The organism is Streptosporangium sp. NPDC000563, from assembly GCF_040299985.1.
GTDB lineage: Bacteria > Actinomycetota > Actinomycetes > Streptosporangiales > Streptosporangiaceae > Streptosporangium.
In genome coordinates this window covers 1-55,999 of sequence record NZ_JBEPDA010000031.1, presented here as the reverse complement: position 1 = coordinate 55,999, position 55,999 = coordinate 1, and the positions used below count along the sequence as shown (strand labels likewise).

Genomic DNA, 55,999 nt, shown 5'->3' with positions numbered 1-55,999 from the left:
TATGTCGCCGGGGCGCCCGCACTACAGTGGGCGGGAAGTCTGATCTGGGGGTGTCATGCGTTCGCTGACCCGTAAGGGGGCCGCGACGCGGCAGCGCATTCTCGAGGGCGCGGCCGCCTGCATTCGTGAGTACGGCGTGGTGGGTACCACCCTTGACGACATCCTGGCCAGGACGGCGACGAGCAAAAGCCAGCTGTTTCACTACTTTCCGGGCGGGCGGGAGGAGTTGCTGCTGGCCGTGGCCCGTTTCGAGGCCGATCGCGTGCTGGAGGACCAGCGGCCCCAGCTCGGTGACCTCACCTCTTGGCCGGCCTGGGGGCGCTGGCGTGACACGGTCGTCGCCCGCTATCGCAGGCAGGGACGCCTGTGCCCGCTCAACTCCGTCGTGTCGCAGCTGGGCGGGAGTACCCCCGGCGCCCAGGCCGTGGTCGGGGAGTTGATGAGCCGCTGGCAGGCCGAGATCGCCACCGGTGTGCGGTACATGCAGGGTGCCGGTGAGATCGATCCGGGCCTGGATCCCGACCGGGCGGCGGCCGCCCTGCTCGCCGGCATCCAGGGCGGGGTGGTGATCCAGATGTCCACCGGTCGGACCACGCATCTGGAGGCGGCCCTGGACATGGGGATCGCCTATCTTCGGGCCGGCGCGATCCCGCCGGTGTAGAGGGTTCGCGGCCCGGCGCCGCCGGGGGTGGCAACCGGTTCCGCGCTCCGGCGGATCCGTCTTTCGTCGCGCGGCGGCGATCCGGGTGGCCGCCCGGCTGTGGCGTCGGGGTCGGGCGGGGTGTGCGTGCCCCCGTTTTTTGGACTTGGAAGTCCATTTTTTTGCGTGCATGCTGAGCGGGCCGCGCGGTTCGGAACACGTGTGGCCTGTCGTCCCCGCCGGGCAGGCGGGTGGGCCCCTGCCGCTTTGAGGAGCCGTCAAGGGCCGGCTCTGCCCGGATTCTCTTTCGAACGGAGTGTCGTCCTGATGTCGCTGGATCACTACTATCTGCTCGGGCGCTCGGGGTTGCGCGTCAGCCGGCTGGCTCTGGGCACGATGAACTTCGGCACCGGCGGTTTCCACGCCGCGTACGGCAAGAGCGAGGATGAGGCCCGTCTCATCTTCCGCCGCTACCTTGAGGCGGGCGGCAACTTCGTCGACACCGCGGACTTCTACACCGCCGGGGAGAGCGAGGCCATCCTCGGCGCTCTCGTCGCCGAGGCCAAGGTGCGCGACAAGATGGTGCTCACCACCAAGTTCACCAACAGTGTCGATCCTGGGGACCCGAACGCGGGGGGCAACGGCCGCAAGCACATGATCAGGGCGGTCGAGGCGTCGCTGCGCCGCCTGCGCACCGACTACATCGATCTGTTCATGCTGCACACCTGGGATCGGATCACTCCCGTCGAGGAGGTCATGCGGACCTTCGACGACCTCACCAGGGCCGGGAAGATCCGCTACGCGGGTCTGTCCGATGTGCCGAGCTGGTACGCGGCGCGGGCCCAGACCTACGCCGAGGCCCACTCCCTGGTGCCGGTGGTGGGCCTGCAGCTGCCCTACTCCCTCCTGGACCGGGCGATCGAGACGGAGCACGTCCCGATGGGGGGTGCTCTGGGGCTCGGCATCACCGCGTGGAGCCCGCTCGGCGGGGGTTTCCTGACCGGCAAGTACCGCCACGGCGACCGGGGGCTGAGCGGGCGGGGGCGGTTGGGTGGCGCGGGCTCGCAGGGCCGCTCGTGGACGGAGCGGGATTGGCGGCTTGTGGCGGTGCTGGAGGAGGTCGCCGCCACGCTCGGGGTGACGATGGCGCAGGTCGCGGTCAACTGGGTCGCCACCCAGCCCGGGGTCGCCTCGGCGATCGTCGGGGCGAGCGGCGCCGACCAGCTCGACGCCACCATGACCGCTCTGGATTTCGAGCTGCCGGCCGAACTGCGGGCCCGGCTGGAGGAGGCGAGTGCCGTGCCGCCCTCGTCGGTCTACCAGATGTTCACGCCCGGTTACCAGGGCTGGCTGGTCAGTCCCGGTGTCAAGGTCGGCGACAAGCCGGCCGGGTACGTCCGGGCCGTACGGAACTGGGTGGCCGAAAGCGTCGGGTGACGGTCCTCGCGGGGCGCGCCGCCGGCACTGGTGGGCCGGTTCCTGTGCCTGGCGGGTGGTGGGGGTCAGGGCGGGGGTGCGGGTTTGAGTCTCCTGACGAAGCGGGCGGCGGTGCGGTGGCTCATGCCGGTTTCGCCGCGTACCAGGAAGACGGCCTGGTCGAACTGGCCGGCCGCCTTGAGTTCCAGGAGCCGTTCGATGAGCTCGGGGCCTACTCCCCCGCCGACCAGGGCGTTTCTGGGGCGCTGTGCGGCTCGTACCGCGAAGACGATCAGGGCGATGAGCGCCGCCACGATGACCGCCGTCAGGAGGAGGATGACGATCAGGTTCGACATGGGGTGAGCGTACCGCCGCGAGGTCCGCGTGTGTGGGGTGAGATCACCGGATTTGACGGTGATGGCGGCCTTGAGGGCGCCGAAGGTGCGGGAGTGCCCTGTCAGGTGCCCTGTCAGGTGTCGGGTCAGGTCTGTCGGGCCAGGCCGCGCAGCAGGAGCATGGCGTAGGCGGCGATCGAGTTGCTGTCGGTGATGGCGCCGTTCACGATCATCTGTTCCAGTTCGGTGCGGGGAACCCAGGTCTGGCGCATGTCCTGTTCGGTGTGCTCGCGCTCGTGGGCGCCGGCGGTCAGGCCCGTGGCGAGGAAGATGTCGTAGTTTTGGCCTGAGGTGCCGTGGGCGTTGTCCAGGCGTCCCAGATGGGTCATCGAGGTGGCTCGCAGGCCGGTTTCCTGGGTGAGTTCGGTGTGGGCGGTGACCAGGGGCGAGGGGCTGTCCTTGACTCCGCCCTGGGGGAAGTTCCAGGTGCGTCGTCTGACCGGGTAGCGGTATTCCTCCACGAGGTGGAAGCCGTCGTTCTCCATGGGGACGATGAGGGCGAAGTCGGGGATGTCCACGACGCCGTAGATGCCGTGGGAGCCGTCGGGGCGTTCGATACGGTCCTCGCGCACGCTGATCCACGGGTTGGTGTAGACGACCATGGAGTCGAGGGTGCGGATCGTCGGTCCGGATACGTCGGTCATGCAGGGACCCTACTGGCCGGGGCCGGGGCCGGGCGGGGTGTAGGGCAGGACGGAGGTCACCGCGCTGAGCGGGAGGGGGCCGTAGATGTGCGGGAAGGCCTCGGGGGTGTCGTCGGGGACCTCCATGCGGACGTCGAGTCCGGTGGGGTCGACGCTGAGCAGCACGAGGGGGTCGGTGACGTCGCGGTAGAAGCGTTCCGCGACGCCGAGTAGCTGTTCGTGGCCGGCGCAGGCGTGGATGAAGCCGACGTCGTCGAGGGTGCGGCCGAGGGTGGAGACGCGGTACTCCCCCGCCTGGCGGGCGGCCTCCCAGTCGGAGGCCAGGGCGAGATGCAGGATGGTCACCGCAGACATGGTGCCGTGTGCGTCGCCGTCGTTCAACCGGTCGTTCAACCGGGGGCGGGCGGTGTCAGCGCTGGGGGTGCCACTCGCGGCGCAGGATGGCGTAGACGATCTCGCTGGTCCATTCGCCTTTGACGATCTCGTTGTCGAGGAAGTGGGCCTCGCGGCGCATGCCGAGTTTCTCCAGCACCCGGGCCGAGGCCTCGTTGCGGGCGTCGAGGCGTCCGACGATGCGGTGCAGGTTCAGGTGTTCGAAGCCGAGTTCGAGCATGACCCGGGCGGCCTCGGTGGCGTAGCCCTTGCCGTGGTGGTCGGGGTGCAGGACGTAGCCGATCTCGCCGGCGCGTTGTGAGTGGCTGTGCCAGATGAGCAGGGCGTCGCCGAGGAGTTCGCCGGTGGCGGTCAGTTCCACCGCCAGGGTGAGGGATTGTCCTTCTTCCAGCAGCGCCGTCTCGCTGATCTTCTTTTCCAGTGCCTGGCGGGTCTGGTCGCGGTCGCGTGGTTCCCAGTACAGGTAGCGGGTGACCTGCGGCAGGCGGTGGATGGCGTGCAGGGCGTCGAGGTCGGCGGGGGTGTAGGCGCGCAGGGTGAGGCGGTCGGTCCGGATGGGCAGGGCGGGCTTCAGCATCCGGTCAGGGTAGGACAGCCGCCGAGGCGGGGGCGAGTCAATATTCGCGGGGGGTGGGGGTGGTGCGCGGGGGTCAGTGGGGGCTTGCGGCCAGGTTGAGGACCACGACGCCGCCGATGATCAGGGCGATTCCGGCGACCTTGGCGAGGTTGATCGTCTCGCCGAGGAAGAGGACGCCGATGGCGGCGATGGCGGCGGTGCCGGCTCCGGCCCAGACGGCGTAGGCGGTGCCGACCTCCATCTGGAGCTTGAGCGCCTGGGCCAGCAGGAGGAAGGCGGCGGTGTAGCCGGCGACGACGAGGACCGACCAACCTTTGTGGGTGAATCCGTCGCTCAGTTTGAGGGCGGTGGTCGCCACGATCTCGGCGATGATCGCCCCGGCCAGGATTAGCTACGCCATTGTCACCACTCCCCCGTAAATCGGGCTAAACATACCATTTTTCGCTGATCGCAGAGGGTGCGCCCCCCGTGGGCAGGACCGTCCGGCGCCACGACCTGCCCGGCTTGCGAGCGGCGTCGAAAGCGTGTTCCACTGAGCCGTATGCGATGGGACGCGCCTCCCCTGCTCGCCGCGCCGCCCGACGCCAGGCCGCGGATCGAGCGTTCCGCGCTGACCAGGGTTCACGGGGCCCTGACCTGTTACGAGGTGCAGGCGCGCACCGCGCTGGACACCACGCCCGAGGGCTGGGCGGTCAGTCCGTATCGGGGGTGCGCGCAGGCGTGCCGTTACTGCTCGGCGCGCCGGGGGCACCGCTACCTGGGGCTGGACGCCGAAGGCGACTTCGACGCGCGGATCGTGGTGCGCACCAACATCGTGCGCCGGTTGCGTGCGGAGCTGAGGTCACGCTGGGACGGCGAGCACATCACCGTGGGGATGGCAGGCGACTGCTACCAGCAGGTGGAGGAGGTCTACCGGCTGATGCCGGGCCTGGTCACCGCGTTGCGTGAGGCCGGGGCGCCGTTCACCGTGCACACCAAGAGCCGGTTGATCCTGCGCGACGCCGACCTGCTGGCCGCCACACCGGGGGCCGGGGTGGTGGTCTCGATCGCGTTCGTCGACGACCGGATCCGCCGCACGGTGGAGCCCGGTGCCGTCGGCGCGCAAAAACGCCTGGAGTTGGTGGCGGAGCTGAACGAGCGCGGGGTGGCGTGCGGGGTGGCGATGGCGCCGATCCTGCCGCTGCTGACCGACTCCCCCGACCAGCTTTCGGCCACCGTGCGCCGTATCGCCGACGCCGGGGCCGTCAGCTGCGTCCCGCAGGTGCTGCGCCTGCCCCCCGGGGCGCGTGAGTGGTATCTGGCCTGGCTTCGAGAGCACCATCCTGCGCTTGAGCCCCGCTATGCCGAGCTGTACGGCCGCGGCGCCGACGCCGAACCCGGCTATGTGCGCCGCCTGACCGGCCAGATCCTGCAGCTGGCCGCCCGCTACGGGATGGGGCCGACCCGGCCTGAGCAGCCGCTGCCGCTGGCGTTGCCCCGGCAGGCCCAGCTCACCCTGCTGTAGGCCGGCCGGCCGACCGTCCCGGCAGGCCCCGGCGGGTCTCAGAAGTGCTCCAGCAGTTCGGAGAACCGCTCCAGCCGCAGCACCCGCTCGTCACCGGGGTCCAGCTCGTCGTGCTCCAGCGCCCAGGTGTGGTCGTTGGGGATGAAGACGGCGTTCAGGCCCGCCTGCCGGGCGGGAAGGATGTCCGACTTCGGGGAGTTGCCGATCATCCAGGTCGTCGCGGGCGCCAGGGCGTGCTCGCGGGCCAGCCACCGATAGACGGCGACGTCTTTTTCGGCCACGATGTGCACGTCGCGAAAGTGGTGGGCCAGCTGTGAGGCCTCCAGTTTGCGCCGCTGCTCCTCCAGGTCGCCCTTGGTGAGCAGGAGCAGCTCGTGGCGCTCGCCGAGCGCGGTGAGCGTCTCGGTGACGCCCGCGACCAGCTCCACCCGGCGCTGCAGGAGGGCCAGGGCCAGCTCGTCGATGTGGCGGCGCTCGGCCGCGGTCGCCGGGCGCTCGCGCAGCCGCTCGAAGCACTCGCCGAGACTGCGCAGGAACATCGTGCTGCCATAGCCGTGGGTGACGGCGTTGGCCGCCTGGATGTCGTCGAGGACGGCGCGGATCTGGGCGCGCTCCAGGGTCGGGTGCGCCAGCCAGTCGAGGAAGTCCTCCACGACGCGCTCGAACAGCACGTTGTTCTCCCACAGCGTGTCGTCGGCGTCGAAGATGAGCACCTGCCCCTGGAGTCTCACCCGGTCCTCCCCCGAGAACGTCGTCATCGGCGGTCCTGGCCGCCTTCGGTGTGTTCGCCACCGTGCCTGGACGGTGCCCGGCGCACACGCTACCGCGCCCGCCGGGCCCGGCGCGTCCTGTTTTCGGCCCGCGAGGAGCAGGTCCGCGAGATCCGGCGGTAAGGGCCCTCGTCGTGGGCTGTTCAGGCGGCATCGGCCAGGGGCTGCAGGGCTACGGCCGGTTCGGGTCGGCGTCGAGGGTGTGCCCGACCCGGACACCTCCCCTGGATCGGCCCCGGCCCATCCGGCCCGGCCGGCGGTGCGGTGTCAGCGGCTTCACCGATCAGAAATCCTCCGCCGCATCGTCAGTTCTGGTAATCCCTTGTCACCCGCGGAAGGATTGACGACCATGACCGACGCCAGGCTGCTGGGCGACGACGAGGCCACGTTCATCGCGGCCATCCGCGCGGAGGATACCGCGCGGTTCGCGCTCGTGACCGAGCGCCACCGGCGTGAGCTGCAGGTGCACTGCTACCGGATGCTCGCGAACTACGAGGATGCCCAGGACATGACGCAGGAGACGTTCCTGCGAGCGTGGAACAAGCGGGAGTCGTTCAGGGGCCACGCGGCCCTGCGGACCTGGCTGTACCGGATCGCGACGAACGCCTGCCTCGACTTCCTGGACAAGCGCAACGACCGCACACCCGTGCCGTCCGAGCTGCCGGACCCCGGCTCCGAGGTGCGCTACCTGCAGCCGTACCCCGATCGGATGCTCCCCGAGGACCCGCAGGAGTCGGTGGTGGCCCGGGAGACGATCGAGCTGGCGTTCATCGTCGCCGTCCAGCACCTGCCGCCGCGGCAGCGGGCGGTGTTCATTCTGCGCGACGTCCTCGGCTGGCCGGCGTCGAAGGCCGCCGACGCCCTCGAGTTGACCGTCGCATCGGTGACCAGCGCACTGCAGCGGGCCCGTGTGACGATGCGCGAGCAGCTGCCCGGCCGCCGCCTCGACTGGCGGAGCCCCGCCACCCACGAGTTGTCGGATGACGAGCGCGGCGTGGTGAAGTCGTACATCGACGCCCATGAGCGCAACGACCTCGACGGGCTGGTGTCCCTGCTGCGTGAGGACCTGCGCTTCGCGATGCTGCCCGAGCCGGTCACCTTGATCATGACGGCCGAGGACGCGGTGGACGGCTGGGTCTCCAATGGGCTCTTCCAGCGCGGCTACGACGACTGGCGCGGTATCACCACGACGGTCAACCGCATGCCTGCCGCCGCGCTGTACCTGCGCGCCCCCGGCGACCCGGGGTACCGGCCATTTGCCATCGCGGCCCTGCGCATCGTCGACGGGAAGATCGCCGAGCTCACCGGATTCGACGCCGCCGACAAGCCATGGCTGGGCCTGCCCCCGGCACTGTGACCAGAGGAGTCCCCATCGTCGACGAGTCCGGCGCACGGGCCGCCGTCACCGAAGTCACCGCGAAATGAGTGCCCCGGCCGGCTGGACACCAACGCGAGCACCACCGCCCCGCCGGCGTTGCCGGCGGGGCGTCTTCATGCCCGAAGATCATCGTCACGATCGAGGAGAACACCACCTTCGGCATGTCCCGCCGGCGGCGGGCGTACTCGATCTGCGCCGGTGTGGCGCCGGGCTGCCGGCCGGCGGTCGGCCAGCGGGAGCTCATCGTCTCCCACGGTCTGCGCCCGTACAGCGCCAGGCCGGTCGCCCCCACCCGGTCGGACCACCACTGGAACGGCTCGTCGCCCGGTACGCTCCAGCCGAGGTCGTCGCCGGGCGCGGCGATGTAGCCGTCCAGGCTCGGGTTCATGCCGAAGATCGGTTTCCGCATCGTGCAGCCTCCCGTGAGTCGATCTCACACCTACAGACGGGCGCGGGGCGGAAACCTAATCGGTGCGCGATGTGCGCCCGCGGGTGGTCCTCGCGTTCCGGACTCGGCCGGGCTCGGGCGCCACCGGCCGGATCCGTGGCGAACGCCTGGTCACCCGGGCACCTTCACCGCCGAACGCGCCGGGCAGCCGGTGAACTCATGCCCTCCTCAGCCCTCCCGAGCCCTTCAGGGCTCGGGAGGGCTGAGGAGGGCTGATGAGGGCTCAGGAGGGCTTCGAAGAGTGGGGGCTCTAGGCCAGGGCGCTGCCGCTGCGCCATTCCTTGAACGACAGCTGCCAAAAGCCCCAGCCGTTGTTCCACTCCATCTCGCGGTTGGTGCCCTTGATGGTGATCACGTCGCCGCGCTGGACCTGGTCGTAGAACCACTTGGCCTGGTCGGGGCGGGCGTTGATGCATCCGTGGCTGACGTTCTGGCGCCCCTGGGCCCAGACGTTGTTCAGCGCGTGCACGTACTCGCCGCTGTTGGAGAACCGCACCGCGTGGTTGATCATCAGGTCGTAGTAGCCGGGGTCGCCCTTCTTGCGGCCCGGGGAGATCATGCGTTCGGGGTTGGCCTTGCCCATCGTCAGGTGGACGCCGCTGGTGGTGGTGTACTCGCGGGTGCTGGCGTTGCCGGCGCTGATCAGCATGGTCTGCACGACCTTGCCGTCGCGTTTGACGATCATCTTGTGCTTGCGGGTGTCGATGGTGGAGATCTGGGCGGCGCCGATCTGGATGACCTTGGTCATGTCCTTGACGCCGTACATGTCCTTGCCGCCCTGTACGCCTTTGAGGCGGGCGGTGAAGGTCACCTTCTGGTGGGGTTGCCAGAACTTCGCGGTCCGGTAGATCACGGTGGTGTCGTTGATCCACCGCCATGCGCCCTGGGCCGGTTTTTGTGAGGTGACCTTCAGGGCTTTTTCCACCCCGGCCTTGTTGGCGATCTGCTGGTTGAAGGTGACGATGATCGGCGCCCCCACGCCGACCTTCTCCCCCTTGATCGCCGGGGTCACGTCCGCCACCTCGAGCTCATGCTTGGGCTTGAGCGTTCTGAAGGAGCCGGTGGCGGTGGTGCCGTCGACCGCCCGCGCCGACACGGTGTAGTCGCTGGCCGGTTCCATGGGCGTGGTGGAGACCCATCTGGTGCGTTCGGCGTTGAAGTCGCCTTGCAGCACCCGGTCGCCGCTTTGCACGGTGACCTCCTCCAGCGCGCCGCTGGAGGCGGCGACGACGACCTTCTTGTCGGGGCGTACGGTCTTGCTGCCCTGGGCGGGGCTGATCTTTATCTCGGTCGCGGCCGGAGCGGTGGCGGCCACGGCGCCCGATCCGGCGCCGGGACCGGCGGGATCCTTCGGGCCCGTCCCCGTGGAACAGGCGGTGACCAGCACCGTCGTGGTCGCCAGGGCCGCGGCGGCCAGTGGCGTCCTGAGGCGTCGGTGTTGCATGGTCAGCACAATGTCTCTCCCCCACTACAGCAAACTGCTCTTAAAACACTAATAGGAGATGCATGGTGACTCGGCATGGTTGCGGTGGGTTTGGTAACGTTTCGGACTCTTCGTAAAGTCGGAAAAATACCAACCGAGAGTCAGGGGACGGCGAAGTGCCCACGTCACCGGCCCCGACGTGAAAGCCCTGCTCCGGCGGGGTGGGCGGCCGCAGGCGCGGTTTCCCGCCGTAAACCGTCGCGCGCCGGCCGCATCAACGGCCCTGTGAGGGGCATGGGCAGCAAAGGACCCTCCGGCCTCACGCGCCGGTTCCCCGCCCCGTCCCGACGGCGCGGCGGGAAGATAGTCTGACCGATCCCTCTCAACACGGAAGCCCAGGGTGATGACAGGACCTCCCCCGCTGCGCGACCCCGGCCACGCGCTCACCGCCGCGGCCGGCCTCGACCGCGACACCGGCACCGGTGAGCGCGATCTTTCGCGTCCACCGGGTGAAGAGGTGCTGCGCGCCATCGTGGAGGCCAGCGGCGAGGGGGTCGTGTTGTGCGGCACCGACGGTGTCGTGGTGATGCTGAACGCCGCCGCGGCCGAGATGGCGCCGGAGATCGTCGTGGGCCGCCCGCTGTGCCAGGGGCCGGCCGCGTCCCTGTTCGAAGGTGAGCACCCCGACGGCGAGAGCCGCGAGAGCGATCACGGGCGGCGCCGGATCCGGGTACGTCGCGAGGTCTTCGGCCTCAGCCACCGGGCCTGGTACCTGCGTGACGTCACCACCGATGCCGCCAGGACCGACGCGTTGCTGGCCGAGCGCCGGCGCGCCGACTTCCTCATCGAGGCGGGCCGCAGGCTGTCGGCCTCGCTCAACATGCGCCGCTGCGCCCGCACCACGATCGAGCTGGCCACCCCGTTCCTGGCCGATGCCGCCATGGTCGTGCTGCCGCCCTCGGGGCGCCGCCACGCCGGCTGGCTCCGCCTGACCAGCACCGACCGGTCCCTGCAGGAGGGCAACGTCGCCGTCGCCGACACCGCGCAGGTGCCCGGCCTGGCCGAGGCGCTGGCGGGTTTCCCGCCCGTGCCCAGCCGCTGGCTGGATCCTGGGCAGGTACCCGGCTGGCTGCTGCCCGACAGGTTCGGGGCGGCCGGGCATCTGCTGGTCACCCCGCTGCCCGGCAACGGGGTGCCCGCCGGAGCGCTCGTGCTCGCCCGTCACGAAGACGGGCCGCCCTTCGACGAGGACGCCGAGACCTTGGTGCGGATCTTCGCCGCCCGGGCCGGGGCCGCCATCTCCGCCGCCGCCCTCTACCAGGAGCAAAGCGCCACCAACGCGATCCTCAGCAGCGACCTGCTGCCCCCGCCGCTGCCGGCGCTGGCCGGGGCGGAGCTGGCCGGATCGCTGCGCGCCGCCCGCCAGGCCGGGCTCATCGGCGGCGATTTCTACGACGTCTACCTGCCCGAGCCCGGCGAGTCCGGCGATCCGCTGGTGGTGCTGGGCGACGTCTGCGGCAAGGGCGCCCGCGCCGCCGTCCTGGCCGGGCACATCCGCCACTGCCTGCGCGCCCTGCTGCTGCTGGAAGAGCGCCCCGAGCATCTGGTCGCCCTGCTCAACCGCTCCCTGCGGGGCTCGCCCATCCCCAACTCCTACGCCACCCTCGTGCTCGGCGCGCTCAGCGCCGCCCCGGGCGGGCACGTCCAGGTGAACCTGGCGGTCGCCGGACACCCGGCGCCGCTGATCCTGCGCCTGGACGGCACCGTGCAGGAGTGCACGGCCCACGGACCCATGCTCGGCGCGTTCGCCGGGGCCGACCTGGCCCCGGCCGGGGTCGACCTGGCCCCCGGCGAGGTGTGCCTGTTCTACAGCGACGGCATCACCGAGGCCTTCGGCGGCCCCACCGGCAGGGAGATGTACGGCGCCCAGCGGCTGAAGGCCGCCCTGGCCGGTTGCGCGGGCATGCCGGTCGCGGCACTGGTCGAGCGGCTGGAGCAGATCAGCACCGACTGGCTGGGCGGCGACGTCCAAGACGACCGGGCACTGCTGGCGGTGCAGGCGAGGCCGTCCCGATGAGCACCCTGAGCACCACGGATACGCCGGGCGCGACCGCACCGCGCGGGGCGGGCCCGCACGAGGCCCTCGGCCGGTACCTGGAGCACATCGGGCGCGCCGACGAGTTCGCCGCCATCGACCTGGTGCTCGACCTGCTGGAGCAGGGGGCGGACGCCGAGCGGCTGCTGCTCGATCTCATCGCCCCCGCCCAGCGGCGCGTCGGCGAGCTGTGGGCGGCCAACGAGTGGTCCATCGCCCGCGAGCACGGCGCCACCGCCGTCAGCGAGCGCGCCGTGGCCGCGATCGCCGCCCGCGTCCGGCCCGAGCCCACCCGCGGGCGCCTCACCGTCGCCTGCGCCGACGGCGAGTACCACGCGCTGCCCACCCGCCTGCTGGCCGAGGTCTTGCGCCTGCGCGGCTGGCGGGTCGACTTCCTGGGCGCCAGCGTGCCGGGCCCGCACCTGATCACCCACCTGCACCAGAGCGGGCCCGACGTGGTCGCGCTGGGCTGCGCATTGGCCACCCGGCTGCCCCGGGCGCACGCCACGCTCACCGCCTGCCAGGCCGTCGGTGTGCCGGTCATGGCCGGCGGGGCCGGCTTCGGCGCCGACGGCCGCTACGCCCGCCTGCTGGGCGCCGACGCCTGGGCGCCCAGCGCCGACGCCGCGGCCGACCTGCTGGAGCGCGGCGACCTGACCGGCCCGCCCCGCCAGGCCGCCGCGCCGGCCCATCTGGCCGACGAGGAGTACACCCATCTGACGCGCCGGCGCGCCGAGCTGCTCACCTGCGCCTTGGCGGCCCTGGCCCGCGCCTACCCGCCGATGGCGGCCTACGACCCGCAGCAGGTCGACGCCACCGCCGCCGACCTGGGCCATCTGCTCGACTTTCTGGCCGCGTCCCTGTACGTCGACGACGCGCAGCTGTTCACCGGCTTCATCGGCTGGACCGGTTCCGTGCTCGCCGCACGCGGCGTCCCCGCCGAGGCCGTGACGGTGGGATTGCGCGTTTTCCACGACGAGCTGCGAGACTTCCCCCGTGCCCGTCACATGCTGGTCCAGGCAGCCGAGGCGGCACCTGTCCCCGGCCCCGATCAGGAGACCTGACGTTTGATGTTCGACAAGACCCCGTTGCGTACCGAGGTGCGCACCACCGCTGCGGACACCACCCTGCTCGTCCTCAGCGGTGACCTCGACTACGACACGGCCCCTGAGCTCTTCGGTTTCGCGCGAGAGCTGCTGTCGGGACAGATGCGCAACCTCGATCTGGACCTGTCGGGTCTGGAGTTCATCGACTCCTCGGGGGTGGCGGCGCTGATCAACGTCTACAACTCCGCGGGCGAGCACGACATCGCCATGCGCATCGTCGCCCTCACCCCCTACCTGCGCCATCTGCTGCGGGTCACCGCCTTGGACCGGGTCTTCCGGCTTCCCCAGGAGCAGGAGTGAGCGCCGGCGACCGCCACTAGAGCACCGAAGGCCACCGAAGGCCACCGAAGGCCACGGAGGGCCACGGAGAAGGCTTCTGCCGGCGCCGAAGCGGTGCCGGCCGATGATGGGGACATGACACCTGCCATGACGCCGGGCGGGCCGGTGCCGCTGGCCGCGCTGGCGGCCCTGCTCGCCGACGCCACCCGTGCCACGTTCTGCCTGGCCCTGCTGGACGGGCGCGCCTGGAGCGCCGGGGAGCTGGCCGCTCACGCCGGGGTCGCCGCCTCCACCGCCAGCGAGCACCTGTCGCGGCTCGTCGCCGGTGGGTTGCTGGCCGAACAGCGCCGGGGACGCCGGCGCTACGTGCGCCTGGCCGGGCCGCGGGTGGCCCAGCTCATCGAGGATCTGGCCTCCCACGCGGCCCACACCGGCCCCGGGGGCGGGCCCCGGCCCGCGACGCTGCGCGCTGTGAGCGCGGCCCGCGCGCTGGCTGAGGCCCGCACCTGTTATGACCACCTGGCCGGGCGGCTCGGCGTGACGATCACCGACGCGCTCACCGCGCGCGGCCTGCTGCGCCAGGACGCCGGGTTCGCGCTCAGCGACGAGGGATTGTCGTGGTTCGCCGTCGAGCTGGGGGCGCCGCTGCCCGGCGGCGGGCGCCGCCCCCAGGCCCGGCCCTGCCTGGACTGGACCGAACGCCGCCCCCATCTGGCCGGCAGCGCCGGGGCCGTGCTGTGCACGACCGTGCTGGAGCGTGGCTGGGTCGTCCGCATCGGCTCAGGGCGCGCCGTGGCCGTCACCGGCGCCGGGGGCGAGGCCCTGGAACGCCTGCTGGGCCTCACCGCCTGGGCGAGCGCCGCGGCGCCGCGGCCGCAGGAGGTGCTCAGCGCACGCGCAGGCGGTGGGTGAGGCTGGTGTGGCGGCGCCCGGCGCCCCGGGTGCGTACCGCCTGGGCGAGCGCGCGGCGCGAGCCGACGATGACGACGAGCCTCTTGGCCCGGGTGATCGCGGTGTAGAGGAGGTTGCGCTGCAGCATCATCCACGCGCTGGTCGACAACGGGATGACCACCGCCGGGTACTCGCTGCCCTGGGATCGGTGGATCGACACCGCGTAGGCGTGGGTCAGCTCGTCCAGCTCGTCGAAGGCGTACTCGACGTTCTCGTCCTCGTCGGTCAGCACGGTCAGCTTGTGCTCGTCGGGCCTGATGTCGACCACCGTGCCCACGGTGCCGTTGAACACCCCCGCCGCGCCTTTCTCGTAGTTGTTGCGCAGCTGGGTGACCTTGTCGCCGACCCGGAAGACCCGCCCACCGTAGCGGCGCTCGGGCATGCCCTCCCGGAAGGGGGTGAGCGCCTCCTGCAGCGCGTTGTTGAGGTTGCCGGCCCCGGCCGGGCCCCGGTGCATCGGGGAGAGGACCTGTACGTCGCGGCGCGGGTTGAGGCCGAACCGGCGCGGGATGCGGTTGGCGACCACGTCGACGGTCAGCGCCGCGATCTCCTCGGGCTCCTCGCAGGGAAACAGGAAGAAGTCGTTCATGCCCTCCAGCGCCGGGGGCAGGCCGGTGTTGATGCGGTGGGCGTTGACGACCACCCCCGACTCCTGGGCCTGGCGGAAGATGTGGGTCAGCCGCACCCGGGGGATCTCCTGCTCGGCGGCGAGCAGGTCGCGCAGCACCTCACCGGCGCCGACCGAGGGCAGCTGGTCGACGTCTCCGACGAAGAGCAGGTGTGTGCCCGGCGCCACGGCCTTGACCAGCTTGTTGGCCAGCAGCAGGTCCAGCATCGAGGCCTCGTCGACCACGACCAGGTCGGCGTCCAGGGGGTTGTCGCGGTCGAAGGTGGCCTCCCCGCCGGGACGCAGCTGCAGCAGCCGGTGCACGGTGGTGGCCTCGTGGCCGGTCAGCTCCGCCAGGCGCTTGGCCGCCCTGCCGGTGGGCGCGGCCAAGATGACCTTGGCCTTCTTGGCGCGGGCCAGGGTGACGATGGAGCGCACGGTGAAGCTCTTGCCGCAGCCGGGGCCGCCGGTCAGCACCGCGACCTTCTCGGTCAGCGCCAGCCGTACCGACTGGGCCTGCTCCTCGGCGAGGTCGGCGCCGGTCTTGGTCCGCAGCCACCTCAGCGCCGCGTCCCAGTCGACGCCGGCGAAGGCGCCCAGCCGATCGTGCTCGCAGGCCAGCAGGGAACGCAGCGCGCCGGCCAGGGACAGCTCGGCGCGGTGGAAGGGCACCAGGTAGACCGCGGGGACGCCGGTGTCGCCGACCGGGACCTCCTCGCGGACCACGCCCTCCTCGGCGATGAGCTCCTCCAGGCAGCGGGCGGTGAGCTCGGCGGGAACCTCCAAGATCTTCACCGCGTCGCCGACGAGGTTGGGTGCCGGCAGGTAGCAGTGGCCGTCGTCGGCGGCCTGCGACAGGGTGTAGCGCAGGCCCGCCTTGACGCGCTCGGGGCTGTCGTGCGGGATGCCCACGGCCTGGGCGATGGTGTCGGCGGTCTTGAAACCGATGCCCCACACGTCGTCGGCCAGCCGGTAGGGCTCGCTCTTGACGACGGTGATGGACTTGTCGCCGTACTGCTTGAAGATGCGGACCGCGATGGAGGTGGACACGCCGACCCCCTGCAGGAAGATCATCACCTCTTTGATGATCTTCTGTTCCTCCCAGGCGACGCCGATCATCTTGGTCCGCTTGGGGCCGAGCCCGGGAACCTCCACCAGCCGCTCGGGGGTGGTCTCGATGACCTCCAGGGTGTCGACGCCGAAGTGGTCGACGATCCGCTCGGCCATCTTCGGCCCGATGCCCTTGATCAGCCCGGAGCCCAGATAGCGGCGGATGCCCTGGATGGTGGCGGGCAGCACGGTGGCGTAGGACCACACCTCGAACTGCTTGCCGTACTTGGGGTGGGAGGCCCAGCGCCCGGTCAGCCGCAGCGACTCACCGGGCTGGGCACCCAGCAGCGGCCCGACCACGGTCAGCAGATCGGCGCCGGAGCGGTCGGTGGCCACCCGGGCGATGGTGTAGCCCGTCTCCTCGTTGGCGTAGGTGATGCGCTCGAGCACGGCCGAGATCGACACGCCCGCGACTGCCCGTTGCTCCGGCTGCACGCCACCTCCTTCGCGCTGGATCGGCTGGATCCGCTCGCGCAAGTGTAGGACAGCCTTCGCGGCCGGAAGACGCGTGTTTCCCCGTCCTGACCGCCCCCCGCGCCGGGCCCGCCGGGAGGAAGTGGTCAGTGGCCCGCCGGATCGATGGGAGAGGCCGGTGGGGCGCGGGGCGGGGTTTCGCGGGTTTCGGCAGGCTCCGTCCGGGGGTGGGCGAGGTGGCTTGACCGCCGATCCCCGACACGCCGGTGGCCGGCCGCGCCTTTCACGTGCGCGTCGTCGCGGTGTGTGATGAAGTCTTCGCGATCTGCGACGACCTGGTCGCCGAACAGGCCGGTGCTCCGGTAGCCGGTCGCGAAGGAGAGGCACATGCGAAGGACACTCCTGGCCGCCGTGGTGGCGCTGAGCACGATGGCGGGCCCTGCGACAGGAGCCGCGACAGGCCCTGTCGCAGGCCGGGCGGCAGACACTGCGGCAGACACCACGGCGGGCGCTGTGAGCGGCGGTGCGCCGGGGACGGCCAGGCGCGGCCTCGACGTCATCGGGCTGACCGCCGACCGGCGCCTGGTGGGGTTCGAGATCCGCTCCCCCGGCCGTACCCGCGACCTCGGCAGGGTCCGCGGGCTCGCCGGTGACACCACCCTGGTCGGCATCGACTACCGGGTGCGCGACGGCAGGCTGTACGGCGTCGGCGACCAGGGCGGCGTCTACACGCTCAGCGGGCGCTCCAGGGCGGTCAAGGTCTCGCAGCTGAGCGTGCCGCTGAGCGGCGCCGGCTTCGGTGTCGACTTCGACCCCGCCACCGGCCGGCTGCGGGTGATCAGTGACACCGGGCAGAATCTGCGCCACAACCTCGACGATCCGCGGGGCGCTCCGGCGGCGGGACAGAGCGTGGCCGACGATCCGCTGACCCGCCCGCGGCCCGGACCCGATACCGACGTGCTCACCGCTTCGCAGGCCGGCTCCCCCGGCGGCCCGTTCCTGCCGCCGGCCGTCGCCGCGGTGGCCGCGACCGGCGTCACGGGCGCCGGGTACACCAACAACGACCTCAGCCCGGCCACCGCCACGACGCTCTTCGTCGTGGACACCACGGCCGCCCGGGTTTTGCTGCAGTCCCCGGCCAACACGGGCGTGCTGGTGGCGATCGGCAACCTGCGGGTGGCCGCGACCGGCGCGGCGGGCCTGGACGTGCACAGCTCCCTGCGCAACGGCGTCACCGTCTCCAACAGCGCCTTCGCCGCGCTGAGGGTCGGCGGGCGCTACGGGTTCTACGGCATCAACCTGCTCACCGGCGCCGTCAACTACAACTACGGCCTCTTTCCCGCCGACCGGCAGGTGTTCGACATCGCCATCCGGCCCGACCGTGGCTGACCAGCGCGCGGGGAGGCGCTGAAAGGTGCTCGTCTGACGGCCCACCGCCCCGGCCGTCGGCGAGCGTCACGGTCCGGGCTGCGGGACGCGCCTGAGCACCCCGAACCGCAGGTCCGCGAACTCGTTCGCCGCGGTCAGGGCGCGCCGGGCGGGGAAGGGTTCGCCGCGGCGTCCGCGAAAGGCGAGCAGCCGGACGCGAAGACGGCGGTGACCGCGGCCGGCCCGGCCTCGGGGATGGCCGGCGCTTTGAGCGGGCAGTTCGATCACCGGAGCCGCCCGCACCGCTGTGACCAGTGGATATCTCCCTCGGCGACCCCTTCCGCCGTGTTCGATTGCCACCCGTTGTACGGTCATCTGTGACCTCATATCCCCTTTCCTCCCGTCGGCGAGGCTGATGCCCTCCCTCGACGTCGTCCAGTGGGTGGTCCTGCTGGCCGCCCTGTTCCTGGTGGGCTTCTCCAAGACCGGTGTCTCCGGTACCGGGATGGTGGCGATCGCCCTGTTCGCGCTCGTGCTGCCGACCAAGCAGTCGACGGGCACCCTGTTGCCGCTGCTGCTCGTCGGCGACCTGGTCGCCGTGGCCTCCTACCGGCGGCACGCCGACTGGCCGAGGCTGATCAGGTTGTTCCCATGGGTCGCCCTGGGCGTGGTCGCCGGGGCGGTGGTGGTGCGCTGGGTCGACGACACGCAGATGAGACGGCTCATCGGGGCGATCCTGGTGGTGATCATCGCGGTGCACCTGTGGAACCGGCGCCAGGCGCCGCAGGACTCACTCGCCCACCGTCCCCCGGTGGCCGCCCTGGCGGGCGTCTTCGCGGGTTTCGCCACCATGACGGCGAACGCGGCCGGCCCCATCATGGCCGTCTACCTTCTGGCGGCGGGCCTGCCGATGCTGGGCTTCTTGGGCACCAGCGCCTGGTTCTTCCTGACGATCAACGCCTTCAAGGTGCCCTTCAGCGTCGCGCTGGGCCTCATCACCCCCTCCGGCCTCGTCTTCGCCGCGCTGGGCACCCCGGCGGTCCTGGCCGGGGCCGCGGTCGGGCGCGCGGTCATCAGCCGCATCGACCGCACCCTGTTCGAGTGGCTCACGCTGGGGCTCACGCTGCTGGCCGCGGTACGCCTACTGCTGTGAGACCTGCTGTGAGACGGTGTCGGCTTCGAGCCGGGCGAGGAAGTGGCCGAAGCCGTCCGGCGCCCGCGGGTCGCGGCGTGCCGAGGTCACCACGCTCACCCCGGTGGTGCGCAGGACCCGCCGGCCGGCCGACTCCAGGGCACCGACCAGGGCCCGGTCCTCACCGGTCGCCACCGGGCCGAACCCGCCGACGGCCAGGTAGGCGGCGGCGGTGACGCCGAGGTTGGCGCCGTGCACGTGCGGATGCCACCGCGCGCCGTCGCCTCTCCTGGCGGCGGCGTTCCCGCCGCTCGCCGGCGTCAGGCTCGTCGGCGTCGCGGCGTAGCTCTGGGCGTAGGCCAGGTGGAGGGGCGGCGGGTAGCCGGACCAGTCGGTGACCGTCACGGTGCCGACGACGGCCTCCCAGCCCTGGGCGGCGTGCCTGAGCTGGCGGCTGAGCCAGCAGGGCGGGACCAGGGTGTCGGCGTCGGTGGTGGCGACCCAGACGGTGGCCGGGTCCAGGGCGCGGGTCTGCCGCAACAGCACCCGGGTACCCGCCAGCCGCGCCCGCCCGACGTTGGTCATGGCGCCCTCGACGACGGTCGCACCGGCCCGCGCGGCCAGGAGCGCCGTACGGTCGGTGCAGGTGTCGGCGACGACGATCAGGTGGAACGCCACGCCGGGAACCATGCGCCCGGCCAGCTTCACCGAGGCCAGGCAGGCGGGCAGCAGTTTCTCCTCGTCGCGGGCGGGCACCACGACTCCGACGGCCTGGATCACACAAGTCCCTCGGCCTCGGCCACCGAGCGGGCCCCGGGGCCGGACAGGTAGACCTCGGCGAGGAAATCCGGTTCACGATGGTCGACAAGACGCCTCAGCCCCGCCCGCCCGGCAAGGGCCGCCAGGGCGCGGTGCGCGTCTTCGCCGCCGCGCGGATACTCCGCGACGGGATGCCTCCAGTGCACCGCGAGCAGGGTGCCCCCGGGGCTCAGCGCGCCGACCGCCAGGTCGAGCACCCGCTCCAAGTCCGCGTCGCCGAAGTAGTAGAGCACCTCCGACAGCACGACGAGGTCGAACCTCCCCTCGTCGGTGGGCCACTCCTGGGGCAGGACGCGCCGCTGCACCCGCGTCCCCGGGTGGGCGGCGGTGCGCCGCGAGGCCGCCTCGACCGCGGCGAAGGACAGGTCGCAGGCGAGCAGCCGCTCACAGCGCGGGGCGAGCAGGGCGGTGAACACCCCGATGGAGCAGCCGGCCTCGAAGGCGTCGCGGTAGCGGCGCGCGGGCAGCAGCGCGGCACTGATGGCGTACTTGCGCTCCTCGTACCAGCGGGAGGTGAATCCCCACGGGTCGGGTGAGGCCGAGTACATCTCCTCGAAGTACTGCGGCCCGAGCGTCTTGGGGCGGGACGTCATCGGACACCTCCGGCGTGGGGTCCGGTGGACTGCGGCGGTGGAAGGGATGTCAACGAAAGAGCACCTCGTACTCGCGGGTGAAGTGGGCGACGATGCCGGGGGGCAGCACCGCCTCCAGGCCGGCGGCGCGGGGTTCCAGCTGGCTGGCGAAACAGCCGATGGCCTCCCGTTTGCGGGCCAGGACCGCCGGCGGCAGGCAGATCCGCGACGCCCGCTCCCAGGGCAGCCGCCCGTCGCCGGGCCTGGCCCAGTGCCAGGCCCAGATCGGGTAGAAGTAGGGGCGCAACCCCGCGGCGGCCGCGGCCCTGCCGGCGGCCTCGTGGTCGGAGTGCGCGTCCGCCTCCCACGGGGCCAGGCACACCTGGAAGCCGGCCGAGGCCTCCTTCAGCGCCTGGGTGAGCTCGCCCTCGCGGGCCGCGAGAGCGGTGTCCGGCATGCCCAGCCGCACGATCTCGACGTCGCCGGCGCCCAGGGCCTCCAGCGCGGCCCCGGTCTCCCGCACCCGCCGCGCCGCCAGCGCCGCCGCGTCGGCGATGTCCGGATGGGAGGCCTCGCCGTCGGTGACGGCGACCAGGCGCAGCCGCACGCCCGAGGCCGCCAGCAGCGACAGCAGCCCGCCCACGCCCAGCACCTCGTCGTCGGGGTGGGCGGCGACCACCACCGCGCTGCGCCAGTTGTCGTGGGCGAGCGCCGAAAGCGCGCCGAGTCCCGGCCAGGCGCGCCACTCGGACTCGCGGGTGCCCGGGGCGTCGATGGGATTGGGGGGAAGGTCGTCCCCGGCGTCCCGCTCGGCGCGGTCGGCTCGTTCGGCGCTCACCATCGGGCTCCCTGCTCGGCGACGATCGCTCCCAGCGCGGCGAGGTCGCGTTCGGCGTGATGCTGGCGCAGGTAGACCGTGAGGTCGGCGACCCGGCGCCCGTGCGCGGCGTCGTGGCCGAGCGGCCCGGCGCCCAGCGCCCTGCCCACCCGCCCCATGACGTCGGTGGCCACGGCCTCCACCAGCGCCTTGAGCCGCAGGGAACGCGTTCTTCCCGCGTTCTTGAGGTCGCGTGGGTCGGCGTCGATCTCGTCGGCCGCCTCCTCCAAGGCGGCCTTCGCGGTCCGCAGCGCCACGTCGACCGCGCCCAGGTGGGCCAGGGCGTGCGGGCCGACCTCCCGCTCGGCCGCTGCGGCGAGCAACGCCTCGGCCACGCCTTTGGCCCCTCCGTACCAGCACGCGGCCACACCCGCGCCGCCCTGGTGGAAACCGGGCCTTCTGACATACCCCTCCACCGGCCCCACCGGCTCGCCCGCGACATCGTCGAAGCGGACGTCCAGGGTGTCACTGGCGGCCATTCCCGTCGCCGGCCAGCTGCCCTCCACCGGCCGCAGGTCCTCGGCCGCCACGGCGAACAGCCGGTGGCCGTCCGGAGTCTCGGCGGTCACCAGGGCGTGGGTGCACACCCGCGCTCCCGAGCAGTACCGTTTGGTCCCGCTCAGCCGCCATCCGGTGGCCACCGGACGCGCCGACAGGGACGGGCCGGGAGGCTGCGCGGCCCACACACCCCACCGGCTGCCGGCCGCCGGTGCGGGCCCGGCGAGTTCGGCGAGGATCGCGACGGCGTCGGTGTGCCCCTCGCACAGCCGCGCCAGCGACAGGTCCCGCCGGGCCAGCGCGGCCAGGGCCTCCCAGCGCAGCCTGGTCCGCCCGGCACCGGGCAGCGGAAGCTCCAGCCGTCCCGACTCCACCTCGGCGACGAATCCTCTTTCCACCTCGGCGCGCCAGGCAGCGCCGTCCTGCCGTTCCCCGTCCATGAATCCGGCCCTACCCTGCCGGAAGCGTTCATATCATTCCTGGTGAAAGGGGGTGTTCCGCCTCGGCGCGCTCGACGCCGGATCGCCCTATCGGGGCAGTGGTCGCTGGGCGCCCAGCGGCCGGGTGAGGAGGAGCGTCCCATCACCCGGGATCGGCGTGGGCCCGCACGGCGGCCGCCGTTGGCCGGAAATCATGACTCGGGATCGTGCGCGAGCACCGACCGGCCGCCGTCGACGGGCACGGTCGCGCCGGTGATGAAGCCGGCGTCGTCCGAGAGCAGGTAGACGATCGCGGCCGCGACCTCCGCGGAGCGCGCCACCCGGCCCAGCGGGTGCAACAGCGCCATCTGGCGCTGGATGCGGGCGGCCGCCGCGGGCTGCTGGGAGCCGAGGAAGTGCGCGTAGCGCTCGGTGTCCACCGAACCCGGCGCCACGACGTTGACGCGGATGCCGGACGGCCCGTACTCGACCGCGAGCGCACGGGTCATCCCCTCGACGGCCGCCTTGGCCGTCACGTACGGCAGGCAGCCGGGGACCGCCCGGCGCGCCTGGTGTGAGGAGAGGTTGACGATCGCCCCCGGTGTGCGGGCCGCGAGGAAGCGGCGGATCGCGGTGGCACAGCCGACGACGGCGGCGTCGAGGTTGGCCGCGATGAGCTCCAGCACGCGTGCGGTCGTGGCCGAGTGCAGGGAGGCGTCCCCGAACACGGCGGCGTTGTTGACCCAACCGGCGAGGGGGCCCGCGGCCTGCGCGGCGTCGGCGGCTCGCCGCGCCACGCTCTCGTCGGCCGCGTCGCCGACCACGCCGGCCAGGCGTGCGTCGGCGGAATGGCCCTGCGTCCAGGTCAGGGCCGCCGGATCGCGCTCGACGGCGACCACGACGGCGCCCTCGCCGAGCAGGCGCTCGACGACGGCCCTGCCGATGCCTCGGCCCCCTCCCGTCACCACGTACGAACGGCTCATGCCCTCTCCTTTGTTCGTCGATGCGCAGGCTCGCCAAGACCCTCGACATGACGCGGTCGTGCCCTGTGCCATCCGGGCACCGGCCGCGCAGCCGTTTCCCCACCATGAGACGGGGCCTCCGGCGAAAATGTCAAACGCTTCTATCGAAGCACTTCGATCCTTTCCGGCACTTGATACGATTCCTGCCGACGGCGAGAGCACGTCTCGCGGGAGGAGGGGCACGTGGCGGCCAGGACGACCATCTACGACGTCGCCACCGCGGCGGGCGTCAGCATCTCCACCGTCTCGCTCGCCCTCAACTCCCCGGCCCGGGTCAGTCAGGAGACCAGGCGCAAGGTCCTCCAGGCCGCGGACGCGCTCGGCTTCGTGCCCAAGCAGGACGCGATCGCCAAGGCGCGGCGAGGTGTGGGGCGCGTCGGCGTCATCGCGCCGTTCACCTCCTATCCGTCGGTCGCCCGGCGCCTGAACGGCATCCTGCGGGCCGTGGGCCACCGTCCCCTGGAAATCGTCCTGTTCGACCAGGAGTCGGCCGCGCAGAGCGCCTCCCCCCTGCTCGCCAGCCTGCCCATCACCGGACGCCTGGACGGGCTCGTCGTCATCAGTCTCACCCTGGACGAGGCGGTGGCCGGCCGCCTGAGCGGCATGCGGCTGCCGACGGTGCTGATCGACGTCCGCCACCCCCGCTTCGACTCCGTGCACACCGACGACGCCGTCGGCGGCCGGCTGGTGGCCGAACACCTGATCAGCCGTGGTCACCGCCGGTTCGGCTTCCTCGGCGAGACGCAGAGATCCGGCCTGTACCTCTCGCCCTCCCAGCAGCGCCTCGCCGGCTACCGCTCGGCCCTGGCCGAAGCGGGCCACCTTCTCCTCGACGGCGACGTGCGGCTGGCCGGACACGGCGTCGCACCGGCCCGCGCCGTCGCCAGGGAGCTGTTGTCGGCGCCGGATCGCCCCTCGGCCGTCTTCGCCGCCGACGACACCCTCGCGGCGGGAACACTGAGGGCCGCCCGCGACCTCGGCCTCACCGTCCCCGAGGACCTGGCGGTGGTCGGCTTCGACGACAGCGACCTGGCCGAGGCCCTGGAACTCACCACCGTGCGCCAGCCCTTGGAGGAGTCCGGCCGTGCCGCGATGGAACTTCTCATCCAACGCCTCGACCGGCCCGGCGCCGTCCGCGAGATGGCGTTGGGGCTGCAGCTGATCCCCCGTGACACGAGCTGACTCTCAAAGCCGCCTTCAGGCGTCGAGGGCCCGCAGGTAGGCGTCCAGTTCGGCGGCGCCCTTGAGCATGGCGCGGCCCCGGGCCGACAGGCGGGCGCGCCAGTCGCGCAACGTCGACTCCAGCGGGGCGACGCCTCCGGCGGAGCGGACCTGGGCGATCAGCGGGGCGATCTGCTCCAGAAGGTAGCCGCCGCGCCGCAGCTGGTGGACCAGCCGGACGTCGCGCACGTCGGCCGGACTGTAGACCCGGTAGCCCGTCCGCGGGTCGCGGCGCGGCTTGACCAGGCCTGCACCCTCCCATTTACGCAAGGTGGCGGGGCGGATGCCGAGCCTCCTGGCCAGGGGGCCGATGAAGGTGTCGCCGCGCTCCGGCGGCACCGGCGCCAGGTCACCCAGCGCGGCCTCGACGGCCTGCAGGGTGCGGCGGTCCTCCAGGAGCTGGCCATGGCTGTCGTCGATGAACCGCAGCGCCTCCTCGGTGGCACCCCGGTTGGCCGCCCGCATGATCGACGTGGCCCGCTGGTGGCCGTGCCCGGGCACCAGGGCGAGGAACGCGCGCAGGGCCTGGGCGTGCAACGGCGTGTAGCTGCGATAGCCGTGGACGCTGCGTCCGGCGGCGGGCAGGATGCCGGCCTCCTCGTAGTTTCTGATCGCCTGGGTGGACAGACCATGCTCGCGCGCCAGGTCCACCGGCCTCATGAATACACCATCGTTTGAAGGTCCGTCGCGACAACAGCGGGTAATTACCGCAAAAGTTTACACCGTGTGTTCAACGATACCGTTTAAGGCATGGATATCAAGGACACGGCCCGGCCGCTCGACGGCACGGGCGTCTCGGCGTTCCTGCGCTCGCTCGCCGCCCGGCCCCTGCTCCTCGGCCTGGGCGAGGCCAGGCACTTCGTGGGGGAGCTGGGCGAGCTGCGCAACGAGATCTTCCGGCATCTGGCCGAGCACGAGGGATATCGGTCGTTCGCCATCGAGAGCGACTGCCTTAAGGGCCTGGTGGTGGACGACTACGTCACCACGGGCGCGGGCACGCTCGACGACGTCATGGAACGCGGCTTCAGCCACAACTTCGGCGCCTTCGCGGCCAACCGCGAACTCGTGCGCTGGATGCGCGCCCACAACGAGCAGCACGAGGAAAAGCTTCGGTTCTTCGGCTTCGACGGCCCGCTGGAGTACTGGGCCGAGAGCCCGCGCCAGGCGCTCACCGCCCTGTACGCCCTCCTGGAGGGCCCGCTGCCCTGCACCGTGGAAACCCTGGAGGCGCTGCTGGGCCCGGACCGGCGGTGGACGAACGAGGCCACGGTGATGGATCCGTCCCAGTCGATCGGCCAGTCCGCCGACGCCCGGCGGCTGCGGCTGATCGCCGACGACCTGGTGGCGCTGCTCGACATCCAGGCACCCGGGCTGAGCCGGCCCGACAGGGAGCGGGCGGCGCTGTACGGGCGCACCGCCGTCGGCCTGCTGCGCTACCACCACTGGATGGCCGACACCTCCCCGGCCCGGATGGCCAGGCTGTCGGGTCTGCGGGACGCGATGATGGCCGCCAACCTGCGCGCCGTCGCCGAGAGCGGTCCGGCCCTGGTCTTCGCCCACAACCTTCACCTGCATCGCGACAAGAGCCTCATGTCGCTCGGTGACCGGCAACTGGAGTGGTGGAGCGCGGGAGCGATCACCGAGGCGCACCTGGGCGACCGGTACGCCTTCCTGGCCTCGGCCTTCGGCACGTTCGGCGACGACACCCCGCCTCCGGACACCGTCGAGGGCCTGTTGTCCACCCTCCCGTGGGAGCACTCTCTCGTCGACGCCCGCCGCCTGGCCGAGACCCTCACGAAGCCCGTCCCGCGCGTCTCCCACGACTTCGCCTATTTCCCGCTGGACCCGGCCCGGCTCGGCAGGGTCGACGGCGTCGTCTTCCTCAAGCAGACCGTCACGCCGGACGACAGGGAGTGGAAGCGCTGACCCGGCCGCGCCTGATACGCCCCCTCCGTGCCCGGACGCGGTTCACACCGCCGTCACCGGCCACTGTCGTGGATACGGCGGGAGGGTTCGGTGACCTCGGTGACTTTGACGACTGACGCGCCACCGGGGCAGGCCCGGCCGCCCCTTGCCTCACACGAGGCAAGAGGTCATTTTTTGCGTGTCACGCATATTTGCGTGACACGCAACTAGTGCTAGTGTGGCGGTATGACGGGGCTGCGGGAGCGCAAGAAGGCCGAGACGCGGGCGGCGCTCGGCTGGGCCGCGATCCACCTCACCGTGGAGCGCGGCTACGACAACGTCCGCGTCGAGGACATCGCCGAGGCGGCCGGTGTCTCCCCGCGCACCTTCAACAACTACTTCTCCAGCAAGGCCGAGGCGATCGCCTTCCGCCACCTCGACCGCAGCCTGCGCACCGCCGCCGCGCTGCGTGAACGCCCCGCCGACGAGCCGCTGTGGGCCGCGCTCACCGGGGCCGCGCTGGAGCAGTTCACGCCCGGCCCCGAGGTCGAGGCGATGCCCTCCCCCGTACACACCCAGTGGGTGACCGGCGTACGCGCCATGCTCGCCGAGCCCGCGCTGCAGGGCGAGCGACTGCGCGCGGTCGCGGTCGCCGAGGCCGAGCTGGCCGCCGCGGTCGCCGAGCGCACCGGCACCGACCTCGCCACCGACATGTATCCAAGGCTCGTCGCGGCCGCGGCCAGCGCCGCCGTCGCCGTCGCCGTGCGGCACTATCTCGACAGCGCCGCCCCGCCCACCCCGATCGAGCGCCTCATCACCGACGCCTTCACCCAGGTCGCCGCCGGCCTCCCGGCGCCGCCCCGCTAAAGCTCTCACTCCTCGCCCAAGACACCGCCTCACCCACCCCCGCAGCCGCGTCACACCCCGCGGCGGGCCGGCCGCGTGCCGCGCCCGCCGTGGCGATGACGCACGCCCAGCAAAGGAAAACGATCATGATTGATGTCCTCATCGCCGGAGCCGGGCCCAACGGCCTCATGCTCGCCTGCGAACTGGCCCTCGCCGGCGTCCACCCCGTCGTCCTCGAACGCCACGCCGCGCCCACCGGCGAGTCCCGCGCCAACGGCCTGGTCGGGCAGGTCGTCCGCCTGCTCGACCGGCGCGGCCTCTACGCGCGGCTCAGCGGCGAGAGCACTCCGCCCTCCCCCCAGCCGGCCTTCACCTTCGGCGCGTTCCCGCTGGACCTCACGATGCTCGCGGACAACCCGCACTACGTGCTCGGTGTGCCGCAAGCCCGGCTCGAGGCCGCCCTCGCCGCCCGGGCCGCCGAGCTCGGAGTCGACCTGCGTCGCGGCCACGAGGTCGTCGACGTGTGCCAACACCCCGAAGCGGTCGAGGTCCGCCTGGCCGACGGCAGGCGGCTCACCTGCCGTTTCCTCGTCGGCGCCGACGGCGGCCGCAGCACGGTGCGCCGCCTGGCCGGCATCGACTTCCCCGGCGTCACCAACGACCGGTCGATCTCCCGCACCGCCACCGTGACCGTCCCGGACTCCTTCCTCGACCCCGGGACCGGCGGCCTGCGGGTCCCCGGCTACGGTGTCCTCCCGCCGTTCCAGCACACCCGCACCGCGCGCGGCCTCATCGCCTGGGCCCCGTTCCCCGGCCGCCCGGCGATCCTGAGCACGCATGAGTGGCCCGACGCGCCGGCGGGCGAGGAGACCCCGATGAACCTGGCCGAGCTACGCGCCAGCGTCGCCCGGGTGCTCGGCGCAGACGTCCCCATCGGTGCGCCCGACGGGCCCGGCCTGCTGCGGCGGCTGACCGGCGGCAACACCCGTATCGCCGCCCGCTACCGCGCCGGCCGGGTGCTGCTGGTCGGTGACGCCGCGCACGTGCACCCCGCGATGGGCGGCCCCGGCCTCAACCTGGGCCTGCAGGACGCCGCCAACCTGGGATGGAAGCTCGCGGCCACGGTGCGCGGCTGGGCGCCGCAGGGCCTGCTCGACACCTACGAGACCGAACGTCGCCCCGTCGCCGAACGGGTCGTCATGTCCACCCAGGCGCAGGCGGCGCTCATCGGCCCCGGCGAGGAGATCACCGGTCTGCGGGAACTCTTCGCCGAACTGCTGCGCAAGCCCGAGGTGACCGGGCACATCGCGGCGCTGATGTCCGGCGCGGACACCCGCTACCCCGCCGACCCCGCCGACCCCGCCGACCCGATGGCCGGCCGCTGCGCCCCCGACGTGGTCGTGCACGGTGAGCACGGCCCGAAACGCCTCGCCGAACTGACCCGCGCCGCCCGGCCGCTGCTGCTGGACTCCACGGGCGCCTACGCCGAGGTCACCGCGCCATGGCGAGACCGGGTCGACGTGGTCACCGGCCCACTGCAGGGCACGACAGCGACCGCGTTACTCGTGCGCCCCGACTGCTTCGTCGCCTGGTCCGCCTGGTCCGCCGGGTCCGCCGGGTCCGCCGGGGACACCGCCACGCTGCGCGCCGCGCTCACCCACCACTTCGGCCTTCCACAATGACCCGAAAGCGCCATCCATCAGGATGAACGCGCAGGACACCCACGTTTGCCGCCCTCACCGGTCCTGTTGAGCCGCCGCGGCGCCACGGCCGCCTCCCAGGTGCGGTACTTTCGCCTTTACCGTCCCTGAGGAGAGCTTTTTCGACCATGGGTGCCAACCACTCGCACGGCCCGGCCGCCCCCAGCTCCCGTGGCACGGTGTGGGCGACGCTGGCCGTCATCGTCCCCCTGGCGCTGGCCACGCTGATCGCCCTGATCTGGATGTGGCCCGCGAAGCTCACCTCCAGCGGGCAGCAACCTGCCGGCCTGCAACGGGTGACCGGGACGATCACCGCCATCACCCTCACCCCGTGCCCGCAGGAGCCGCCCGCCGACGGGCAACCCTCCGGCGAGCAGCGGCCGGCCGACCCCGCCACCTGCGGCGACGCCAAGGTCGAGCTGACCAGCGGGCCCGAGGCCGGTCACTTCGTCACCAGCGGCCTTCCCAGCGGGCCCGGTTCGCAGAGGTTCGCCGCAGGCGACGACGTGATCCTGGTCCACACCCCCGGCGGTGACGGTGAGCTGGGCGGTGAGCTGGAGGTGCCGCCGTACCAGATCTCCGACCACGACCGCTCCTCGCCGCTGTGGCTGGCCGGTGCCGCGTTCGCCGCGGCGGTGGTCGCTTTTGGCCGCTGGCGCGGGGTGATGGCGCTGATCGGGCTGGCCGTCACCTTCGTACTGCTCCTGTTGTTCGTCATCCCGGCGATCCTGACCGGGCAGCAGCCGCTGCTGGTCGCCATCGTCGGCGCCGCGGCGATCATGCTCGCGGTGCTCTATCTCACCCACGGCTTCACCGTCCCCACCTCGATGGCCGTGGTCGGCACTCTGGTCAGCCTCAGCCTGACCGGCGTGCTGTCGTACGCGGCCATCGGCCTCGCCCAGCTCAACGGGATCACCGACGAGAGCTCGTTCTACCTGGACGTCAGCTACCGGATCAACACCGAGGGCCTGCTGCTGGCCAGCATCATCATCGGCTCGCTCGGTGTCCTGGACGACGTCACCGTCACCCAGGCCGCCACCGTCACCGAGCTCGCGCACGCCAACCCCGGCTACACCTTCGCCCAGCTGTACCGGGCCGCCGCCCGGGTCGGCCGCGCCCACATCGCCTCGGTGATCAACACGATCATCCTCGCCTACGCCGGAGCCTCCCTGCCGCTGCTGCTGCTGGTCAGCGTCGGCGACCAGCCCATCGGCGAGGTGGTGACCAACCCGGTCATCGCCACCGAGATCGTCCGCAGCGTGGTGGGCACCCTGGGACTCATCGCGGCCGTCCCGATCACCACGGCCCTGGCCGCGCTGGCCAGCGCCCGCAAGGCCGCCCCCGAGCACCGGCCACCCCCGGCGGCGCGCCACCGCCGCCGGACGGAGGATCCCCTCACCGGCTCGATCCCCCACCCTTAGGCGACCCGGTCACCGCAGCCGCCCCTTGCGCGCCGGACGCCCCGAGGCGGCCGGCGTGCAAGGAACGACCGGCAGGGCGGGCGGCGTGGAGCCGGACGTCCCCGAAGCCGCGCGCGTGTCACGGACGAAGACGCCGGCGCGCTAGCGCACCCGCTCCGCCAGGAACTCCTCCCAGGTCCGCCTGCCCACATCGGCCCCGTCCAGCGACAGGTTCTCCCCGGCCCGGTAGGCCTTGCCGGCCTTTCCCGGCATCCGCACCGGCATCATCATCCGGCGCTTGCCGCGCGCCCGCAGGTAACCGCCGACCAGTTCCCCCATCCCGTACACCGCAGGTCCCGCGAGGTCGGGGACCGGGCCGGCCGGCCGCCCCAGCGTCAGCTGCACCAGCCGGGCCGCCACCTCACGCGAGTCGACCGGCTGGAAGCGCAGCCCGCCCGGGACCGGGACCACCGGCATCCTGCCCATCATCTCCGCGATCTTCAAGACGAGGTCGTGGAACTGGGCCGCGCGCAGCATCGTCCACGGAATACCGGAGTCCGTCACCGCCCGCTCCGCCTCCAGCTGGGTCTTGAACCAGCTCAGCGGCATCGTGTTCGCCCCGATCACCGAGATGTACACGATGTGCCGCACACCGGCCTTCGAGGCGGCGCCCACCAGGTTCCACGTCGCCTTGTCGTCGCCCTTGCTGCCGCCCGCCAGGTGCAGGACGGTCTCGACGCCCTTCACCGCGGGCTCGATCCCCTCGCCCTTGAGCAGGTCGGCGGAGAAGTGCTCGACGCCGTCGCCGGGCCCGTGATCACGGCGGCTCAGGGTCCGTACCTCGCGACCGGCCTCCCGCAAAAGGGGGACGACGTGGCCGCCGAGCGTGCCCGTGCCTCCGGTGACCAGGATGGGTGCCGTCATGGCTTCTCCAGTGTTCGTTCGGCCGGGAGTCGACCTCCCGGTACTTTCGGCTGGTGTTTTTCGGATGTACTGCTATGACCCCCGGCGGCGAAGGAATGTGACACGGTGGACGAACGCGAATGGCTGGCAGGGCGTTTCGAGGAGCATCGGCCTCGTCTGCGGTCGGTGGGCTACCGGATGCTCGGCTCGCTCAGCGAGGCCGACGACGCCGTGCAGGAGGCCTGGCTGCGCGTCAGCCGCGCGGGAGCCGGCGACGTGGACAACCTCGGCGGGTGGCTGACCACGGTGGTGGCGAGGGTGTGCCTGAACATGCTGCGTGCGCGCGAGCATCGGCGTGAGGACCCCATCGACGCGCAGGTGACCGGCACGCTCATCGGCCGGCAGGAGGCCGGGACCGACCCTGAACGGGAGGTGCTGATGGCCGACTCGGTCGGGGTGGCGCTGCTGGTGGTGCTCGACACGCTGGCACCGGCCGAACGTCTCGCCTTCGTGCTGCACGACATGTTCGCCGTGCCGTTCGAGGAGATCGCCCCGATGCTCGAGCGGTCGCCGGCCGCGACCAGGCAGCTCGCGAGCCGCGCCCGCCGCCGGGTCAAAGGGGCACCCGCGGCCCCCGACGCCGACCTGACCCGCCGGCGCCGGGTCGTCGACGCCTTCCTGGCCGCCACGCGCGCAGGGGACTTCGAGGCGCTGGTCGCCCTGCTCCATCCCGACGTGGTGCTCCGGGCCGACGCAGCGGTCATCCCCACCCCCGAGCCCTTCGTGGTCCGCGGCTCCCGTTCCGTGGCCGAGGGCGCGATGGCCGCGATGGAACGGGCCTGGTTCACCGGACCCGTCCTGCTCGACGGGGCGATCGGGCTCGCGATGGCCCCCTACGGTCACCTGCGCCTGGTGCTCGGCTTCACGATCACCAAGGACGGGATCACCGAGATCGACGTGATCGCGGAGCCGGACCGCCTTCGCCGGATCGACCTCGCCGGACACGGCGGCGGACACGGCGGCGGACACGGCCGGGGTGCGGGGGATCCCCCGCACCCCGGCCGGACAGGGCGGGCGATCAGGGTGTTGACAGGATGACGAGCCGCTGGGTCGCCCGGGTCATCGCGACATAGCGGTCGACCGCTCCTTCGACACCCGTGCCGAACGTCTCCGGATCGACGAGGACGACCAGGTCGAACTCCAGCCCCTTGGACAACTCCGGGGTCAGCGACCGAACCCGAGAGGTCGCCTGGAACGTGGGGGCACCGATGACACAGGCGATGCCCTCGGCATGCTCGGCGAGCCAGGTCTCAAGGACCGAGCCCAGCTCCGAGACCAATCCGTGGACGACGGGGACGGCACCGCCGCGGATGGAGGTCGGCACGTTGGCGTCCGGGAGCACGGCCCGGATGACCGGCTCGGCCTCCGCCATGATCTCCTTCGGCGTCCGGTAGTTGATGCTCAGGGAGGCCAGGGTGATCCGGTCGAGCCCGACACGCTCAAGCCGTTCGCTCCACGACTCGGTGAAACCGCCCCTGGACTGGGCACGGTCCCCGACGATGGTGAAGCTCCGCGACGGGCAGCGCAGCAGCAACATCTGCCACTGCGCGTCGGTGAGTTCCTGGGCCTCGTCCACGACGATGTGCGCGAACGGGCCGGCGAGCAGGTCCGGTTCGAAGGTGGGCAGCTCGGACTCGTCGATCAGATTTCGCTGCAGGTCCGCGCGGCGCAACTGCGTCACGAGCCCTTCACCGTCGTCGTCGGCCTCGATCAGGTTGTCGACGACCTGGGCCATCCGCTCGCGCTGGGCGGCGAGAGCGGCTTCCTGCCGGCGCCTGCGTCGTGACGTCTCCGGGTCGCCGAGACGTTGTCGCGCCGCGTCCAGGAACGGCAGGTCCGACACCGTCCATGCCTGGGCGTCGGCGCGCTGCAGTCGCCGGACGTCCTCAGGGTCGAGCCAGGGAGCGCACATCCGCAGGTAGGCCGACACCGACCACAGGTCTCCGACGAGGTCGGCCGCCTCCAGCAGCGGCCACGCGCGGTTGAAGGTGGTGAGCAGTTCCTCGTCTCGCAGCAGCGATCTGCGCAGCAGGTCGGCTGAGACCTCGTCGTCGTGCTTGTCGATCAGGATCCTGAGCAGTTCCTCCCAGATCTGGTCGCGTGCCTCGTTGTGCGAGGTGCCGGGTTCGGCCGCCCCGAACGCCTCGGCCCAATCGTCGGGGCCCAGCCAGATGTCGGACCAGTGGGTCGTGACCGTCATCCCCTTGGCGGGCGGGTTCTCGTAGAACCTGACGGCCGGCTCGATCGCCTTCAGCAGGTCCGCCGACGCCTTCAGGCGGGCCACCCGCGGGTCGGTCTCGACCGTCGCGCCGGCTCCCTCGGCGACGAGGTCTCGCAGGGTGCAGGTGCGCACGCCCTCCTCTCCGAGGCTGGGCAGGACGTCGGCGACGTAGGCCAGATAGGGCTGGTGCGGGCCGACGAACAACACACCGCCCCGGTGGTGGCCGAGACGGGGATCGGAGTAGAGCAGGTAGGCGGAGCGGTGCAGGGCGACGACGGTCTTGCCCGTCCCCGGACCGCCGTCGACGACGAGAGCCCCGCGAGATCCCGCGCGGATGATGGCGTCCTGGTCGGCCTGGATGGTGCCGAGCACGTCTCGCATCCGGGCCGACCGGTCACCGCCCAGGCTGGCGATGAAGGCGGACTGGTCGTCAAGGGCCGCGTGGTGTCCTTCGAATCCCTCCGGGGTGAACACCTCGTCCCAGTAGTCGCTGATCCGGCCGCGACTCCAGCGGTACCTGCGGCGGCTCGCGAGCCCCATCGGGTTGGCGTGGGTCGCTCCGAAGAACGGCTCGGCCGCCGGAGAGCGCCAGTCGAGCAGCAGGCGGCGGCCCGCGCTGTCGGTGAGGCCGAGCCGTCCGATGTACACGGGCTCGGAATCGTCCGCGCCGACCATGTGCCCAAGACACAGGTCCAGGCCGAAGCGACGCAGGGTGCGCAGGCGAGCCGACAGCCGGTGGATCTCCAGGTCCCGGTCCAGCGCCTGCCGGCCTTTGCCGCCGGGCGCCCTGCGTTCGGCGTCGAGGCGGCCGGACAGGTCGGCGATCGTGTGCTCAAGGCTTTGCGCGATGGCCACGAAGTGCCGTTCGTCGCCGGCGATCAGCGCCGGGTCGGCCTTGGCGGCGAGATGGGCGGGAAGGTCGAACGCGCTGCTGGTCAGCGGATTCGTCACCGGGTTCACGTCCTCGGCTCCGATCCGAGGTGGACGAGAGGCCTTCCCGGCCCCCTCATACGTCGGCGGCAACACACTCACTTCGCATCCCCCGTTTCCGCAACTTCCGGCTTCGGCCGACGATTCTGCGGCATGACCCGGGTCTTGTGGCAAGCCCCCCGGTGCGCTATACGTTAAGAGTGGAAAGGTGTGGATACTTCCCTTTCCTTGTCGTCCGCCGTGGACGGACGAGACCCTCGCGAAGCGGCGCTCCGCCTCCCCCGCAGCAGCGGCGATGTTCCAACGCGGAATCACCCGGATTGGCGAGATAGAGGGTTTCCCGGACGCCTCCTCGGGGCGGCGCCCCGGTGCCCAGGCCGAAAGTTCGGCACGCGCATCCGCTCGGACCGCCCGCTCGGCGTGCGCCGCCTTCTCGGCCGGTCACACCGCCGGCTTCGTCGCATTCGCCGTCGTACGGAGGCGAAAGCCCAGATGCTGTGGAGCCGCTGATCGCCCGTCGCGCCGAGCCGTCGGCGATGCCCTCCCGGTTCGGGCGGCACTAACCTGGGGGCACTTTTTCGCGTTGGGTTTCGTGTCGGGTGAGGAGCCATCTGATGTCGCCGGTTCTGGAGAGTACGGCTCGCGCGCTGCTGCGCAGGATCGCGGTCGAGCAGTCCCAGGGACGCCTGCCCTCGCTGACCGCCGCCGTGGTGCGTGACGGGGAGCTCGCCTGGTTCGGCGCGCGCGGCCGGGTGGATGGGGCCGCCCCCACCCCGGGCACCCAGTACCGCATCGGCTCGATCACCAAGAGCCTGGTCGCCGTCGTGGTGATGCGCCTGCGCGACGAGGGGAAGGTCGGCCTGCTCGACCCGGTCACCAAGCACCTTCCCGACCTGCGGGTCGGTGAGATGACCGTCGCCCAGCTGTTGTCGCACACCTCGGGGCTGAGCGCCGAGTCCCCCGGCCAGTGGTGGGAGCGGACCGAGGGCGTGCCGGCCGCCGACCTCGTCGCCGCGCTCGGGCCCGAGGCGGCCAGGCACCGGCCGGGACGCCGCTACCACTACTCCAACGTGGGCTTCGCCCTGCTGGGCGAGCTGGTCGCCCGCCACCGCGGCGTGAACTGGGCACAGGCCGTGCACGAGGAGATCCTGCTGCCCCTGGGCATGCGCGACACCACGCCCCGGCCACGCGCACCCCACGCCACCGGCTACGCCGTGCACCCCTGGGCGGACGTCCTGCTGCCGGAACCCGAACACGACGCGGTCGCCATGGCCCCGGCCGGGCAGCTGTGGTCCACCCCCGCCGACCTCGCCCGGTGGGCGGCGTTCGTCGCCGGAGACACCGGGGACGTGCTCGCCCCGGACACCGTGGCGGAGATGCGCGAGCCGGCGATCGTCGACGACGGCGACGCCTGGACGGGCGGATACGGCCTGGGCCTGCAACTGGCCCGGGCGGGCGGCCGCCGCCTGGCCGGTCACACCGGCTCCATGCCGGGCTTTTTGGCCACGGTGTGGGCCGACCCCGCCGACAAGGTCGGCGTGCTGTTCACCGCCAACTCCACCGCGGGCGTCGGCCGCACCCTGCTGAGCGACCTGCTGGCCATCCTCGACCAGCACGAGCCGCGCCTGCCCGACGAATGGCAGCCCGTCGCCGACACCGCAGGTCTGCTGGAGCTCACCGGCCCGTGGTACTGGGGGCCCAGCGCGTACGCGCTGCGGCTGTTGCCCGAGGGCGGTCTCTCCCTCAACCCGATCGGCGGCGCGGGACGGGCCTCGCGGTTCACCGCCCAGGACGACGGGACCTGGCTCGGGCTGGACGGCTACTACGCGGGCGAGACCCTCCGCGTGGTCCGCAGGCCCGACGGCTCCCTCAGCCACCTGGACCTCAACACCTTCGTCTTCACCCGTACCCCCTACGACCCGCAGGCGGAGGTGCCCGGCGGGGTGGACGAGGACGGCTGGCGCGGCTGAGCGGCGAGCGCCGTGGCCGGGACCACGACCTCGGTGTGCGCGGCCTCCACACAGCAGCCGCCCCCGGTCATCGCCGACTTCGCCTCGGGTGAGTGGACGCGGGTGAGTGGACGCGGGTGAGTGGACGCGGGTGAGTGGACGCGGGTGAGTGGACGCGGGTGAGTGGACGCGGGTGAGTGGACGCGGACGTTTCGGCAGGTGCCGAAACGTCCGGCGTCTAACCTTCTGAAGATCACCGAGTCCCGCGCCTTCTCCTTCGCCCACCGACCGAGAGGGGAGGCGCCCACTCAAGGAGAACCGATGACGTCCGACCCGCTGGTCGTGAGCCGTCCCGCCGAGATACGGGCCGTGCTGGCCGACTCCCGTTTCACCGTCGACCCCGTACCGCGCCCGCCGTTCGCGTTGACCGTGGCGTGGCTGCGCGGAGCGGTCGGCCGCTTCACCGAGGGGTCCATGCACGCCGAGCGCCGGGCCGCGGGGGTGGCGGTACTGGCCGAGCTGGACCCGGGCGCGTTGCGCGCCGAGGCGTTCCGGCTGGCCTCGCGGGACATCGCCCCTGCCCCCTGTCCCCCGGAACAGGTTCCGGTGCTGGTCCTCGCCATCGCGCTGGGCGTACGCGCCGAGGACGGGCCGAGTGCCGTGCGGGCCGTCGCGGCGATCGCCCCGGCCTACCTGCCCGGCGTCGGGGCCGGGCCTGGCGAGGAGAAGAGCAGGGACGTGGCCGACCAAGGGCTGGTGGAGCTCTCGCGCCTGCTGGGTGACCCGTCTTCCGAGCGGCTGGCCGTGCTGGCGGGACTGCTCGCCCAGGCATACGCTCCCACCGTCGCCCTGGTCCGCGGAGCCCTGGCCGCCGCAGCGACACGGTTTCCGGCGGGAGGGGGAACCACTCCCGCGAAGTCGCGCCCGGCCGAGGCGTGGTCGGTGGAGGAACTGCTGGACGAGACACTGCGCCACGATCCTCCGGTCCGGACGCTGCGCCGCAGGACGCCCGGCGACGGGAGGATCGTGGTGCTCGACGTCACGGCGGCCGGCCGGGATCCGCAGGCACTCCCTGACCGGGACCTCCCGCGCGCGGGAGGCGAAGCGGAGTACCTGACGTTCGGGGCGGGGCCGCGTGCCTGCCCGGGCAGGCACGTCGCGCTGGCACTGGCGGCCGGGACGATCGAGGCGGCGACCCGATGACGTTCGCGCGCTTCAGGGCGCTGCACCACGCGGACGAGCCGCTGCTGCTTCCCTGCGCGTGGGACCACGCCTCCGCGGCGGCCCTGGCACAGGCAGGGTTCGCCGCGATCGGGACGACGAGCCTGGGGGTGGCCGCCGCGGCGGGCAAGCCTGACGCCGGGCGGGCGACGCGGGAGGAGACACTGCGGCTGGCACGGACGATAACGAGACTGGGCGTCCCGGTGACGGTGGACATCGAGGCGGGCTTCGCCGAGGCGCCCGAGCGGGTCGCCGACCTGGTGGCGGAGCTGGCCGGACTGGGAGTGGCGGGGATCAACCTCGAAGACGGGCGCGGTGACCGCCTGGCCGGCCTTTCTGCGCAGGCCGAACTGGTCGCGGTGGTCAAGAGCCGGGTTCCCGAGGTGTTCCTCAACGCCCGTACCGACGCGTTCTGGCTGAACCTGCCCGATGCCCCGGCTCTGGCGCTGGAAAGGACCCGCGCCTACCGCGAGGCGGGGGCCGACGGGGTCTTCGTACCGGGCGCGAGTGCCGAGCGGGACATCGAGGCGCTGGTGGCCGGGGCCGGGGCACCGCTGAACGTGCTCGTCTCCCCCGGCGTGCCGATGCGACGGCTCGCCGAACTGGGGGTGGCCCGCGTCAGCTACGGGTCGCTGCTGTTTCGGGCGGCGTTGCGCACGGCCGTCACCACGGCGCTGGCGGTGGCCCGGGGCGAACCGGTCACCGGCGAGGTGCCGTCCTACGAGCAGGTCGAGGCGCTGCACCGGTACGGCCCGCGCGCCGGCGACGGCACGCGCGCGACGAGCGATCGCGAAGGTCAGGAGTCGTGTGGGACCACCAGGCCCGATTCGTAGGCGAGGACCACGAGTTGGGCGCGGTCGCGGGCATGAAGCTTGGTCATGGCCCGGTTGATGTGGGTTTTCGCGGTCAACGAGCTGATCACCATACGGTCGGCGATCTCGTCGTTGGACAGACCCCGCGCGACCAGGGCGACGGCCTCGCGTTCACGGTTGGTGAGCTCTTTCAGACCGGTGCCGGCGCCGGGCCGGGGCGACTGGGCGATGTACCGGTTGATGAGCCTGCGGGTGATCGAGGGGGCGAGCAGCGCGTCGCCCCGGGCGGCGACGCGTACCGCGTGCAGGAAGTCCTCGGGCACGATGTCCTTGACGAGGAATCCGGCCGCGCCGGCGCGCAGCGCGTTGAAGACGTGTTCGTCCAGGCCGTAGTTGGTCAGGATGACGACATGCACCCCGGCCAGGGCCGGGTCCGCGGCGATGAGCCGGGTCGCCTCGATGCCGTCGACGACCGGCATCTGGATGTCGACGAGAGCGACGTCGGGCAGGTGTTCCCTGGCCAGGGCGAGCCCCTGCCTGCCGTCGGCGGCCTCGGCCACCACCTCGATGTCGTCCTCGAGGTCGAGGAGCGCGCGAAATCCGCTGCGGACGAGCGGCTGGTCGTCGACGAGCAGGACCCGGATCACGACGTCCGCTCCACGGGAAGTTCGGCCTGGACGGTGAACCCGCCCTCCTCGCGCGGTGCCGCCCGCAGGTGCCCGCCGAGGGCGGTGACCCGTTCGCGCATCCCGAGCAGACCGACACCGGGCACCGGGGCCGCGTCCGACCTGGCCTTGCCGTCGTCGTCGACGCGTATCGCGAGGGTGTCGGGACGGTAGTCGATCCGGACCGACGCCGTCGCGGCGGCGGCGTGACGTGCGATGTTGGTCAACGACTCCTGAACGATCCGGTAGACGGTCCGCTCCACCGCGGCCGGCACGTCGTGTCGCCGCCCCTCGATCGTCAGCGTCGCCTCCAAACCGCCGGTCCGGGCCCGTTCCACCAGTTCGGCGACATGGTCGAGGCCGCGCGGCGGGGTCGGATCCTCCTCGCGCAGCGCCTCCAGGGTCGCCCGCAGTTCCCGGGTCGCCTCACGACCGGCCTCCCGGATCGCCAGCAGGGCCTCCGGCACCTGCTCACCACGCTTGCGGGCCACATGGACGGCGACCTCGGCCTGCACCTTGATGATCGAGATCTGGTGGGTGAGCGAATCGTGCAACTCCCGCGCGATGTGCAGCCGCTCCTCGTCGGCGCGGCGCCGCGCGGTCTCCTCCCGGGTGCGCTCGGCCTCGTCCGCCCGCCGCTCGGCCTGCCGCAGCGCCTCCCCCGCGGCGCCGGCCGCGATCAGCCAGGCCAGCTCAAGGGCACCTCGGGCCTGCGCGAACGCCTCACCCGTGTCGTGCGACCCCGCGGCCAGGGCCGCGAGCGGAAGAAGGGCCAGCATGATCACGCTCGCCGCCACCGTGAAGACGCGGTGCCCCGCCCGCACGGCCGCGTACACCGCGAACAGGTACGCGACGGCGGGCACGTCGAAACCGGCCGCCTGGTAACCCACCGCGCACAGCCCGGTGACGGCCAGGACGGCGCGTGGAGCACGACGGCGCGCGACCAGCACCAGGCCGCCGGCCGCCAGCAGCGCGTAGCCGAGCAGCTCCAGGTGGGGGGTGGAGTGCCGCCCGGACAGCCCGGTGACCAGCAGTGTCGCCGCCACGCCGACGGCGATCACCCAGTCTGTGGCATTCGCCCGCACGCCGGACCGTCCTGTCCCCATGGGGGGACCTTAGCCGGATGTCCCCGCGGGCGACTCCTGCGCGCGGACCAGTCTCCGGCTACCGCATCCGCGGTATCTTTCGCGGCTCCTACGGCGTTCACGGCAACCGGGTGCGCGTCGGTGGCAGCGCGAAGTGCCCGCCCGTGCGGGACGACCGGCGACGGGTCCGGCGGACATGATCGGGCGACATCCGGTTCGCCGGAGAAGACACAGAAAAGGAGCGCCCCATGTCCGTCCGTCACCTGCTCGCCGTCGCGGCCGCCCCGATCGCGGTCCTCGCACTCGCCGCACCGGCGGCCGCGCATGCCTCGGCCCAACTGGACCCCGTCGGCGCCTACACCATGACCGCCGGGCGTCTGTGGTCCCTGATCGCCGTGCTGCTGGGGGTGGCCGGCGTGGTCGTCGGCGGGCTCGCCCTGGCACGCTCCGCGGGGCGTATCGGCTCCGGCTCCGGGAGAAGGGGGGCCGTCGTGGCTCTGGTGGCGGGGGCGGTCGGCGCGGTCGTCGGCGGGCTGGTCGTGGCCGCCGCGGACGGTGGTCCCGGCACCGGGTACGGAATAGTCGGGGGCTTCATGGCCCTGGCGGTGGGGCTGATCGCCATGGCACTCGGCGGGCTGGCCCTGACCCGCTCCCGCCGCGCCGTCTGACGTCGATACGGCGGTGACGTTCGCCCGCGGCCCATCAGGCGGAGTTGGTCGCGCGCCTGCGGGAGTCGGGGGCGACGCCCGCGGACGTGGGGCCTGGGCAGTGAGGACGGACGTCTCGTGGATCGTTCTCACCGACCCGGCGGGCAACGAGTTCTGTGTCATCACCCAGGGCTGACACGAAGCCGTGGACACCGGCGACGGATGCCGGTCCCCTGGGCGGCCTTCGTCAGCCAGGGGCCGGTAGCGCCGCCGGAAAACCGTTTGAGTCTTCTTTCCGCGTTCCCGTAGGTTGCCTCCCAGCCCCGTCGCAGTGAGGACAGAGGACAAAACCGCGTGACCCCGCCTGCTTTCCAGACCTGACACCTTCTTTCGCTCACCTGTAGCCGACCTTCCCGTCGGTCCTGCCGGGCTGCCCGTGTGCGCCCGGTCCTACAGCGTTTGAGGTCGCGCGCAATCGGCCTCGTGTCAGGTCTAGAGAGATCATGTCTTCACAACCTCATATCGTGCTGCCCTGGGTCGTTCGCCGGACCAGGCTTCCTCTGCTGTCACTGCGGTGCGTGGACTGCCGATCGGAGTCGGCCACCCCCGGCAAAGGCAGGTTCCGCGTCAACGCCAACGGCAAGCTGCTGGACGTGTGGCTGCTGGTGCGCTGCGTGTCCTGCGATCGGACGAGCAAGCTCACCGTGCACGAGCGGGCACCGGTCACATCCTTCGATCCGGCCGAACTTCACGGCTACCGCGTCAACGATCCGGAACTGGTGGTGTCCAGGCTGCTGGATCCGCTGCTCGCCAGGCGCAATCGCTTCGTCCTGGACTGGACAGGGGCCTGGCGGCTGGACATCCGGTCGGCATGGTCCGACGAGGCGTGGCCGGTGCGGGTGGAGGTCGTCTTCGAGGATCCGGTGCCGGTGCGTCCGGAACGGCTCCTCGCCCAGGGGTTGGGCATCAGCAGGAACGAGGTGCTGCGCCGGATCAAGTGCGACATTCCGCTGCGCCGTACGACGAGCACCGGATTCACCTTTACCGCGATGGCCGAGGACTAGGAACTGTTCAAAGTTCGGATCTTGGTGAGGGCTGGTCGTGGCTGGTAGAACTCGGGCTGGAGGTGGTCAGCGTGGACTCCACGATCGTGCGGGCGCACCAGGAGTCGGCCGGGCCGGCGGTGGCCGGACAGACCCTGGATGCGCTGGAACAGGCACTGACCGAGGAAAAGAGGGCTCCGCTGGCCAAGCAGCCGCCGGTCCTGCGGGGGGAACCTCACACCCGGCGCGGACGATACGTCGCCCGCGCCGGATCGTGCCGTCACGCGGCGACGTCGCAAGACCCGCGCGAAGACTGCCGGGCTCGGCCGCTCAGCTGCTGCTCAAGCCCTGAGTTCGTGCGAACCCAAAGGGCGAGCCCAGGCTGTTGGGGGGCTGGGAGGTCGTGCATCCTTGGGTACGCCGGAACCCAAGGCCGTCTGCGGTCAGCCGTTCCCGGAGCGGCACCGGGTGGCGCCCAGGCCCCGGCGATGCGAGGCCACCTCTGCCCAGCGAGCGGTTGAGGCGCCTGAACTGGTGTACGGAGCCAACCTCTGCGTGAGCAGGCGTCCTCTGCCAGGGCGGCGCCCAGTACCAGACCGAGTCATCCTCAACCGGGGCTGACACACGACTCCTCGGCTTCGCCACCACGACGAAAACCTCAACGAAGAGGAAGAGGCTTCACCGATCCCGAGATCCCTTCCGGGGCGCGGTCACCTGCCGCCGCTGCCTGAAGCTGACCACGCAGGAGCCCGTCTCCGAGCAGCTGGAGCTGTTTCCCGTCACCGACCCCGAGCCGGGCAGCCGACTCGACGGACACAGCGACTGATCGCGGGCCGGGCCGCCGTCGTGCCAACTGTCACGAGATTGGAGGACACGACGGCCGCGACGTGCGCTTCACCAATCGGAAAGCTCATCCTCCTCCCCTCCTTTCCCGGCATATGAACGTTGAGGTCCAGGCCGGCGCCTCCGACTCGCCAGGATTGCGCAGCCGCAGCCCACACGCTCCGCATGTAAAACTCTCCGCTTGAAGAAATCTCCAGCCCCCGTCGACGTAGGACTCGCAACCACCTTCACCGTCGGGTTCGACATCGACAGAGACCTCGAAGTCCTCACGACCGAAGCAGGACGCCTCATCGAAAGGCTTCACTCTTGCCGCCCGAAGGAGACCGTTCAGTCCAGGATGCGGAGTCTCCACGGGTAGTTCGCGGGTCCCGCCTGATCGCAGGCGTACGACCTTGCGCCCATGGCGACCCATGCCGTGCCCGACTGGACGCACTCGTAATGGAACATGTAGTAGCCCTCCGTCCACCACACTGACGGTGCGGAGGCGCTCGCACCGTGCGTCGCCTCGGCACTCCGCGACGCCGTGATGGCGGTGGCCGCAGTCGCCGCCGGGCTTGCGAACAGCAGGATTCCCCCGGCCACCACCGAGGCGGTCGCCATGGTAAGCGTGTTCTTGACTCGCATTTGTACGTCCTCTCCGTTCCCACCGCTGATGACGTGAGTTGGCGGTCACGTGTCCCCCGATCCCGGCGGGCGCGTGGCTCGCTTTCCTCCAGCAGGTCTACGGCACGGCCACTCGCGCAGATCATGATCGTGCGCGTTCTTGTCCGTAATCCTGGAGTCCGTGTCCGTTTTCGACAGGGTGCGCGTTCCTGGACGAACCCCGCCCGGCCGACGATCGGCGTCAAGCGGGAGGGCTCGCGCTGGTACGTGATCGTGTCGTGTGACGACGTGCCCGCCGAACCGCTGCCCGCCACCGGCACCACCGTCGGGATCGACCTGGGCGTGGCGTCGCTGGCCACCACCGGCGACGGTGAGCACCTGGACAACCCGCGCCACCTGGCCGCCTCCGCCGGCCGTCTCGCCGGCGCCCAGCGCGACCTCGCCCGCAAGAAACGCGGCTCCGCGCGGTGGCGCAAGGCGGCGGCCCGTGTCGCCGCCCTGACCGAGTTCAGCGGGCCTCCAGCTCACCGCGGCTCCATTCCCGAAACCATGCCAATCCTGGACGTACGAGCCACGTCCCGTCACAGAACGCGAATGGAGTTGATGAGCGAGGACGCCACCGAATTGGGCGGGACGGCCGCCGTGGTGCGAGGGATCAGGTGTCGCCGTTGTCTGCGCGCAAAGCCGCCGCGAAGCGCCGACCCGGCGCGGGGTCGACCCCGAAGCGCTCGGCGTAGCGTTCGTGATTCTTCTCCCACCCCTCGTGCGCGTCCTCTTCCGAGAGGTCCTTGCCGGCGAGATGAGGCTCAAGCCGCGAAAGGTAGGCGTCCCAGCCGGTGGCGGTCTGCGCTGAGGTGTCGCGGTCGTCGAAGACGTGGGTGAAGACCAGGCGGCAGCCGTCTCCGTGAGCGGTCAGATCGAAGCTGTACGCCTGGCCGGCATAGGTCCAGGCCAGGCGGTGGGGTGGATCGACCTCTGTCACCTCGCCGGTCACGCCGGCGACTTCGAATCTCTCTCCCGTCGCCGGTGTCCAGTCCGCGGCCGCGGGAAACCAGCGCTCGAGCTCCGCGGGCACGCTGACGGCTCGCCACACGCGCTCGACCGGGTAGGCGAGCGTGCGCTCGAAGCGCAGCGCCGGGCGGCCGTCGATGGTTTCCAGGGTTCCGTCGATCATGGGTTCTCCTCCAGGTGTCGTTCCAGGGTGTCGAGGTGTCTGGACCAGAACACGCGATAGGGCTCCAGCCACTGGTCGACCTCGGCGAGGGGATCCGGGCGCAACGCGTATATGCGTTGCTTGCCGTTTTTGCGCACCACGACGAGTCCGGCCTCGCGCAATACCTTGAGGTGCTTCGACACGCCGGGTTGGCTGAGGTCGAGGCGTTTCACCAGTTCCCCGGCGGGCCGCTCGCCGTCACGCAACAGGTCGAGAATCTGTCTGCGGTGCGGCTCGGCCAGGGCTGCGTAGGCGCTCATGCACTCATATTGCCAGATGGAAATATGATGCCGCAACGTAGGGCCGAGGGCGGGCGACGATACTCGTCACCCGCCCTCGGCGCCGGTCAAGCACTCATCATCGCCGCCCGCCGAACCTCCAGTCGTGGACCTCGATGTCGGCGTACCGGCCCGCGGTCAGGACGTCGCGTGCCGCGTCCGGTCCCGGCGCCTGGACCAGCAGCGCCGTACCCAGCCAGGTGGTGCCGTCGTCCGACAGCAACGGTCCATAGGCGATCAGGCCGTCCCGGCCGGGCGGCGGGACGAGGTCGGCAGCCTGCCCGGAGCCGAGGCCCACCACCAGATACCGGTCACCGCCGTCTCGGTCGCCGGGAAAATCCCACATGGTGCGCCCCAGTACGTTGCGCCATCGGCGCAGCATCACGTCCCGATACACACCGGCCTGGTAGTTGGGCTCTTCGAAGGCGAAAGCACGCGCCGTGGCGAGATCGGGCAGATCGACGATGTGCACACTGCCGGTGGCCGTCTCGCCGCCGGGGCCGAGGGTCGGGCCACGCGCGATCATCGTTGCCGCGTACCCGTCCATGTAGGACCAGTGCTCTTCCACCAGTTCGTCGCGCAGGGCCGCTGAGTCAGGTCGATCGCGGTGATAACAGAAAAACTCCATGCGAGGAGTCTTACCTTGACTTTCTCCCTCTCGTGAACGACGGGGATTCCCGTTACGCCCTGGCGTTGGCGTACCGGCCCGCGATGCGCCTTCGCGCTGCCGGAGAAGCCGTGGTCCGGCCAGAGGTCGTCATCCCCGCATCGTCGGACCAGTACGAAGGGCGGGAGAGCGTCACAGTCGTGTGGCCGTGCGGACCAGGCCGGCGAGGGCGAGGGAGCGGCTGTGCGCGGGCCAGGCGATGTGGGTGACGACGGGGGGCGCGTCGGTCAGGGGGACGGCGGTGTGCTCGGCCCACAGCCAGGAACGGGCGGAGTCGGGGAGGACGGCCACGGTGCGTCCGAGGGCGATCAGCTGGGCCAGCTGTGTCTGGTCGCGGATCTCGGGACCCGGCCCCGGCGGGTAGACGCCGTGGCGGGGCCAGCGGGCGAGAGGAAGATCGGGGACATCGCCGACGTCGGCCAGGGACAGGGTCTTGCGCGCGGCGAGGGGGTGTCCGGCGGGCAGGATGGCGATCTGCCCCTCGGTCATCAGTTCCTCGCTGTCGAACCCGGCGAGGGAGTTGAACGGCGCGTGCATGAGCGCCACATCGGCGCGACCGTCGCGCAGCAGCCCTTCCTGCTCGCAGAGGCCGCACGGCAGCACCTCGATCTCGGCGGCGCCGGGTTCGGCCGCGTAGGCGTCGAGAAGCTTTCGCAGCAGCTCGTGGGAGCCGGCGGCCTTCACCGCCAGTACCAGGCGGTTGCGGGGGCCGTCCGGATCGTCGGCGCCACCGGCGCGGCGGGCGCGGCGGGCGGCGGCGGTGGTCGCGTCCAGGGCCGCGCGGCCCTCGTGCAGCAACACCTCGCCGGCGCCGGTCAGAAGGACGCCGCGGCGGTTACGTTTCAGCAGGGAGACGCCCAGGCGCCGCTCGAGCTGCTGGATCGCCCGGGACAGCGGTGGCTGGGCCATGCCGAGGCGTTCGGCGGCCCGGCCGAAGTGCAGTTCCTCGGCGACGGCCACGAAGTACCTCAACTCGCGGGTTTCCAGAGTGTCCACCGCCACAACATACCTCGGTGATACCTGTCGGGTATGACAGGATGCCGTATCGGTGTTGGATGCATCGCTTGTCCACCCGCGACCATCAACGGCATGAGTGAAACGAAGACCGCGCTGGTGACCGGCGCGAACAAGGGAATCGGGTACGAGATCGCGGCCGGGCTGGGCACCCTCGGATACCGCGTGGGCGTGGGAGCCCGCGACGAGGTTCGGCTCAAGACCGCCGTCGAGAAGCTGCGCGCCGCCGGGGTGGAGGCGTTCGGGGTGCCGCTGGACGTGACCGGCGACCAGAGCGTCACCGAGGCCGCGGAACTGGTCGAACGGCAGGCTGGGCGTCTGGACGTCCTGGTCAACAACGCCGGCATCTCAGGACCGGTGGGTCCGGGCTGGGTGCAGGACCCGACAGCGCTCGACCTCGATGTGGTCCGCACGGTCGTGGAGACCAACGTGATCGGCGTCATCCGGGTCACCAACGCGATGCTGCCGCTGCTACGGCGCTCGGCGTCGCCACGCATCGTCAACGTCTCCAGTAGCGTCGCCTCCCTCACCCGGCAGGCGGACCCGGACATCGAGATCGGCCCTGTCATGGCGGCCTACGCGCCGTCGAAGTCCTTCCTCAACGCCGTCACCGTGCAGTACGCCCGGCAGTTCGCCGGTACGGACATCCTGATCAACGCCGCCTGCCCGGGCCTGGTCGCGACCGACTTCACCGGCTTCCAGGGGCCCCGCACCCCCGAGCAGGGCGCGGCCACGGCGATCCGGCTCGCCACCCTGCCCGACGGGGGTCCGACCGGCTCGTTCTTCGAGGACGACGGCGTCATCCCCTGGTGATCTTCAACCTGTCGTGAACCTGCGGCAGGCCCCGCGCCCAGCCGCTCGTCAGCCCTCGGCCCCGGATGGCTCGGCCCGCAGTTCAGCGGCGACGGCGCGTTCCCTGAGCTGGGCGGACTCGGCGCGCAATGTCTCCATCTGGTCGCGTAGGTCCGACAGGCGCATCTGTTCCATGGCCAATCGCAGGCGCATCTCGTCACGTTCGGCGAGCGCCTCGGCGGCCCTGGCCGCCGCGCGCTCCTCCGCCTCGGCGATCTTCTCGGCGGCCCGTTCCTCGGCCTTGGCCACCCGGCGCGCCGTCCGCTTCTCCGCCTCGGCCGCCTGCTTGTCCGCCCGGTCGGCCCGTGTGCGCGCCTCGGCCGCCTCGGTCAGGGCTTCGGCATGGGCGGTCGCCGCGGCGTCGGCACGCGCCAGCGCCCGGTCCCGTTCCGCTTCGGCCGCCTCGGCACGCGCCGAGGCGGCCGAAGCGGAACGCTCGGCCTGTCCCTTGGCCTCCTGCGCGCTCGCGGCCTCCCGCAACGCCTGGTCGCGCTCGGCTCGTGCCCCCTCGGCCTGCTCCTGTTCGTGAACGGCCCGCGCCTCGGCCCGGCGCGCCTCGGCCTCCGCGGCCTCGACGCGCTCGGCCATCTCCCGCAGCGCCGCGTCTCTGGCCGCTTCGGCCCGCTGGGCCCTGCGAGTGGCCTCCTGCTCGGCCTGCCTGGCCCGGCGTTCGGTGCTGGCCGCCTCGTGCAGCGCGGCCAGTGCCTGCTCCCTGGCGGTCTCCGCGTCGGCCAGGGCGTTGTCACGTTCGGCATTGGCCTCCTCCACGCGGCGCGTCATCGCGTCCCGCTCGCGCCGGGCGTGCTCGGAAGCCTCCCGCGCCAGGCGTACCTGCTCGAAGGCCTGTTCCCGCTCGGTGCGCGCGATCGCCACCCGGGTGTGCGCCTCGGCCTGCACCGCGCTCACCTTGGCCTCCACCCCCGCCGGGCTCAGCTCCTGCGCCAGCACCTGCGCCAGCGGCGCGATCGCCGCGGTCATCCCCTTCTCCATGCGCTCGTAGAACTCCTCGGCTCTGGCCAGTGCCCCCTCAAGCCCCGGTGTCGCCCGCCGCATCTCGCGTTCGCGCTTGGCCACCGCCTGGCAGTCTCCCTGCGCGCAGTAGGCCCTCGGCCGTCCCCTCCCGGGCCTCTGCTCGATCGGCGTCCCACAGTGTTTACACGGCGTCATCGCACCCGGCTCCCGCATGCGCAGCAGCCTAGCATCTTTGATTTTCCAGAAATTAAAAATAAATAAACAAGATCTGTTGCGTCTCTCCCAGGTCCAAGTAACTACCGGGAATGTAATTCCCGCAAGTTACTGTGCCGAACGGATCCGACGGCTGATGCAAAGACGACGGATGCCCCATCGGCTCGTGTCCCGTCTCACTCAATCTGAGGCAGTCTCATCCAATCTGAGGTATCGAGCGGTTCGTCTCATCCATCTGAGGCATGATCATAAACGGGCCGTCCCGGGCAAAACACCTGTCTCGTTGACTGAAACCGCAGGTCAGAGGTGGCTTCTACGCCTTAGCTGATCATGCTGGCAGGGGGAATCAGAGCCTCTCCCCCAAAGGTGCCTCCTCTGAGGCCGGTCGAGAGCCTTGGAGCCCGAACAGCGCTATGGCATCCCAGCCCTTCTGGCCGAGTTGTCTCATGCAACTTGAGGCATTCGATAGGTTGTCTCATCCATCTGAGGCATGATCATCGTGCACCGGCTTGGGTGACGAAGCCGAGTCATGGTCTTTGCCCAGCTCAGCACGACTTTTGAACGGTTAGCAACCGTAGGAAAAATCGGGTCGAAGTTGTGATGTTTCTACGATCGTTCCTGCTGTTTCGGCATGTGGGTGTGAGGTTGTCTCATGCAATCTGAGGTATCGCGTGGTTCGTCTCACCCATCTAAGGCATGATCACTACTTGTCAATCAGCAGCAAGGAACACACAGCGGGCTATCGGTGTAGGTCAGCACGTATTTCGAGGACTCCGCCGAGTGTGCTGAGCTGTGCAGTTTCCAGCTGCAGGCGTTTTGCACGCGATGTTCACGTGGCATTGTCGCGCCAGCGATCGACGGCGGATGTAGTGCAGGACGACGGCGAAGCGATTTGAACCGCGCCGGGATTGCTGGAGGCTTTGATGTACTCCGGTGCGGTTCAGTCGCGAAGTACGAGGTCGCGTTCGAGGTGGTTGACGTGTGCGAGCCTTTAGATGAAGGAGAGAGTGGACTCACCGGGCAGGGGCCGTTGAGGTATCGGTAGTTGCCGGAGGGGCTCAGGCCAGGCGAAGCTGATCTGGCCGCGGCCTTTATCAGAACTCATGTAGCTTCGCCGGAGTCGTCACGGTGGTCGCGGGTCGAGCGTTGGGGGCGCGGGTGGTTCTGCTTGCGGTTGGTCTCGGCGGCGTGGTCGAGTTGGATCTGGTCGAAAACCTTCTTGGTGATCTTTTCGGTGCCGGTGAGGATGGACTCGATGGCGGCTGCTCGGATCAGGTGGGAGAGGCTTCCGATCATCCCGCCGGTGCGGTTGTGGAGGTAGCCAGCGAGACGGACCAGGCTGCCGGGTTGGTGGTGGTCGAGGCGCAGTGCGTCTTCGAAGGTGGCGATCAGGGCGTTCCAGGCTTCGCGTTGTTCGTTGTTTCCGTAGGCGAAGTTGGAGGTGGTGATGGCGGTGAAGCGGCTGGCGATCTGGTTGCCGCTTCCTTCGTTGGACAGGCCGACGGTGTCGATGCCGGAGTAGACGAACGTCGCGGGGATCCGCTCTGCGAGGTGCTTGACGTGCTTTGAGGCTTCTTTGCTGTTTCTGGTGGTGAGTGCGATGTTGTGGATTTCGTCGATGAGTACCAGGCTGGTGCCCAGGTCGCAGAGCACATCGCAGACGGCGTTTGTGATGTTGATGTGGTTGAAGCTCTTCGTCAGCGGGATCCCGAGGAACCTGGCGAACTCCGCGGTGATCATCTTGGCGGTGGCGCCCGGCGGGAGGGCGACGTAGACGACCGGCAGGAGATTCTTGCCGACTCCGAGCCTGCGGCGCAGCTGCAGGTCGTGGTGTTTGCCGAGCTGAGCGATAGCGGTGGTCTTACCGGTCCCGGCGCCCCCGATGACCACCAGTTCGCGGCGGGCACTGATCTGGCCGCAGTTGAGCAGGGTGAGCCGTTGTCCGGCGTGAACGGTCTGCCAGAGCGCCGGGGTCGCGACGACGAGCCGTGCGTGGTATTCGAGCTTGTCGCGCTCATACTCGTCCCTCTGCAACCCGTTGAAGGCCGCTTTGTGCTCGATAGGGACGATGGTGAAATCCGAAGATGTGGTGAGGACGAACTTCATCCAGCCCTCTCTCGTCGTGAGTGGGCTGTGCTGGGACGAAGGATCGGCTGCGGTCATTACGGATACTCCTGCTCATCGAAGAAGGTGAACACGCCGAACGCCATGACCTTGGTCGTGGGTGCGATGGCGCGCTGATCGAGGGAATCGGCGCCAGCATGGTCAGGCATCGCACGTCCTTTCAAGCTCAAGGTGGCCAAGGGCGGAGCCGTTGAGCGGGGTGGCGCCAGATGAATCCAGACGATGCGGTGCGAGGTTGTCCGGCTCAGATGGCATTTTCGGTGGATCGTGGTGGCGCGGCCCGGCTTGTGGGCTCGCTGCTCGATGATGGTGGGGCGGCAAGGTGGTCTTGGAGTTCGGCGTGGCGGAACTGGTAGATCGGGCCGATGGTGCGCAGCAGGCCAAGACGGTGAGCGTCGTCCAGGAACGCCATCAGCTCGCGAGGCAGGTGCTCCTTCTTCGCCAACCGCCGGACGGCGATCGTGTAAGCCAGCCAGGCATGGTGATTTCCGAAGGTGAGCCCGCGCGAGAGACCGACCATGAGCCCGGCCGCGAGCCCACTCGCGAGCCCAACGGGGAGCCCGACAGGGAGCCCACCCGCGAACCCGGCTGCGAGTGCGGCCAGGCGCCCAAATGAGGACCCGGCCAAGAGCCCGACCGGGAGTCCGACCGCGAGCCCAAGCGTTACGACGCGCAGCAGTGTCAAGGCCCTGTCGGCTTTCCAACTCGTCAGCGGCAGGGTTGCGGCGGTGGAGGACGCGGGCTGTTCCGCCCATTTGATCATCCCGTCCGCGAATCCGACCACAAACCCGACGATGAATCCGCCTAAGATCCCGTAGACGAGCCCGACCGCCAGCCCGCCGGCGAGACCGTATATGAGCCCGTTCGCGAACCCGTACATAAGTCCGAGTACGAGTCCGCCTAAGATCCCGAACGTGAGCCCGTTCGCGAGCGCGTTTCGCACATGTGCGATGAGGTCGGCTGTTCTTCCCGACAGATGCAGATCGGCATATCCGGGAGTCTCGGCAAACCACGTTTCGAGCCCGACCGAGAGCGTGAATGTGAGATCGAACATGAGCCAGATCATCAAAACGATCATCATCAGGAACAAGGGGGGTTCCGAGACCCCGATCAAGAGCGCGATCATGACCACGACCGTGAACCCGCCCCAGATCCCCATCGTGACTGCGCTCTCCCGGACAGCGCGGCGTCGTTCGGTGCCAGGGACGGTGTGCTGGGCGAGATGCCACCAGGCCAGGTCGTAGGTGTTGTGGTCGCGCAGCAGACGGGCGAGGTAGGCCAGGTGGTCGCGGGCGCGCTCAGGGTTCCAAGCGGTGCGGGGCCGGAAGTAGTCGGCGGAGTCGCTGCTAGGAGGTCTGCTGTTGATGACGGCGGCGATGAGGTGGTCGAACAGGTGGGTCCGCAGCGTCGTCTCCTGCTGGGCCAAGACGCCAGTGAGCGCAGCGGGGTCGGCGGCGGGGGTGATGTAGACGGTGCGAATCAGCCACAGTCCCAGCGCGGTTTCTGCCAGCTTGCTCAAGCCCGGACAACAGCCGTCGCGCAGCGCACTCCAGACTGGCGTCCAGTCGTGGCGGGACACCGGCGGCAGGCACGTGCGCAGGTAGGTCTCGGCGCTGGCGGTGGTGATGGCGGCTGGAGCGATGACTGCGGTGGCGGTCAGTACATCCCCGGCCTGTCTGACCGCTTGGGCGTATTCGGTGGTGCGGCTGGTGAGGATGAACTGATCGTCCGAGGCCAGCCACCGGTTCAACGCAGAGATCACCGCGATACGGGCTGGCGGGGGGATCTCGTCCAAGCCATCCAGGATAGGCAAGATGTGACCGTACGTCACCAGGGCGTGGGCGGCGTCGGCCCCAAACTCCGCGGCGCGCAACGCCGGGTAGTCGGCACTCAGGCGGGTGGCGAGCCAGTCGTGCAGCCGTGGGTAGGCGGCGGTGTCCCAGCCGTTGACCGGCACCAGCACCGGCACCGGATCGGCCTCGCGACGTTCAGGGCCCGCCAGGTGCAGCAGCAGCTGAATGGCCAAGGTGGTCTTGCCAGTTCCCGGACCGCCCGTGATGATCAGTCGCCGGCGCCGTAGGGTCTGAAAGGCGTCGGCCAAGGCGGGGATCTCGTCACTGGAGCCGCTGAACGTCAGCGCGTGCTCGCCGACCAGCCGGGGATGATCCATCAAGCTCGCGTCGTCAACGAGGCGCCAGGAGATGGGGATCGGTTCAGGCTCATCCAAAGACCGGATGGCTTCTTCGGTGCGCCACTGCTGGATCACCAAGACAGTCAGTGCCTTCTTAGCCGCGGCGATGGTTTCCTCGGAACTCGCCGACGGCGTACGGCGATCCGCGAACCTCATGTAGAGCGTCAGGGCCAGAGCGCTCAGCCCGATGAACGCGCCGATCACGCTGGCTGACTGGTCGGCTTGCGCCAGCCCATCCCGGGTGAACAGGTACAAACCCATCGCGCTCACCGTGGTGGCGAACACGGCGATACCCATCCACTTCAGAAGGCGTCCCGACATGATCCTATCATTGCGTGACCACAAGATCACACGAAGCGATATGAAACATACGGGCACGGGCCAATCGGAATCGGCAGGTAGCTGTCACTCGGCTTGTGAGCACCAACGAAACGGCTGCCGCCCTCAGCGCGCCGATAATCTCTGGGCTTGATCCGGTTTGACGGACATCCGAGATCAGGGGCTCGCCCCGAAAGGATGTCCGTCAAACCGGATCAAGCCCAGACCCAGCTGGCTTGCCTTGAGAATGCGGTGAGGCTCGCTGCTACGCCGGATACAGAAGGTCTTCGCTGCCCACAGGTCAGCGCCGGCCGCAGGACAGGCCCCCGGGATCACTGACATCACATGACGTTTCCGGGGCGGCGCGACGAGGAGGAGGCCGCTCTGAACTGGGGGTTCGTCACCTGCTGTCAGTGGAAATCGTCATCAGCATGTCAGTGACGCCTCCATCGACGATGGGCGGCCCCGGGTCCGGTCATTGGTTTCTTCGCCTGGTCAGGCTCGGTTCCTGTCCCTCTACGCCGGGGTGGAGCACAGTGTTGAGAGGGGCGTTTTCCGGCGTCGACGGCCGCTGTGGCGGAAGGGGGCGAGCGTCTCAGGGACGCTCAGGGAAGTCCTCGCGATGTGCGGCACCGCCTGCCCCCTCAGCCGCTGTGGCTTCCGGAGGCGGTTGCAGGGTGAGCAGACGGCTGATCGTCTGCTGGGCGACCTCTTCGCGCTGCTCGGCGGCCTGAGCACGGAGTTCGGCCCCTTCCAGCGCCTTGTACAGCACCTCCAGCCGGGCCTCGGCCACCGCGATTGCGGTGCGTGCCTCATCGCGCTGGACGCCGGTTCGCCGCAGTTGCTCACGTTCGGTGGTGAGTTCCTCGCGCACCTGGATGGTCTCGGCGCGGGCCGCCGCAGCTTCCTGGTGCGCCTTTTCCCGTGCGGTCTCGGCGCGCTCGGCTCGGCTAGCAGCGGCTTTCAGATCGGTATGTGCCTGATCGAGAGCGGTGGCGCGGTCGGCCAGGGCGGTTTTCAGGGTGGCGATCTGCCGGTCGTGTTCGTTGGCCGCGGCGCGGGCCTGGCGACCTTCGGCGTCCAGGACACCTTGCAGAGCGTCGCGTTCGGAGGCGATGCGCCGGGTCGCGCGTTCGGCGGCGGTGGCGCGTTCGGCGCTGGTGGTGGCATTTTGCTGGGCGTGGGCGCGGGCGGATTCGTGCTCGCCAGCGGTGCGCCAGGCCACGCGTTCGGACTCCTCGGCACGCTGCTGCGCCGCGGCGGCTTTTTCCATCGCCTTTTCGCTGGCGGTGATCGCGGCCTTGGCCTTGTCCTGAGCGGCGGTAGCGCGCCGGTCGGCGATGGCGATGCGGTCGGCGGCGCGCTGCTCGGCGGCCGCGGCGGCGGCGCGGGCCTCTTCGGCGGCCTGCTCGGCGGCGTCGATCTGGGTGAGCGCGCCGGTAGTCGCGGCCTGTAGCGCCTCGGTGAAGGCGGCCAGCTGGACGCTCCACTGCTCACCTGCGGCCAGCAGGTCTCCGCTCAGCGCGCCAGTGCGGCGGAGCGCCTCGGCGAGGATCGGGGTGTGGGTGGCGGTGCGGGCGCGATGCGCGGCGGCGCGGCAGGCGTCCCCGCAGTACAGCGCTGGACGACCACCGCGGCGGCCTAGCGGTTCCAGCTGGTTGACGCAGCCCGAGCGGGCGCATATCCGCCCCATAGCGGGATCTTCGGCGACCCTCTCAAGGGCCGGGAAGGGCTCGGAGGCGCGGGAAGGATCTTCGCTCACCGGCAAAGAATAGCATCGTACCGTTCGCGAACGATCATATTTTCGCACGTCACGAAACGAAATAGTGAAGCCCAGTGCATCCCGGGCAGGCTTGCGATAACTTTGCTTATCGTAAGCCTAAGAGCATCGAAATAGACCCGATGATCCTATGAATTGGCAGGGAGTGGCTGCATGCATCTGAAGCGCCCCAACGACGACGATGGCGTGATGTCAGGCCTTGGTGCCGGTGACGGTGCCGAAGTGGATGTCTCTCCCGAGGAGCCGAGTTCGCCTGGGACCGCGCTTGCCTGGCGTGCTTCGGTCGATAATGCGGCACGGATGGACGATGCGGTCGTCTTGGACGGGGTGACGGTCTCCGGCGATCGGCGCTCGGCCGACGAGTACGTGACCGAGGAGGCTGCGCGGCTGATCGCGGCGGCCCCCGCGGCGAACACCACCCGCGCCTACGCCCGTATCTGGGCCGACTACCTGTCCTGGTGCACCGCCACCGGCCGCACTCCGCTGCCGGCCACCGCCGCCACCCTGGCCAGTTTCGTCGCCGAACTCACCGGACGTGGCCTGGCCCCGGCCAGCATCGATCAGGCGCTGGCCTGCGTGTCGTCCGCGCACGGCAAGGCCGGCCTTCCCAAGCCGCACACCACCGCCGCCCGCGACGCGTTGCGCGCCTACCGCCGCGCCTGGAGCGCCAAACCGGGTAACACGGTACGCAAGGCCCCGCCGATCACCATCGACATCCTGCGCAGCCTCATCACGCATACCCCCGACGACACCCCCACCGGGATCCGGGATCGGGCCGCGCTGGTGCTCGGCTTCGCGCTGATGGGCCGGCGCAGCGAGCTCGCCGCCCTCGACTGCGAACACCTCACCTTCCCGCGCCAGGGACTGGAGGTGTTCATCCCCGTCAGCAAAACCGACCAGGACGCCGCCGGGCAGACCGTCGCGGTCCCCTACGGCTCACACCTTGCCACCTGCCCGGTCCGCTCGGTGCAGGCATGGCTGGCCGTGCTGGCTGAGCACGGCATCACCACCGGCGCGCTGCTGCGGCCCATCGACCGCTTCGGCCGCATCGGCGGCACCCCCGGCTGGGCCGGCCGCGGCGGCCTGCGCCTATCGGGTGTCACACTGAACACCATCGTCAAGGACGCCGCTCTGCGCGCGGGCCTGGCCGACGCCGAACGCTACAGCGCGCACGGGCTGCGCGCCGGTGGCGCCACCACCCTGGCCGACGCGAACGTGCCCACCGGCAAAATCGCCGAACAGGGCCGCTGGAAGCCCACCTCCCCCACCGTGCACGGCTACGTTCGCGCCGTCGACCGCTGGAAGGACAATCCCATGGGCAAAGCTGGCTTGTAGCGGCCCGCAGGGGCTCGCCCAAGGCCGGGTAGTTAAAGGGCCTGCAGATCAATAACTCGCCTTCTTGGTCTCCGGTTTGGGGATGCCGAGGTGTGTGACGAGGTCGGTGAGATCGTCGAGAGTGGCCAGGT

Annotated in this window: 51 protein-coding genes and 1 pseudogene; 25 read left to right on the top strand and 27 right to left on the bottom strand. The window is 70.9% G+C overall.

Annotated elements, in window-relative coordinates; all coding sequences use genetic code 11:
- Nucleotides 1–55: 55 nt before the first annotated feature.
- Nucleotides 56–661, top strand: a complete 606-nt coding sequence (locus ABT352_RS37105) for a TetR/AcrR family transcriptional regulator (RefSeq protein WP_350949718.1) — start codon at nt 56–58, stop codon at nt 659–661.
- 306 nt (nt 662–967) lie between these two features.
- Nucleotides 968–2,077: an aldo/keto reductase gene (locus ABT352_RS37100; protein WP_350949717.1), complete on the top strand. Its 1,110-nt coding sequence runs from the start codon at nt 968–970 to the stop codon at nt 2,075–2,077.
- 65 nt (nt 2,078–2,142) lie between these two features.
- On the opposite strand, the gene ABT352_RS37095 is transcribed toward ABT352_RS37100, so the two are convergent.
- The 5 genes from ABT352_RS37095 to ABT352_RS37075 form a co-directional block, all read right to left on the bottom strand.
- Entirely contained in the window at nt 2,143–2,412 is a 270-nt protein-coding gene (locus ABT352_RS37095) for a hypothetical protein (protein WP_350949716.1), read from the bottom strand.
- A 125-nt stretch (nt 2,413–2,537) separates the two neighbouring features.
- Complete coding sequence (locus ABT352_RS37090) at nt 2,538–3,095, bottom strand: NUDIX domain-containing protein (RefSeq protein WP_350949715.1); 558 nt, start codon at nt 3,093–3,095, stop codon at nt 2,538–2,540.
- Between the two features lie 9 nt (nt 3,096–3,104).
- The gene (locus ABT352_RS37085) at nt 3,105–3,440 is read right to left on the bottom strand and encodes a DUF952 domain-containing protein (RefSeq protein WP_389779239.1); all 336 of its coding nucleotides are present in this window, start codon (nt 3,438–3,440) and stop codon (nt 3,105–3,107) included.
- A gap of 64 nt (nt 3,441–3,504) precedes the next feature.
- The gene (locus tag ABT352_RS37080; RefSeq protein WP_350949714.1) at nt 3,505–4,065 is read right to left on the bottom strand and encodes a GNAT family N-acetyltransferase; all 561 of its coding nucleotides are present in this window, start codon (nt 4,063–4,065) and stop codon (nt 3,505–3,507) included.
- Nucleotides 4,066–4,138: 73 nt separating this feature from the next.
- On the bottom strand, nt 4,139–4,453 hold the full coding sequence (locus tag ABT352_RS37075; RefSeq protein WP_350949739.1) for a DMT family transporter: 315 nt from the start codon (nt 4,451–4,453) through the stop codon (nt 4,139–4,141).
- A 153-nt stretch (nt 4,454–4,606) separates the two neighbouring features.
- On the opposite strand from ABT352_RS37075, the gene ABT352_RS37070 reads away from it, so the two are divergent.
- On the top strand, nt 4,607–5,569 hold the full coding sequence (locus ABT352_RS37070) for a radical SAM protein (protein ID WP_350949713.1): 963 nt from the start codon (nt 4,607–4,609) through the stop codon (nt 5,567–5,569).
- 38 nt (nt 5,570–5,607) lie between these two features.
- Here the strand turns inward: ABT352_RS37070 and ABT352_RS37065 are convergent, their stop codons facing one another.
- Nucleotides 5,608–6,327, bottom strand: coding sequence for an HAD family hydrolase (locus tag ABT352_RS37065; RefSeq protein WP_350949712.1), 720 nt, complete (start codon nt 6,325–6,327; stop codon nt 5,608–5,610).
- A gap of 361 nt (nt 6,328–6,688) precedes the next feature.
- Between ABT352_RS37065 and ABT352_RS37060 the strand changes: the two genes are divergently transcribed.
- Both ABT352_RS37060 and ABT352_RS37055 read left to right on the top strand, forming a co-directional pair.
- Entirely contained in the window at nt 6,689–7,696 is a 1,008-nt protein-coding gene (locus ABT352_RS37060) for an RNA polymerase subunit sigma-70 (protein WP_350949711.1), read from the top strand.
- Nucleotides 7,697–7,764: 68 nt separating this feature from the next.
- The gene (locus ABT352_RS37055; RefSeq protein ID WP_350949710.1) at nt 7,765–8,085 is read left to right on the top strand and encodes a hypothetical protein; all 321 of its coding nucleotides are present in this window, start codon (nt 7,765–7,767) and stop codon (nt 8,083–8,085) included.
- Nucleotides 8,086–8,415: 330 nt separating this feature from the next.
- Here ABT352_RS37055 and ABT352_RS37050 read toward each other — a convergent pair whose 3' ends face one another.
- The gene (locus ABT352_RS37050; protein ID WP_350949709.1) at nt 8,416–9,609 is read right to left on the bottom strand and encodes a L,D-transpeptidase; all 1,194 of its coding nucleotides are present in this window, start codon (nt 9,607–9,609) and stop codon (nt 8,416–8,418) included.
- Nucleotides 9,610–9,991: 382 nt separating this feature from the next.
- On the opposite strand from ABT352_RS37050, the gene ABT352_RS37045 reads away from it, so the two are divergent.
- The 4 genes from ABT352_RS37045 to ABT352_RS37030 all read left to right on the top strand — a co-directional run bounded on the left by ABT352_RS37045 (nt 9,992) and on the right by ABT352_RS37030 (nt 13,980).
- Nucleotides 9,992–11,665 carry a PP2C family protein-serine/threonine phosphatase gene (locus ABT352_RS37045; RefSeq protein WP_350949708.1) on the top strand — a complete coding sequence of 558 codons (1,674 nt, stop codon included), beginning with the start codon at nt 9,992–9,994 and terminating at the stop codon, nt 11,663–11,665.
- Complete coding sequence (locus ABT352_RS37040; protein ID WP_350949707.1) at nt 11,662–12,747, top strand: cobalamin B12-binding domain-containing protein; 1,086 nt, start codon at nt 11,662–11,664, stop codon at nt 12,745–12,747. The genes ABT352_RS37045 and ABT352_RS37040 overlap by 4 nt, the downstream gene beginning before the upstream one ends.
- Before the next feature lie 6 nt (nt 12,748–12,753).
- On the top strand, nt 12,754–13,089 hold the full coding sequence (locus tag ABT352_RS37035; protein ID WP_350949706.1) for an STAS domain-containing protein: 336 nt from the start codon (nt 12,754–12,756) through the stop codon (nt 13,087–13,089).
- Nucleotides 13,090–13,203: 114 nt separating this feature from the next.
- Entirely contained in the window at nt 13,204–13,980 is a 777-nt protein-coding gene (locus ABT352_RS37030) for an ArsR/SmtB family transcription factor (protein ID WP_350949705.1), read from the top strand.
- Here ABT352_RS37030 and recD2 read toward each other — a convergent pair.
- Nucleotides 13,955–16,171 (bottom strand): SF1B family DNA helicase RecD2, encoded by a 2,217-nt coding sequence (gene recD2, locus ABT352_RS37025; protein ID WP_350949704.1) that lies wholly within the window; start codon nt 16,169–16,171, stop codon nt 13,955–13,957. The two genes, ABT352_RS37030 and recD2, sit on opposite strands and share 26 nt — an antisense overlap.
- Nucleotides 16,172–16,537: 366 nt before the next feature.
- On the opposite strand from recD2, the gene ABT352_RS37020 reads away from it, so the two are divergent.
- Nucleotides 16,538–17,539: a DUF4394 domain-containing protein gene (locus ABT352_RS37020; RefSeq protein ID WP_350949703.1), complete on the top strand. Its 1,002-nt coding sequence runs from the start codon at nt 16,538–16,540 to the stop codon at nt 17,537–17,539.
- A gap of 394 nt (nt 17,540–17,933) precedes the next feature.
- On the top strand, nt 17,934–18,671 hold the full coding sequence (locus ABT352_RS37015; protein WP_350949702.1) for a sulfite exporter TauE/SafE family protein: 738 nt from the start codon (nt 17,934–17,936) through the stop codon (nt 18,669–18,671).
- Here the strand turns inward: ABT352_RS37015 and ABT352_RS37010 are convergent.
- The 5 genes from ABT352_RS37010 to ABT352_RS36990 form a co-directional block, all read right to left on the bottom strand.
- Nucleotides 18,660–19,430, bottom strand: coding sequence for a glycosyltransferase family 2 protein (locus ABT352_RS37010; protein WP_350949701.1), 771 nt, complete (start codon nt 19,428–19,430; stop codon nt 18,660–18,662). The two genes, ABT352_RS37015 and ABT352_RS37010, sit on opposite strands and share 12 nt — an antisense overlap.
- A complete protein-coding gene (locus ABT352_RS37005) occupies nt 19,427–20,062 on the bottom strand; it encodes a class I SAM-dependent methyltransferase (RefSeq protein WP_350949700.1) in 636 nt (211 codons plus the stop codon). The genes ABT352_RS37010 and ABT352_RS37005 overlap by 4 nt, the downstream gene beginning before the upstream one ends.
- A gap of 49 nt (nt 20,063–20,111) precedes the next feature.
- Entirely contained in the window at nt 20,112–20,879 is a 768-nt protein-coding gene (locus ABT352_RS37000) for a PIG-L deacetylase family protein (RefSeq protein WP_350949699.1), read from the bottom strand.
- Nucleotides 20,876–21,856 carry an acyl-CoA dehydrogenase family protein gene (locus ABT352_RS36995; RefSeq protein WP_350949698.1) on the bottom strand — a complete coding sequence of 327 codons (981 nt, stop codon included), beginning with the start codon at nt 21,854–21,856 and terminating at the stop codon, nt 20,876–20,878. Before ABT352_RS36995 ends, ABT352_RS37000 begins: the two co-directional genes overlap by 4 nt.
- Before the next feature lie 191 nt (nt 21,857–22,047).
- Nucleotides 22,048–22,818, bottom strand: a complete 771-nt coding sequence (locus tag ABT352_RS36990) for an SDR family NAD(P)-dependent oxidoreductase (protein ID WP_350949697.1) — start codon at nt 22,816–22,818, stop codon at nt 22,048–22,050.
- 222 nt (nt 22,819–23,040) lie between these two features.
- On the opposite strand from ABT352_RS36990, the gene ABT352_RS36985 reads away from it, so the two are divergent.
- The gene (locus ABT352_RS36985; RefSeq protein WP_350949696.1) at nt 23,041–24,039 is read left to right on the top strand and encodes a LacI family DNA-binding transcriptional regulator; all 999 of its coding nucleotides are present in this window, start codon (nt 23,041–23,043) and stop codon (nt 24,037–24,039) included.
- Between the two features lie 15 nt (nt 24,040–24,054).
- Here the strand turns inward: ABT352_RS36985 and ABT352_RS36980 are convergent, their stop codons facing one another.
- A complete protein-coding gene (locus tag ABT352_RS36980; protein WP_350949695.1) occupies nt 24,055–24,738 on the bottom strand; it encodes a TioE family transcriptional regulator in 684 nt (227 codons plus the stop codon).
- A 90-nt stretch (nt 24,739–24,828) separates the two neighbouring features.
- Here ABT352_RS36980 and ABT352_RS36975 point away from each other — a divergent pair, with 90 nt between their 5' ends.
- The 4 genes from ABT352_RS36975 to ABT352_RS36960 all read left to right on the top strand — a co-directional run bounded on the left by ABT352_RS36975 (nt 24,829) and on the right by ABT352_RS36960 (nt 29,950).
- On the top strand, nt 24,829–26,004 hold the full coding sequence (locus ABT352_RS36975; RefSeq protein WP_350949694.1) for an erythromycin esterase family protein: 1,176 nt from the start codon (nt 24,829–24,831) through the stop codon (nt 26,002–26,004).
- 225 nt (nt 26,005–26,229) lie between these two features.
- Entirely contained in the window at nt 26,230–26,850 is a 621-nt protein-coding gene (locus ABT352_RS36970) for a TetR/AcrR family transcriptional regulator (RefSeq protein WP_350949693.1), read from the top strand.
- A 125-nt stretch (nt 26,851–26,975) separates the two neighbouring features.
- On the top strand, nt 26,976–28,511 hold the full coding sequence (locus ABT352_RS36965) for an FAD-dependent monooxygenase (protein ID WP_350949692.1): 1,536 nt from the start codon (nt 26,976–26,978) through the stop codon (nt 28,509–28,511).
- Between the two features lie 146 nt (nt 28,512–28,657).
- Entirely contained in the window at nt 28,658–29,950 is a 1,293-nt protein-coding gene (locus ABT352_RS36960) for a YibE/F family protein (protein ID WP_350949691.1), read from the top strand.
- Nucleotides 29,951–30,091: 141 nt separating this feature from the next.
- On the opposite strand, the gene ABT352_RS36955 is transcribed toward ABT352_RS36960, so the two are convergent.
- Nucleotides 30,092–30,853: an SDR family oxidoreductase gene (locus tag ABT352_RS36955; RefSeq protein WP_350949690.1), complete on the bottom strand. Its 762-nt coding sequence runs from the start codon at nt 30,851–30,853 to the stop codon at nt 30,092–30,094.
- Nucleotides 30,854–30,958: 105 nt separating this feature from the next.
- Between ABT352_RS36955 and ABT352_RS36950 the strand changes: the two genes are divergently transcribed.
- Entirely contained in the window at nt 30,959–31,930 is a 972-nt protein-coding gene (locus ABT352_RS36950) for a sigma-70 family RNA polymerase sigma factor (RefSeq protein ID WP_350949689.1), read from the top strand.
- Here ABT352_RS36950 and helR read toward each other — a convergent pair.
- Nucleotides 31,911–34,064, bottom strand: a complete 2,154-nt coding sequence (helR, locus tag ABT352_RS36945; protein ID WP_350949688.1) for an RNA polymerase recycling motor ATPase HelR — start codon at nt 34,062–34,064, stop codon at nt 31,911–31,913. The genes ABT352_RS36950 and helR overlap by 20 nt on opposite strands.
- A gap of 593 nt (nt 34,065–34,657) precedes the next feature.
- Here helR and ABT352_RS36940 point away from each other — a divergent pair.
- The 3 genes from ABT352_RS36940 (at nt 34,658) to ABT352_RS36930 (ending at nt 38,046) form a co-directional block, all read left to right on the top strand.
- On the top strand, nt 34,658–36,013 hold the full coding sequence (locus ABT352_RS36940) for a serine hydrolase domain-containing protein (protein WP_350949687.1): 1,356 nt from the start codon (nt 34,658–34,660) through the stop codon (nt 36,011–36,013).
- A gap of 300 nt (nt 36,014–36,313) precedes the next feature.
- Nucleotides 36,314–37,195: a cytochrome P450 family protein gene (locus ABT352_RS36935; protein ID WP_350949686.1), complete on the top strand. Its 882-nt coding sequence runs from the start codon at nt 36,314–36,316 to the stop codon at nt 37,193–37,195.
- On the top strand, nt 37,192–38,046 hold the full coding sequence (locus tag ABT352_RS36930; protein ID WP_350949685.1) for an isocitrate lyase/PEP mutase family protein: 855 nt from the start codon (nt 37,192–37,194) through the stop codon (nt 38,044–38,046). The genes ABT352_RS36935 and ABT352_RS36930 overlap by 4 nt, the downstream gene beginning before the upstream one ends.
- On the opposite strand, the gene ABT352_RS36925 is transcribed toward ABT352_RS36930, so the two are convergent.
- Both ABT352_RS36925 and ABT352_RS36920 read right to left on the bottom strand, forming a co-directional pair.
- Nucleotides 38,010–38,672 carry a response regulator gene (locus ABT352_RS36925; RefSeq protein WP_350949684.1) on the bottom strand — a complete coding sequence of 221 codons (663 nt, stop codon included), beginning with the start codon at nt 38,670–38,672 and terminating at the stop codon, nt 38,010–38,012. The genes ABT352_RS36930 and ABT352_RS36925 overlap by 37 nt on opposite strands.
- Nucleotides 38,669–39,796 (bottom strand): sensor histidine kinase, encoded by a 1,128-nt coding sequence (locus tag ABT352_RS36920; protein WP_350949683.1) that lies wholly within the window; start codon nt 39,794–39,796, stop codon nt 38,669–38,671. The genes ABT352_RS36925 and ABT352_RS36920 overlap by 4 nt, the downstream gene beginning before the upstream one ends.
- Nucleotides 39,797–40,023: 227 nt before the next feature.
- On the opposite strand from ABT352_RS36920, the gene ABT352_RS36915 reads away from it, so the two are divergent.
- A complete protein-coding gene (locus tag ABT352_RS36915) occupies nt 40,024–40,443 on the top strand; it encodes a DUF6223 family protein (RefSeq protein ID WP_350949682.1) in 420 nt (139 codons plus the stop codon).
- A 503-nt stretch (nt 40,444–40,946) separates the two neighbouring features.
- Entirely contained in the window at nt 40,947–41,486 is a 540-nt protein-coding gene (locus tag ABT352_RS36910) for a DUF1062 domain-containing protein (RefSeq protein WP_350949681.1), read from the top strand.
- Between the two features lie 1,149 nt (nt 41,487–42,635).
- On the opposite strand, the gene ABT352_RS36905 is transcribed toward ABT352_RS36910, so the two are convergent.
- A complete protein-coding gene (locus tag ABT352_RS36905) occupies nt 42,636–42,932 on the bottom strand; it encodes a hypothetical protein (protein ID WP_350949680.1) in 297 nt (98 codons plus the stop codon).
- Between the two features lie 123 nt (nt 42,933–43,055).
- Between ABT352_RS36905 and ABT352_RS36900 the strand changes: the two are divergent.
- Nucleotides 43,056–43,400, top strand: a pseudogene (locus tag ABT352_RS36900) (transposase); the annotation flags it as partial.
- A gap of 166 nt (nt 43,401–43,566) precedes the next feature.
- On the opposite strand, the gene ABT352_RS36895 reads toward ABT352_RS36900, so the two are convergent.
- The 4 genes from ABT352_RS36895 to ABT352_RS36880 form a co-directional block, all read right to left on the bottom strand.
- Nucleotides 43,567–44,085 (bottom strand): SRPBCC domain-containing protein, encoded by a 519-nt coding sequence (locus ABT352_RS36895; protein WP_350949679.1) that lies wholly within the window; start codon nt 44,083–44,085, stop codon nt 43,567–43,569.
- Nucleotides 44,082–44,384, bottom strand: coding sequence for an ArsR/SmtB family transcription factor (locus ABT352_RS36890; protein ID WP_350949678.1), 303 nt, complete (start codon nt 44,382–44,384; stop codon nt 44,082–44,084). The genes ABT352_RS36895 and ABT352_RS36890 overlap by 4 nt, the downstream gene beginning before the upstream one ends.
- Before the next feature lie 97 nt (nt 44,385–44,481).
- Nucleotides 44,482–45,030 (bottom strand): YciI family protein, encoded by a 549-nt coding sequence (locus ABT352_RS36885; RefSeq protein ID WP_350949677.1) that lies wholly within the window; start codon nt 45,028–45,030, stop codon nt 44,482–44,484.
- Nucleotides 45,031–45,201: 171 nt separating this feature from the next.
- Entirely contained in the window at nt 45,202–46,065 is an 864-nt protein-coding gene (locus tag ABT352_RS36880) for a LysR family transcriptional regulator (RefSeq protein ID WP_350949676.1), read from the bottom strand.
- 93 nt (nt 46,066–46,158) lie between these two features.
- Between ABT352_RS36880 and ABT352_RS36875 the strand changes: the two genes are divergently transcribed.
- Nucleotides 46,159–46,896, top strand: coding sequence for an SDR family oxidoreductase (locus ABT352_RS36875; protein ID WP_350949675.1), 738 nt, complete (start codon nt 46,159–46,161; stop codon nt 46,894–46,896).
- A gap of 48 nt (nt 46,897–46,944) precedes the next feature.
- Here ABT352_RS36875 and ABT352_RS36870 read toward each other — a convergent pair whose 3' ends face one another.
- The 4 genes from ABT352_RS36870 to ABT352_RS36855 form a co-directional block, all read right to left on the bottom strand.
- The gene (locus ABT352_RS36870; RefSeq protein WP_350949674.1) at nt 46,945–48,009 is read right to left on the bottom strand and encodes a hypothetical protein; all 1,065 of its coding nucleotides are present in this window, start codon (nt 48,007–48,009) and stop codon (nt 46,945–46,947) included.
- 1,212 nt (nt 48,010–49,221) lie between these two features.
- Entirely contained in the window at nt 49,222–50,283 is a 1,062-nt protein-coding gene (locus ABT352_RS36865) for a TniB family NTP-binding protein (RefSeq protein WP_350949673.1), read from the bottom strand.
- 205 nt (nt 50,284–50,488) lie between these two features.
- On the bottom strand, nt 50,489–52,756 hold the full coding sequence (locus ABT352_RS36860) for an NACHT domain-containing protein (protein WP_350949672.1): 2,268 nt from the start codon (nt 52,754–52,756) through the stop codon (nt 50,489–50,491).
- A 592-nt stretch (nt 52,757–53,348) separates the two neighbouring features.
- The gene (locus ABT352_RS36855) at nt 53,349–54,515 is read right to left on the bottom strand and encodes a coiled-coil domain-containing protein (protein ID WP_350949671.1); all 1,167 of its coding nucleotides are present in this window, start codon (nt 54,513–54,515) and stop codon (nt 53,349–53,351) included.
- 318 nt (nt 54,516–54,833) lie between these two features.
- Between ABT352_RS36855 and ABT352_RS36850 the strand changes: the two genes are divergently transcribed.
- Entirely contained in the window at nt 54,834–55,868 is a 1,035-nt protein-coding gene (locus ABT352_RS36850; RefSeq protein WP_350949670.1) for a site-specific integrase, read from the top strand.
- Nucleotides 55,869–55,999 lie beyond the last annotated feature (131 nt).

Excerpts from the sequence above, each read along its gene's own strand:
- ABT352_RS37105 (WP_350949718.1), top strand. The coding sequence starts at position 56 with ATGCGTTCGCTGACCCGTAAGGGGGCCGCGACGCGGCAGCGCATTCTC.
- ABT352_RS37100 (WP_350949717.1), top strand. The coding sequence starts at position 968 with ATGTCGCTGGATCACTACTATCTGCTCGGGCGCTCGGGGTTGCGCGTC.
- ABT352_RS37095 (WP_350949716.1), bottom strand. The coding sequence starts at position 2,412 with ATGTCGAACCTGATCGTCATCCTCCTCCTGACGGCGGTCATCGTGGCG.
- ABT352_RS37090 (WP_350949715.1), bottom strand. The coding sequence starts at position 3,095 with ATGACCGACGTATCCGGACCGACGATCCGCACCCTCGACTCCATGGTC.
- ABT352_RS37080 (WP_350949714.1), bottom strand. The coding sequence starts at position 4,065 with ATGCTGAAGCCCGCCCTGCCCATCCGGACCGACCGCCTCACCCTGCGC.
- ABT352_RS37070 (WP_350949713.1), top strand. The coding sequence starts at position 4,607 with ATGCGATGGGACGCGCCTCCCCTGCTCGCCGCGCCGCCCGACGCCAGG.
- ABT352_RS37065 (WP_350949712.1), bottom strand. The coding sequence starts at position 6,327 with ATGACGACGTTCTCGGGGGAGGACCGGGTGAGACTCCAGGGGCAGGTG.
- ABT352_RS37060 (WP_350949711.1), top strand. The coding sequence starts at position 6,689 with ATGACCGACGCCAGGCTGCTGGGCGACGACGAGGCCACGTTCATCGCG.
- ABT352_RS37050 (WP_350949709.1), bottom strand. The coding sequence starts at position 9,609 with ATGCAACACCGACGCCTCAGGACGCCACTGGCCGCCGCGGCCCTGGCG.
- ABT352_RS37045 (WP_350949708.1), top strand. The coding sequence starts at position 9,992 with ATGACAGGACCTCCCCCGCTGCGCGACCCCGGCCACGCGCTCACCGCC.
- ABT352_RS37040 (WP_350949707.1), top strand. The coding sequence starts at position 11,662 with ATGAGCACCCTGAGCACCACGGATACGCCGGGCGCGACCGCACCGCGC.
- ABT352_RS37035 (WP_350949706.1), top strand. The coding sequence starts at position 12,754 with ATGTTCGACAAGACCCCGTTGCGTACCGAGGTGCGCACCACCGCTGCG.
- ABT352_RS37030 (WP_350949705.1), top strand. The coding sequence starts at position 13,204 with ATGACACCTGCCATGACGCCGGGCGGGCCGGTGCCGCTGGCCGCGCTG.
- ABT352_RS37020 (WP_350949703.1), top strand. The coding sequence starts at position 16,538 with ATGCGAAGGACACTCCTGGCCGCCGTGGTGGCGCTGAGCACGATGGCG.
- ABT352_RS37015 (WP_350949702.1), top strand. The coding sequence starts at position 17,934 with ATGCCCTCCCTCGACGTCGTCCAGTGGGTGGTCCTGCTGGCCGCCCTG.
- ABT352_RS37005 (WP_350949700.1), bottom strand. The coding sequence starts at position 20,062 with ATGACGTCCCGCCCCAAGACGCTCGGGCCGCAGTACTTCGAGGAGATG.
- ABT352_RS36995 (WP_350949698.1), bottom strand. The coding sequence starts at position 21,856 with ATGGACGGGGAACGGCAGGACGGCGCTGCCTGGCGCGCCGAGGTGGAA.
- ABT352_RS36990 (WP_350949697.1), bottom strand. The coding sequence starts at position 22,818 with ATGAGCCGTTCGTACGTGGTGACGGGAGGGGGCCGAGGCATCGGCAGG.
- ABT352_RS36980 (WP_350949695.1), bottom strand. The coding sequence starts at position 24,738 with ATGAGGCCGGTGGACCTGGCGCGCGAGCATGGTCTGTCCACCCAGGCG.
- ABT352_RS36975 (WP_350949694.1), top strand. The coding sequence starts at position 24,829 with ATGGATATCAAGGACACGGCCCGGCCGCTCGACGGCACGGGCGTCTCG.
- ABT352_RS36970 (WP_350949693.1), top strand. The coding sequence starts at position 26,230 with ATGACGGGGCTGCGGGAGCGCAAGAAGGCCGAGACGCGGGCGGCGCTC.
- ABT352_RS36965 (WP_350949692.1), top strand. The coding sequence starts at position 26,976 with ATGATTGATGTCCTCATCGCCGGAGCCGGGCCCAACGGCCTCATGCTC.
- ABT352_RS36960 (WP_350949691.1), top strand. The coding sequence starts at position 28,658 with ATGGGTGCCAACCACTCGCACGGCCCGGCCGCCCCCAGCTCCCGTGGC.
- ABT352_RS36955 (WP_350949690.1), bottom strand. The coding sequence starts at position 30,853 with ATGACGGCACCCATCCTGGTCACCGGAGGCACGGGCACGCTCGGCGGC.
- ABT352_RS36940 (WP_350949687.1), top strand. The coding sequence starts at position 34,658 with ATGTCGCCGGTTCTGGAGAGTACGGCTCGCGCGCTGCTGCGCAGGATC.
- ABT352_RS36935 (WP_350949686.1), top strand. The coding sequence starts at position 36,314 with ATGACGTCCGACCCGCTGGTCGTGAGCCGTCCCGCCGAGATACGGGCC.
- ABT352_RS36930 (WP_350949685.1), top strand. The coding sequence starts at position 37,192 with ATGACGTTCGCGCGCTTCAGGGCGCTGCACCACGCGGACGAGCCGCTG.
- ABT352_RS36920 (WP_350949683.1), bottom strand. The coding sequence starts at position 39,796 with ATGGGGACAGGACGGTCCGGCGTGCGGGCGAATGCCACAGACTGGGTG.
- ABT352_RS36915 (WP_350949682.1), top strand. The coding sequence starts at position 40,024 with ATGTCCGTCCGTCACCTGCTCGCCGTCGCGGCCGCCCCGATCGCGGTC.
- ABT352_RS36905 (WP_350949680.1), bottom strand. The coding sequence starts at position 42,932 with ATGCGAGTCAAGAACACGCTTACCATGGCGACCGCCTCGGTGGTGGCC.
- ABT352_RS36895 (WP_350949679.1), bottom strand. The coding sequence starts at position 44,085 with ATGATCGACGGAACCCTGGAAACCATCGACGGCCGCCCGGCGCTGCGC.
- ABT352_RS36890 (WP_350949678.1), bottom strand. The coding sequence starts at position 44,384 with ATGAGCGCCTACGCAGCCCTGGCCGAGCCGCACCGCAGACAGATTCTC.
- ABT352_RS36885 (WP_350949677.1), bottom strand. The coding sequence starts at position 45,030 with ATGGAGTTTTTCTGTTATCACCGCGATCGACCTGACTCAGCGGCCCTG.
- ABT352_RS36875 (WP_350949675.1), top strand. The coding sequence starts at position 46,159 with ATGAGTGAAACGAAGACCGCGCTGGTGACCGGCGCGAACAAGGGAATC.
- ABT352_RS36865 (WP_350949673.1), bottom strand. The coding sequence starts at position 50,283 with ATGACCGCAGCCGATCCTTCGTCCCAGCACAGCCCACTCACGACGAGA.
- ABT352_RS36860 (WP_350949672.1), bottom strand. The coding sequence starts at position 52,756 with ATGTCGGGACGCCTTCTGAAGTGGATGGGTATCGCCGTGTTCGCCACC.
- ABT352_RS36850 (WP_350949670.1), top strand. The coding sequence starts at position 54,834 with ATGGACGATGCGGTCGTCTTGGACGGGGTGACGGTCTCCGGCGATCGG.